The organism is Acinetobacter sp. YH12023 (assembly GCF_013420135.1).
Classification (GTDB): domain Bacteria; phylum Pseudomonadota; class Gammaproteobacteria; order Pseudomonadales; family Moraxellaceae; genus Acinetobacter; species Acinetobacter amyesii.
On record NZ_VOYU01000006.1, the window covers coordinates 173,015 to 217,687 of the forward strand.

32 protein-coding genes (1 of these 32 running past the window's edge) are annotated in these 44,673 nt (G+C 41.7%); 16 read left to right on the forward strand and 16 right to left on the reverse strand.

Translation table 11 applies throughout. The annotated features are described in order from the left end of the window. The 3 genes from FTT92_RS08720 to FTT92_RS08735 all read right to left on the reverse strand — a co-directional run. Positions 1-838: the start of a BapA/Bap/LapF family large adhesin gene (locus FTT92_RS08720; protein ID WP_373684110.1), read on the reverse strand. Its footprint begins 1,856 nt before the window's first position; the window shows 838 of its 2,694 coding nt (coding positions 1-838); it begins with the start codon at positions 836-838; the stop codon falls past the left edge of the window. Next, positions 802-5,187: an Ig-like domain-containing protein gene (locus FTT92_RS08730; RefSeq protein WP_180171887.1), complete on the reverse strand. Its 4,386-nt coding sequence runs from the start codon at positions 5,185-5,187 to the stop codon at positions 802-804. The genes FTT92_RS08720 and FTT92_RS08730 overlap by 37 nt, the downstream gene beginning before the upstream one ends. Positions 5,188-5,491: 304 nt before the next feature. Next, a complete protein-coding gene (locus FTT92_RS08735; RefSeq protein ID WP_180171888.1) occupies positions 5,492-6,991 on the reverse strand; it encodes a sodium:proton antiporter in 1,500 nt (499 codons plus the stop codon). Between the two features lie 219 nt (positions 6,992-7,210). Between FTT92_RS08735 and FTT92_RS08740 the strand changes: the two genes are divergently transcribed. Beyond that, on the forward strand, positions 7,211-7,768 hold the full coding sequence (locus FTT92_RS08740) for a hypothetical protein (protein WP_180171889.1): 558 nt from the start codon (positions 7,211-7,213) through the stop codon (positions 7,766-7,768). 55 nt (positions 7,769-7,823) lie between these two features. Here the strand turns inward: FTT92_RS08740 and FTT92_RS08745 are convergent, their stop codons facing one another. Continuing rightward, positions 7,824-8,729: a neutral zinc metallopeptidase gene (locus tag FTT92_RS08745; RefSeq protein ID WP_180042270.1), complete on the reverse strand. Its 906-nt coding sequence runs from the start codon at positions 8,727-8,729 to the stop codon at positions 7,824-7,826. A 46-nt stretch (positions 8,730-8,775) separates the two neighbouring features. Next, positions 8,776-9,702: a DUF808 domain-containing protein gene (locus tag FTT92_RS08750; RefSeq protein ID WP_180171890.1), complete on the reverse strand. Its 927-nt coding sequence runs from the start codon at positions 9,700-9,702 to the stop codon at positions 8,776-8,778. 202 nt (positions 9,703-9,904) lie between these two features. Between FTT92_RS08750 and trpS the strand changes: the two genes are divergently transcribed. Next, positions 9,905-10,918, forward strand: coding sequence for a tryptophan--tRNA ligase (trpS, locus tag FTT92_RS08755; protein WP_168379231.1), 1,014 nt, complete (start codon positions 9,905-9,907; stop codon positions 10,916-10,918). 353 nt (positions 10,919-11,271) lie between these two features. Here the strand turns inward: trpS and FTT92_RS08760 are convergent, their stop codons facing one another. Continuing rightward, positions 11,272-12,723, reverse strand: coding sequence for a capsule assembly Wzi family protein (locus FTT92_RS08760; RefSeq protein WP_180171891.1), 1,452 nt, complete (start codon positions 12,721-12,723; stop codon positions 11,272-11,274). 169 nt (positions 12,724-12,892) lie between these two features. After that, a complete protein-coding gene (gene lysS, locus FTT92_RS08765; RefSeq protein WP_180020646.1) occupies positions 12,893-14,419 on the reverse strand; it encodes a lysine--tRNA ligase in 1,527 nt (508 codons plus the stop codon). 462 nt (positions 14,420-14,881) lie between these two features. Here lysS and FTT92_RS08770 point away from each other — a divergent pair, with 462 nt between their 5' ends. After that, the gene (locus FTT92_RS08770) at positions 14,882-15,388 is read left to right on the forward strand and encodes a YqiA/YcfP family alpha/beta fold hydrolase (protein ID WP_078193013.1); all 507 of its coding nucleotides are present in this window, start codon (positions 14,882-14,884) and stop codon (positions 15,386-15,388) included. A 93-nt stretch (positions 15,389-15,481) separates the two neighbouring features. Here the strand turns inward: FTT92_RS08770 and FTT92_RS08775 are convergent, their stop codons facing one another. Then, positions 15,482-16,027, reverse strand: a complete 546-nt coding sequence (locus FTT92_RS08775) for an adenine phosphoribosyltransferase (RefSeq protein WP_078189930.1) — start codon at positions 16,025-16,027, stop codon at positions 15,482-15,484. 527 nt (positions 16,028-16,554) lie between these two features. Between FTT92_RS08775 and rubA the strand changes: the two genes are divergently transcribed. The 5 genes from rubA (at position 16,555) to FTT92_RS08800 (ending at position 21,260) form a co-directional block, all read left to right on the forward strand. Further along, a complete protein-coding gene (gene rubA, locus FTT92_RS08780; protein WP_005179369.1) occupies positions 16,555-16,719 on the forward strand; it encodes a rubredoxin RubA in 165 nt (54 codons plus the stop codon). A gap of 77 nt (positions 16,720-16,796) precedes the next feature. Next, entirely contained in the window at positions 16,797-17,975 is a 1,179-nt protein-coding gene (locus FTT92_RS08785) for an NAD(P)/FAD-dependent oxidoreductase (RefSeq protein ID WP_111884431.1), read from the forward strand. 58 nt (positions 17,976-18,033) lie between these two features. After that, positions 18,034-18,972 (forward strand): esterase EstB, encoded by a 939-nt coding sequence (gene estB / locus FTT92_RS08790; protein WP_078189932.1) that lies wholly within the window; start codon positions 18,034-18,036, stop codon positions 18,970-18,972. An 11-nt stretch (positions 18,973-18,983) separates the two neighbouring features. Beyond that, on the forward strand, positions 18,984-19,889 hold the full coding sequence (oxyR, locus tag FTT92_RS08795; RefSeq protein WP_180035348.1) for a LysR family transcriptional regulator OxyR: 906 nt from the start codon (positions 18,984-18,986) through the stop codon (positions 19,887-19,889). Positions 19,890-20,648: 759 nt separating this feature from the next. Next, positions 20,649-21,260: a response regulator transcription factor gene (locus FTT92_RS08800; RefSeq protein ID WP_180024095.1), complete on the forward strand. Its 612-nt coding sequence runs from the start codon at positions 20,649-20,651 to the stop codon at positions 21,258-21,260. Positions 21,261-21,344: 84 nt separating this feature from the next. On the opposite strand, the gene ppk1 is transcribed toward FTT92_RS08800, so the two are convergent. After that, positions 21,345-23,426 carry a polyphosphate kinase 1 gene (gene ppk1 / locus FTT92_RS08805; RefSeq protein ID WP_111884435.1) on the reverse strand — a complete coding sequence of 694 codons (2,082 nt, stop codon included), beginning with the start codon at positions 23,424-23,426 and terminating at the stop codon, positions 21,345-21,347. A 145-nt stretch (positions 23,427-23,571) separates the two neighbouring features. Continuing rightward, positions 23,572-24,249, reverse strand: a complete 678-nt coding sequence (gene mtgA, locus FTT92_RS08810; RefSeq protein ID WP_180122191.1) for a monofunctional biosynthetic peptidoglycan transglycosylase — start codon at positions 24,247-24,249, stop codon at positions 23,572-23,574. A 78-nt stretch (positions 24,250-24,327) separates the two neighbouring features. On the opposite strand from mtgA, the gene FTT92_RS08815 reads away from it, so the two are divergent. Beyond that, positions 24,328-25,152 carry a rhomboid family intramembrane serine protease gene (locus tag FTT92_RS08815; RefSeq protein WP_180171892.1) on the forward strand — a complete coding sequence of 275 codons (825 nt, stop codon included), beginning with the start codon at positions 24,328-24,330 and terminating at the stop codon, positions 25,150-25,152. A 129-nt stretch (positions 25,153-25,281) separates the two neighbouring features. On the opposite strand, the gene FTT92_RS08820 is transcribed toward FTT92_RS08815, so the two are convergent. Continuing rightward, complete coding sequence (locus tag FTT92_RS08820) at positions 25,282-27,783, reverse strand: ABC transporter permease (protein WP_180024092.1); 2,502 nt, start codon at positions 27,781-27,783, stop codon at positions 25,282-25,284. Continuing rightward, positions 27,780-28,511: an ABC transporter ATP-binding protein gene (locus tag FTT92_RS08825; protein WP_180024091.1), complete on the reverse strand. Its 732-nt coding sequence runs from the start codon at positions 28,509-28,511 to the stop codon at positions 27,780-27,782. Before FTT92_RS08825 ends, FTT92_RS08820 begins: the two co-directional genes overlap by 4 nt. Before the next feature lie 11 nt (positions 28,512-28,522). Between FTT92_RS08825 and FTT92_RS08830 the strand changes: the two genes are divergently transcribed. After that, positions 28,523-29,152, forward strand: a complete 630-nt coding sequence (locus FTT92_RS08830; RefSeq protein ID WP_180024090.1) for an arylesterase — start codon at positions 28,523-28,525, stop codon at positions 29,150-29,152. Positions 29,153-29,235: 83 nt separating this feature from the next. Here the strand turns inward: FTT92_RS08830 and FTT92_RS08835 are convergent, their stop codons facing one another. Beyond that, the gene (locus FTT92_RS08835) at positions 29,236-29,850 is read right to left on the reverse strand and encodes a carbonic anhydrase (RefSeq protein WP_111884438.1); all 615 of its coding nucleotides are present in this window, start codon (positions 29,848-29,850) and stop codon (positions 29,236-29,238) included. A 334-nt stretch (positions 29,851-30,184) separates the two neighbouring features. Here FTT92_RS08835 and FTT92_RS08840 point away from each other — a divergent pair, with 334 nt between their 5' ends. Further along, positions 30,185-31,225 (forward strand): alpha/beta fold hydrolase, encoded by a 1,041-nt coding sequence (locus tag FTT92_RS08840; protein ID WP_373684109.1) that lies wholly within the window; start codon positions 30,185-30,187, stop codon positions 31,223-31,225. 46 nt (positions 31,226-31,271) lie between these two features. Then, on the forward strand, positions 31,272-32,279 hold the full coding sequence (locus tag FTT92_RS08845; protein WP_180024089.1) for a hypothetical protein: 1,008 nt from the start codon (positions 31,272-31,274) through the stop codon (positions 32,277-32,279). A gap of 37 nt (positions 32,280-32,316) precedes the next feature. Here FTT92_RS08845 and FTT92_RS08850 read toward each other — a convergent pair whose 3' ends face one another. Together FTT92_RS08850 and nfuA are read right to left on the reverse strand one after the other, a co-directional pair. Beyond that, complete coding sequence (locus FTT92_RS08850) at positions 32,317-34,512, reverse strand: FepA family TonB-dependent siderophore receptor (protein WP_180171894.1); 2,196 nt, start codon at positions 34,510-34,512, stop codon at positions 32,317-32,319. Between the two features lie 230 nt (positions 34,513-34,742). Beyond that, positions 34,743-35,381 carry a Fe-S biogenesis protein NfuA gene (gene nfuA / locus FTT92_RS08855; RefSeq protein WP_078189947.1) on the reverse strand — a complete coding sequence of 213 codons (639 nt, stop codon included), beginning with the start codon at positions 35,379-35,381 and terminating at the stop codon, positions 34,743-34,745. A 158-nt stretch (positions 35,382-35,539) separates the two neighbouring features. Between nfuA and FTT92_RS08860 the strand changes: the two genes are divergently transcribed. The 3 genes from FTT92_RS08860 (at position 35,540) to FTT92_RS08870 (ending at position 38,354) form a co-directional block, all read left to right on the forward strand. After that, the gene (locus FTT92_RS08860) at positions 35,540-36,157 is read left to right on the forward strand and encodes a rhomboid family intramembrane serine protease (RefSeq protein WP_111884441.1); all 618 of its coding nucleotides are present in this window, start codon (positions 35,540-35,542) and stop codon (positions 36,155-36,157) included. Positions 36,158-36,404: 247 nt separating this feature from the next. Continuing rightward, positions 36,405-36,584 carry a hypothetical protein gene (locus FTT92_RS08865; RefSeq protein ID WP_180171895.1) on the forward strand — a complete coding sequence of 60 codons (180 nt, stop codon included), beginning with the start codon at positions 36,405-36,407 and terminating at the stop codon, positions 36,582-36,584. Between the two features lie 219 nt (positions 36,585-36,803). After that, the gene (locus FTT92_RS08870; protein WP_180171896.1) at positions 36,804-38,354 is read left to right on the forward strand and encodes a hypothetical protein; all 1,551 of its coding nucleotides are present in this window, start codon (positions 36,804-36,806) and stop codon (positions 38,352-38,354) included. A 163-nt stretch (positions 38,355-38,517) separates the two neighbouring features. Here the strand turns inward: FTT92_RS08870 and FTT92_RS08875 are convergent, their stop codons facing one another. After that, the gene (locus FTT92_RS08875) at positions 38,518-40,137 is read right to left on the reverse strand and encodes an inorganic phosphate transporter (protein ID WP_180024086.1); all 1,620 of its coding nucleotides are present in this window, start codon (positions 40,135-40,137) and stop codon (positions 38,518-38,520) included. 480 nt (positions 40,138-40,617) lie between these two features. Here FTT92_RS08875 and metH point away from each other — a divergent pair, with 480 nt between their 5' ends. Further along, positions 40,618-44,307 (forward strand): methionine synthase, encoded by a 3,690-nt coding sequence (gene metH / locus FTT92_RS08880; protein ID WP_180171897.1) that lies wholly within the window; start codon positions 40,618-40,620, stop codon positions 44,305-44,307. The last annotated feature ends 366 nt before the right edge of the window (positions 44,308-44,673 follow it).

A 44,673-nucleotide genomic window follows, 5' to 3' on the forward strand; every position in this document is an offset into this window, starting at 1 on the left:
CAATAACAACACCAAAGGCACCAAGTAACCAACTATAGCTAATTGCATTATCAAGGACTTTCGTCGTCACTGGATATTCAAACTCTACTTCAGCTTGATCAACATTATTTTCTGCAAATACTGGAATATTTGGTGCTGTCAGATCTTTTGCTGCTGATTCACCACCCGCATCACTTGCAGTCACTTGTACATTTTGCCCATCATTTAAAGCTGGGTTCAATGTAACTTTATAGTTACCTGAAGCATCCGCAACAGCTGTACCAATTTCATTACCACTACTGTCTTTGACTTTAACAGTTGAACCTGGTTGAGCAGTACCCGACACTTCTGAACCAGTTGCGTTAAATGCCGCAGTTGGTGCATCTGGTGGCGTAATATCAGGTGCATTGGCCTTAGTCGCTAGTGATTCACCACCAGGATCTTTAGCCGTTACTTTAACTTCTTCACCGTTTACTAAAGCCGGATTAAGACTAACAACATAGTTACCATTTGAATCAGCGACAGCTGAACCTAATGGTGTAGTACCTTGGCTTCCACCATAAACAGTCACAATTGCATTCGGTTCAGTTTGACCTGTAACTTCAGCACCTGTTGTTTGATTTACAACTGCTGTTGGTTCTGCTGGTGCATATAAATCAGGAGCTTGAGCTGTAATAGCTGCCGACTCACCACCTGCATCTTTCGCAGTAACTTTTACAGTTTCACCATCTACCAATGGCTCAGTAAGGTTCACTGTATAGTCACCATTAGCATCCGCTTTAGCACTACCTAGTACAGACAGACCATCAGCTGCATATACCGTTACATCAGAATCAGGTTGTGCCTTACCTGTAACAATTGCTCCAGTTGTTTGATCAACTTCAGCAGTTGGTGCATCTGGTGGTGTTGTATCTGAATCCGCATCTGCATCAGCATCAGCATCCGCGTCGGCATCGGCATCTGCATCGGCATCCGCATCGGCATCAGCATCAGCATCAGCATCAGCATCAGCATCAGCATCAGCATCCGCATCCGCATCGGCATCAGCATCGGCATCTGCATCGGCATCTGCATCGGCATCCGCGTCGGCATCCGCGTCGGCATCGGCATCTGCATCCGCATCCGCGTCGGCATCCGCGTCGGCATCCGCGTCAGCATCGGCATCGGCATCGGCATCGGCATCAGCATCAGCATCCGCATCCGCATCTGCGTCGGCATCGGCATCTGCATCCGCGTCAGCATCAGCATCAGCATCAGCATCCGCATCCGCATCGGCATCTGCATCGGCATCCGCATCCGCATCAGCATCCGCGTCGGCATCCGCGTCGGCATCGGCATCTGCATCGGCATCGGCATCGGCATCGGCGTCAGCATCGGCATCCGCATCCGCATCTGCATCGGCATCCGCATCGGCATCCGCATCGGCATCCGCGTCGGCATCCGCGTCGGCATCCGCGTCGGCATCGGCATCCGCATCGGCATCCGCATCCGCATCAGCATCCGCGTCGGCATCCGCATCCGCGTCGGCATCTGCATCGGCATCTGCATCGGCATCCGCGTCGGCATCCGCGTCGGCATCGGCATCTGCATCCGCATCCGCGTCGGCATCAGCGTCGGCATCCGCGTCAGCATCGGCATCGGCATCGGCATCGGCATCAGCATCAGCATCCGCATCCGCATCTGCGTCGGCATCGGCATCTGCATCCGCGTCAGCATCAGCATCAGCATCCGCATCCGCATCGGCATCTGCATCGGCATCCGCATCCGCATCGGCATCCGCATCAGCATCCGCGTCGGCATCCGCGTCGGCATCGGCATCTGCATCGGCATCGGCATCGGCATCGGCATCGGCGTCAGCATCGGCATCCGCATCCGCATCCGCATCTGCATCGGCATCCGCATCGGCATCCGCATCGGCATCCGCGTCGGCATCCGCGTCGGCATCCGCGTCGGCATCGGCATCCGCATCGGCATCCGCATCCGCATCCGCGTCAGCGTCGGCATCCGCGTCGGCATCCGCATCCGCGTCGGCATCAGCGTCGGCATCCGCGTCAGCATCGGCATCGGCATCAGCATCAGCATCGGCATCTGCATCCGCGTCGGCATCCGCATCGGCATCCGCGTCGGCATCCGCGTCGGCATCAGCATCGGCATCCGCATCGGCATCCGCATCCGCATCCGCATCAGCATCAGCATCTGCGTCGGCATCCGCATCCGCGTCGGCATCCGCGTCGGCATCAGCATCGGCATCCGCATCGGCATCCGCATCCGCATCCGCATCAGCATCAGCATCTGCGTCGGCATCCGCATCTGCGTCGGCATCCGCATCTGCGTCGGCATCCGCATCGGCATCGGCATCTGCATCGGCATCGGCATCGGCATCAGCATCAGCATCAGCATCAGCATCAGCATCGGCATCTGCATCTGCATCGGCATCCGCATCCGCATCGGCATCCGCATCAGCATCCGCATCGGCATCCGCGTCGGCATCCGCGTCGGCATCGGCATCTGCATCGGCATCGGCATCGGCATCTGCATCGGCATCGGCATCGGCATCGGCATCGGCGTCAGCATCGGCATCCGCATCCGCATCTGCATCGGCATCCGCGTCGGCATCCGCATCGGCATCGGCATCCGCGTCGGCATCCGCATCCGCGTCGGCATCAGCATCGGCATCAGCGTCGGCATCCGCATCAGCATCCGCGTCGGCATCCGCATCAGCATCCGCGTCGGCATCAGCATCTGCGTCGGCATCAGCATCTGCGTCGGCATCAGCATCCGCGTCAGCGTCGGCATCCGCGTCGGCATCTGCATCCGCATCGGCATCTGCATCCGCATCCGCATCTGCGTCGGCATCGGCATCTGCATCCGCGTCAGCATCGGCATCCGCATCCGCATCCGCATCCGCATCAGCATCCGCATCCGCATCCGCATCCGCATCAGCATCGGCATCTGCATCTGCATCTGCATCTGCATCCGCATCCGCATCGGCATCTGCATCTGCATCTGCATCTGCATCGGCATCCGCATCTGCATCGGCATCGGCGTCAGCATCCGCATCGGCATCGGCATCCGCATCGGCATCTGCATCTGCATCGGCATCCGCATCGGCATCCGCGTCGGCATCTGCATCGGCATCCGCATCGGCATCTGCATCCGCATCCGCATCTGCATCCGCATCTGCATCCGCATCGGCATCGCATCGGCATCCGCATCCGCATCGGCATCGGCATCCGCATCTGCATCGGCATCTGCATCGGCATCTGCATCCGCGTCAGCGTCAGCATCGGCATCAGCATCCGCATCAGCGTCAGCATCTGCATCTGCATCCGCATCAGCATCAGCATCAGCATCAGCATCAGCATCAGCATCAGCATCGGCATCTGCATCGGCATCAGCATCTGCATCCGCGTCGGCATCTGCGTCGGCATCAGCATCAGCATCCGCATCGGCATCCGCATCAGCATCTGCGTCGGCTTCTATTAAATCTGGAGCAACAACATTACTTGATGGCGATGTGTTATTTGAACTATCTGTCAGTGTTACAGAAACTGTTTCTCCATCAACCAATGGCTCTTCAAGTTCAACAACAAAATGACCCGTAGAATCTACAGTACCAGTACCAATCACATTACCATCTGCATCTTTTACTTCTACAATTGTTCCAGCTTCACCTTTACCCTTAATTTGACTACCTGTATCGTTGAATGCTAGATCGGTTGGTGCTTCTGGTGCTGTTGTATCTGGCGCAGTTGCTTCTGTTGGTTCAGATTCGTTGCCAGCTGGATCCGTTACTGTCGCTTCAATCGTTTCACCATTGGTTAATGGTTCTTCAAATTCAACACTAAAATCACCATTGCTATCCACAGTTCCTGTACCAATCACATTGCCGTCTTGGTCTTTGATTTCTACCGTGGAGCCAGGCTCACCTTTACCTGTAACTGTTGTACCATCTTCTGATACCGCTACATCTGTTGGTGCTGCTGGCGCTGTTGTATCTGGCGCAGTTGCTTCTGTTGGTTCAGATTCGTTGCCAGCTGGATCCGTTACTGTCGCTTCAATGGTTTCACCATTGGTTAACGGTTCTTCAAGTTCAACACTAAAATCACCATTGCTATCCACTGGGCCTGTACCAATCACGTTGCCGTCTTGGTCTTTGATTTCTACCGTGGAGCCAGGCTCACCTTTACCTGTAACTGTTGTACCGTCTTCTGATACTGCCACATCTGTTGGTGCTTCTGGTGCTGTTGTATCTGGCGCAGTTGCTTCTGTTGGTTCAGATTCATTACCAGCTGGATCCGTTACTGTCGCTTCAATGGTTTCACCATTGGTTAACGGTTCTTCAAGTTCAACACTAAAATCACCATTGCTATCCACAGTTCCTGTACCAATCACGTTACCGCCTTGGTCTTTGATTTCTACCGTGGAGCCGGGCTCACCTTTACCTGTAACTGTTGTACCGTCTTCTGATACCGCCACATCGGTTGGTGCTTCTGGTGCTGTTGTATCTGGCGCAGTTGCTTCTGTTGGTTCAGATTCATTGCCAGCTTTATCTGTTAGTGTAACATCTACTTTTTCACCATTAGTTAATGGATCTTTCAATTCAACTTCAAAATTTCCTGCAGAATCAACAGTACCAGTACCAATCACGGTGCCATCTTTATCTTTTATTTTAACTGTGGATCCAGGTTCACCCTTACCTGTAACCGTTGTACCGTCTTCCGATATCACTACATCGGTTGGTGCTGATGGTGCAGTCGTATCTTTATTATTAGAATTTGAATCATTATTATCTACTACAGCACCAATTACTCCAGCCCCACCGGCTGCAGCAATCCAAGGTAAAATGACTCCAGTAATAGAATCATTATACAATAGCGGTTCGATCTGTTCTAATGGTTGATATTGAATTACATCAGCAATTGCACCATTTGCATCCGTAAATTTTGCCCAAAATAAAGTACCATCGTCATCTTCAAACACTAGACTACTATCTGAATTTGAATCGCTAAAATAGTTTTGAACTGTAATTACTTCCCCATTTTTTAAAGTAATAATCGCATCATTACCATTTTTAGTAATTGACGCAACATCCTCTTTAGGGACTTTTATTACCACTACGGAATTTTCCGTCAAGCCTACAGTATTAGCATCAACCTGATCTAATACTTTATGACTTTCCTTTGAAATAACTGAAATTTGCGGCATTTTGAGAACCTCTTTATTTATATTACGGCCGTAATAAACCTATTAGCTTCATAACAAATTGTTTTTTATAATATTTTATTAAAACTCAACATATTAAACACTAATAAATATTTTTGTGATTTATATCACACTTTATTTCTATTTTGTATTATCATTTGAATAATTAAGTAATTTATTGATGATATGCTTATAATTTTTTATAAATACACCATAAAACTCAGTAAGTTATATTTTGTGATGTTTGTCACGTTTTTTATTTTTCTTACAAAAAAAAAGATGCTTTCGCATCTTTCTTTTAAATTTTCTAGAAGTTTTCGGGGTTCTCCAAACGACGAACTTCTTGCACTTTTTCTGGGTTATGTACCGCAGCTACACCATCATCTGCTTTAGTATCTATTAACGCTTCTGGGTTATAAACCGTAATAGTTTCATTACCATGGATATCTTCACCCACAATATATTGGAAGCCCTTTTTATTCATTTTATGGCACATTCTTTGGTACCAACCTTTAAAGCCTTTGGTTTCTTCATTGGGATTGTAATAAAAAGCATTCATCACAGCAGGTAAACCTAGACCACACACGAGCCCCGACATTAATACCGCAATAAATGTATATCCAATCAAAATACTACTGTATTCACTAAGTTCAGGAATATTGGCAACAGCAAGGATTAGGGCCAATGAAATACCGCCACGAACCCCACCCCAGGACAAAATCGCAAGACTACCGTTATAGCTTTTTTTACGGAAACTCGGGAAAAATGCGAAGGATAAATAGTTTGCTGCAAAGCGCGATGCATGCAAAATAATAAACGCCACCATACCGCCTAAAATCAAGCTAAGACTTAAATCTAAGATAAATAACTCGAGACCGATCAGGGTAAATAAGAAGGAATTGATGATTCCTTCCACGGTATGCCAGAAATGGTTCACTTCCCTGATTTCTCGGTCTTGGAGGATTTCTTTCCATTTATTCCCAACGATCAGACCACCAATAACACATGCAATTGGTGCAGATGCATGTGCGAATAAAGCGACTAGATATGAACCACTTGCCAATAATGCTGTGGTTAAAATCAAGGACTCCATTTCATGTTTACCGCGGAGTAAACGTAAAATCCCTAAACCAAATGCCCAACCAATAATGATTGCAACAACAATTTCATATAACAGTGTTTCAAGCGTACCAATGACGGTAAAATGTTCACCTTGCAAAACATTGAGTAAGGTCATAAACACGGCAATACACATGGCATCATTAAAGAGCGATTCGCCTTCTAATTTCACCATCAAATGATGTGGCGCACGTACAGAACTTAATACACCTTTAACCCCAATTGGGTCAGTCGCACCTAAAGCAGCACCTAATAATAACAACACCAATAAATCAACATGATGACCAATTAAGAACTGATAACCATATAAAGCAACACCAAAAAACACCGCACAAAGCACCAAGGCAATACTGGCCAAAATACTGATCGGCTTCCAATGCAAACGTAAATCGGAAACTTTAAATTTCAAGGCAGATGAGGTCAAAATAAAACAAATCACGCCATTAATTAAAAAGTCATAAAAGTCGATATGACGAACTGCCTCTTCAATATTGTGTAAATTAATCGTCACAAATTGATTGCCATTGAGCAAACTTGCGCCCCATTGCAAAATAAAGACAAAAATTGCAGAAACAATGGGAACACCTATGGCTTGTGGAAAGCCCAAGATACGTTTATTAAAAATCGTGGTTGCAATCGAAAGTGCAAAAATAACGGTAAAAACCTGTAGAAAAAAATAATTTCCCATTTCGTTCCCAATTTTGGTGCTGTGTCGCCTACAGAGTGAGATATAGGTATTTTAAAAATAAATACTAAATTATTTGGTATTTAAAAATAAAATATTCTAACGAATTTTATCTAAATTCCGTGTATCAATTCAGTTTTTTTCACATCTTTTATCAAGATCATTTAACATAGCAAGCCTGCATAAATTTTATGCATTTTCATCATCTACATGATTTCTCCTATGCATCAGACTATTAAAACTGTTTTTCGACTCTTTTTTGCTGCGGTGATCTTCATCATTACGGCGGCCCTGATCCTCACTTGCTATAGCAAGTCACAGGAAATTTTACGTGCTGAGCACTATTTTAGTCAGGCAAAAACGATCTCACTGGATTCAACACCCAAAGAACAATTGGTTTTGGTCTCCAATAATGAATCACCCGATCGTGCGATTTTTATCATGCTGGCGAATAATGGTTATCTTGCCAAAATGAATTGTGAAAACTATGCACAAGATATTTGTCTAGATGAATTTAATCAGCAACACACCCGACAAATTCAACACCTCGATTTGCTAAAAATCGGACAATTTCAATATATCCAAAATGTGAGTTTCACCAATAGCCGCACTGGACAAAAACAACAATTACGCTATAGCGATGCCCAATTAAAACAGTTCTATCAAAACGATATTTCAGGCCTTAAATATACTGTTTTTGGCGTAGCTTTATTTGCATTTGCCGCATTGTATGTCAGCTATCGTATTGTTCGAAACTTCAAATCATTTCTCAACAAATAAGCTTCAATCTATTTTTCAATGAAAAAAAGAGGATGTTTTGCATCCTCTTTTTGTTTTAAATGGCTTGATTAAAGGTATCACAGCTATTGATATTGCCTGATTTCAACCCTGTCTGGAACCATTTCATACGTTGTTCACTAGTGCCGTGCGTGAAGCTATCTGGGACCACTTGCCCTGTTGCACTTTTCTGTAAATAGTCATCACCAATCTTATGTGCAGCGTCCATCGCTTCTTCTACATCACCCTGCTCTAAAAATTGGGTACGCTGTTGATTATGATGCGCCCAAATACCCGCAAAACAGTCTGCTTGCAGTTCTTGCATAACCGAATAACGATTACCCTCAGCTTTAGATGCTTGCGCACGGGCCTGCTGGACTTGCTCAGAAATGCCTAAAATCGTTTGGATATGATGTCCAACTTCATGGGCAACCACATAGGCTTGCGCAAAATCACCCGCCTGATCTTGGCGACTCAATTCTGTTTGATTTTGTTCACCCGTGATGCCCATTTGCGTACGCATATCTTTAAAGAATGCGGTATCAATATAGACCTTCTGATCTGCTGGGCAATAAAAAGGCCCCATTGCCGCTTGTGCTGTACCACAACCTGAATTGACCACACCATTAAACATAACCAATTTAGGCGCTTTATACTGAGCATTTAACTGTTCTTGAAAGACTGTATTCCACGTATCTTCCGTATCGGCCAAAACAGTGCCAACAAAATCCATCGCTTCTTGTTGTTCCGGTGTTGGATTATCCAGACCTTTGACTTCAGCCGTTTGACCCTGTGAAGTCACTTGTTTGGTCGCCTGATAAGCTTGCTGCGGATCTACACCAAAAAATTTCCACGCAACAAATGCCACAACTAAACCGAGAATACTAATACCACCCGCTTTTGCACCGCCACCACCGCGACGGTCTTCTACGTTTGAACTAACTCTTCGACCTTTCCAGCGCATAGTGATCTTCCTTATATAAAATAGTTGATATCCGTGTGTTTACAGATTAATCCTTTTGCGACTTTGGCCATACTTTTTGAACTAAAAATACAACGCACAGCACGATTAAACCTGCAATAAAACCTGTCACTAAATTAATTAAAGTCGGTGTTAATGCACCCACAATACTGCCAACTGTAGGAATATGTTCTGCATAATCTACAGAGCCTTCAATAAAATGGTGTAGCAAAGGCACACCATGGGTAATGATGCCACCACCCACTAAAAACATGGCAATCGTACCGACAATGGTCAATGTCTTCATCAACTTAGGTGCAAATGCTAACAAACCTTGTCCAACGGTCTTTTTAAATTGTGATGCTTGTTGAGTGAGATAAAGTCCTAAGTCATCAATTTTGACAATCATCGCGACAAAACCATAAACACCAACAGTCATTAAAATTGCAATCACTGAAAGCACCATGACCTTGGTCCCAAATGCCGCAGTCGCAACCGTACCTAATGAAATCACCACAATTTCAGCAGATAAAATAAAATCGGTACGGATGGCTCCTTTAACTTTTTCTTTCTCAAAAGTCACCAAATCCGTTTCAATATGGGTCATCTCTTCACGAGCAACTTCTTCTGTTTTGGCTTTTTTATGATGCAAACTATGCAGGACTTTTTCCACACCCTCATAGCATAAGAACAAACCACCAATCATCAAAAGCGATGTAATCAACCAAGGTGCAACCACACTAATCAATAAGGCAGCCGGAACCAAAATTAATTTATTAACAAAAGAACCTTTGGCCACAGACCAAACAACTGGAAGTTCACGATCCGAACGGACACCACTGACTTGTTGCGCATTCAGTGCTAAATCATCTCCAAGGACACCCGCTGTTTTTTTGGCTGCCATCTTACTCATGACAGCAACGTCATCCAGCACAGTTGCAATATCATCAAGTAAGATTAATAAGCTACTCGCCATTATTTTTATCCTTTAGGCATTTTTTATTATTCTAATTCTATTTAACACTAAAATTGTATTTAGTTTTTTAATAATTAACAAAATATTCACCCATTTTTCAGTCAATTGTGCTGTGTCAGTAACAATCAAAAATAGAATGCCGTACAATGGGGACATTCTTTGAAAATCAGCCGTAGCTTTGACTACCACTTTGGAACAGATAATGAGTACTCAAGATAATCGTCCAGTGATTTTGACTGGCGACCGTCCGACTGGACAATTACATTTAGGTCATTTTGTAGGTTCTTTACGATCACGTGTAGGTTTACAAGATTCGCATCATCAACATCTTCTTTTAGCTGATGCTCAAGCCTTAACTGATAATGCCGATAACTTCGAAAAAGTTCGTCGCAATATTATTGAAGTCGCAACCGATTATCTTGCTGTAGGAATTGACCCAACTAAAACCACGATTTGCGTTCAATCATGCTTACCTGCATTGAATGAATTGACCATGTTGTATTTGAACTTTGTGACGGTTTCTCGCTTAGAGCGTAATCCAACCATCAAATCTGAGATTCAAATGCGTGGATTTGAGCGTGACATTCCTGCAGGTTTCTTATGCTATCCAGTGGCTCAAGCTGCCGATATTACAGCGTTTAAAGCATCTGTCGTTCCGGTGGGCGAAGACCAAATTCCAATGATTGAACAAACCAATGAAATTGTTCGTCGTTTAAACCGTCAAATTGGTCGTGACGTACTTCCTGAATGTAAAGCTTTACTCTCTAATGTCGGCCGCTTGCCAGGTTTTGACGGTAAAGCAAAAATGTCTAAATCTTTGGGCAATACTATTGTGCTTGACGCGACTGATAAAGATATCAAGAAAGCTGTTAATGCAATGTATACCGACCCAAATCATTTACGTATTGAAGATCCGGGTCAAGTGGAAGGTAACGTCGTATTTACTTACCTTGATGCATTCGATCCAGATAAAGAAGCTGTTGCAGAATTAAAAGAACACTATCGTCGTGGTGGCTTAGGCGATGGTACTGTGAAAAAGCGTCTTGAAGGTGTACTAAAAGAGCTGATCGGCCCGATCCGTGAACGCCGTTTAGAATTGCAAAAAGATCCTGACTACATCATGGATATTTTAAAAACCGGTACCGATAAATGCCGTGATATTACCCAACAAACGTTAGACGAAATTAAATCTGGACTGGGTGTATTCCACTTCTAAATTTAAAAAATTCTATAAAATTAAGCCTTTCCAATGTGAAAGGCTTTTTTATAGGCACTTTTTGTGAAGGTATTCACAAAATCTCCTTAGTTTTAACGTTAGGTAACATCACTTAACGTGAACACCAATGAAATGACTGACCGTTCACTCTATTATCTATTTATGTTTTAGGAATACCTAAATTCATAACATTTCTCCTTTACCGAACCTGTGAAAACAGATTCGTTGTTATACGCAATGAACACCCCAATCATTGCGTATTTTTTTGTCTGAAAATTAGCAATAACCATTATCAAAAAGTCCGCTATAAGCGGACTTTTCAATTAATACATCATTTTAAAAATGAATATAAATTAGTAATGAAATAAACGTTTATCTAATGGTAGTTCAATTCCAATTGACGCTCCACCATCATTACCATTTAAATCCGAGTCACTCACCCAACCATTAATTTTTAAAGGCATATCTGGACGTAAATAATGTGTCCAAGTCAAGTCTAGAGCTTTCAATTCATCTTTTTCAGGAAATGCTGCGTTATTCAAAGCTGCACGCTCTGTTTCAGAAACTTTTGCAAAAAGTACACGACCATTTAGACGGTTTAATGGATCAATACGTATATTCCCACCCACTGAAACCATTTGAGCATCACCACCTAAGGCATGACCAAGTGGATAGCCATGTTGATAGTATCCATCTGTGTAAATAGAGTGATTGTATGAAATGCCTTTGGCATCACCATTAGTTCGAGTATCAACCCATTCAGTATACAGTTGATAAGGCATATTATTTACACTTGAAGAATAATCAACACCTGCAAGATACATGCTTTTTGCCGGTAAACCACCTGCTTCATCCTCACCAATATATTGGCCGTAAAGACTAACTGGAACTTGCACAAGTGGTTGTAAATTCAAACGCGCATCAAAACCCGCGACTTGATTTGATGGATCAGCCTTACCTGTTCCACCATTATCTTTATTACCAATAAAGGCATCCCAAAGTGAACTAAAACTTTCGGGACGACCTTCGCCACCCCATTGTATAGAACGTGATGCTCCCAATTCCAAATATGGAGTAGGTTGTGCAGTTAGTCGAAGTCCAATGAGTTTTGCATCTGGGATAGCAGAATAATCATCTAACTGTCCAGCAAAAGCTTGATACTGCCAAGGGCCGATCCATGATAGCCATGGTGTTTCAAAAGCATTCTGTTGTGCACGCTGTGCAGTAACACCGTACACAGGACGACTCGCATCACCACGGATTAAACTACCGTCATGACCAGGCCCCCAATAAGTCGGAATCTGACCTGCAATTAACCATTGGTTCCAAAGCTTCCCGGCAATGTATGAGCCTTCCACATTTACATCTTGATCATTATTAATTTGCTGTTTATCTTCAGCATTTACACGTAAACGACCATCCCAATTTTCACCACCAACGTTGAGTTCAAGTGCACCTTGATATTGCGCTTTTTGATGATCACCAAAATTTTGCGGTAAATTATTTTTATCTGACTCTGCAAACAATTCTGCTTTTAATAATGCATTTTCGGCAGTCAATTTATTTTGAATACTTTGTAATACTTTTTGTTGTGCAGGTGTCATCACTTTTGCAGAAGTTAACGCTCGCTGTATTTCATCACCACTCATTGGCCATGTTGAGGTACTAATTTGAATAACGCCTTGCTGATTCAACCAATTCAAATCTGCGCGTAACTCTTCATTATTTAATACAATCCCCTGAGCAAAAACAGGAACTGATAATCCAAACAGTACAGCAGCATAGAGTGACTTTCTTAAATACATGCTCTTTTTCTCAAGTTTAATTCACAGCCCACCTTAGATTTTTCAACTCATTTATTCAAGGGTGAAACTGTATCTCCTTTTATTTTTTTCATCATTTCGGTAAAGATGTTCAATAAAAATACAAAATAAAAAACCCGCATTAAGCGGGATTTTTATTTCAAAAACTAAATTAGTTTTTATGACGCATATGTGGGAACAAGATCACTTCACGAATACTTGCAGCATTCGCAAATAACATCACCAAACGGTCAATACCAATACCTTCACCCGCTGTAGGAGGTAAGCCGTATTCCAATGCTTCAATGAAGTCTGCATCGTAATGCATTGCTTCATCATCACCTGCATCTTTTTCGGCAACTTGGGCTTGGAAACGTTCAGCTTGGTCAATCGGATCATTTAACTCTGAGAAACCATTTGCCAACTCACGACCACCGATGAAGAATTCAAAACGGTCCGTAATATGTGGATTTTCATCATTACGACGTGCCAATGGTGAAGTTTCCGCTGGGTATTCTGTGATGAATGTCGGTTGACGAAGTTCTGTTTCAACAGTTTCTTCAAATACGATGGTTTGAAGTTTGCCTAAACCAAAACCAGGTTTTACTTGCTCTTTCAGTTCATTTTTAACAAAGTTTGCAAGGAACTCACGATCAGATACATTTTCAGCAGTGAACGTTGGGTTGTGTTCAAGAATCGCATCAAACATCGAAATTTTCTTGAATGGACCTTTGAAGCTATACACTTCATCACCATAAGGCACATCAGTCGAACCTAATATGTCAATGGCCAATTTTTCAAGCATATTTTCTGTCAAAGCCATCAAGTCTTTGTAGTCTGCATACGCTTGGTAAAATTCAATCATGGTGAATTCTGGGTTATGACGTGTTGATACACCTTCGTTACGGAAGTTACGGTTAATTTCGAACACACGCTCAAAACCACCAACGACCAAACGTTTTAAGTAAAGTTCAGGCGCAATACGCAAGAATAAAGGCATATCCAATGCGTTGTGGTGAGTTTCGAATGGACGCGCAGACGCACCACCCGGAATCACATGCATCATTGGTGTTTCAACTTCCATGAAACGCTCATTGCTCAAATATGAACGAATACCTGACACCACTTTTGCACGAATTTCAAAAGTTTTACGTGTTTCTTCGTTCATGATGAGGTCTAAATAACGCTTACGGTATTTAACTTCAGTATCAGTCAAACCATGGAATTTGTCTGGAAGTGGACGGAGTGATTTGGTTAAAAGCTCAAAATGTTCAATATGAACATAAAGGTCACCTTTACCAGAACGACCAATATAACCTTTAATGGCAATAATATCGCCCAAATCGAGTGCTTTAATTGTTGCAAGAACATCAGCATCCAACTCTTTACGTGGTACATAAAGCTGGATACGACCAGTCATATCTTGGATTACGATGAATGAACCACGGTTCAACATCACACGACCAGCAACTTTTACATAAACCTTTTCGCCTGCTTCAATTTCTTCTTTTGATTTTTCAGCGAATTGATCTTGTAGGTCTTGTGCATAGTGTTCACGCTTAAATGTGTTAGGCCACGGGCTAACACCTGTTTCCTTGGCGTGCTCTTTGATGTGCTCTAACTTGGCATGACGCTGTGCAATTAAATCGTTTTCGGAAATGGCTTGTTCAGAAGTCGATTGAGCGTTATGTTGCGTCATCTCTGTCTCAAATAGTTAAAAAACGGAAGTTGCATAGCATAGCAGATTTCCTTTGAATTGAGCAGTAAGCAATGCGCGCATTTTTTTAATAAGTAGAAATTTATCGAAGTAAGATGTTTTAATCGTTATACCTTCAGGTAGACATAAAACATACCTTACAAATATGCAGTAGATAAAAATTAAATACTCAAGCTCGAAAACCTACATTTTAACGATATCAAATGATAACTAAAAGCTTTAAAAAATACTTATAACTATCAATACATTAAAATAAATATCAATAACTTAATTCAACCTTTTAATCTATTTTCTTTAAGACTAAAGTCTTTTAAATGCCTATAAATTAGACCAAAAGCTAAATTCTCTTTTTGACAATTCTCTCTACAATGAAGTCATAAAATTGTTGAAAAATAAAATATTCAACACATCCAAAAATGTTTTAAAACAGTGTGTAGAAAAACAATGACTTCCTGCTTATCGAAAATTCTGTTTTTACATGGATTGGATTCTTCCCGTGAATCTACGAAGTTCCATGCCATCAATGCAAAACAAAAATTCTGCATTGAAGTGGACTATCGCAACTTAAATTTTCAAACTGTTGCGGATTTTTACCACGAGAGTATTGAAACCATTAAGCCCGATATCATCGTCGGGCATAGTCTCGGGGCATATTGGGCATTAAAAATGTCGCTGTTTCATCGTATTCCGTGTGTAATTGCCAACCCGAGTCTGCATCCAGACTTTCGCGACGACTACCCTGCAATTAATGAAATGGATTTGGATCACGATATTCCACAAATTGCATATATCGAACGTGGCGATGAAATCTTAGATATGTATGAAGCAGAACAACAACTCGAAGACTATATGCAAGTTCAAGTGATGGATGGCGGACACCATCGTCTACAATGCCCTGAAAATATTAATGATTTAATCCAACATCTCGAATTAAACTATTTAAAAAAATAAATCATAAGATTAATCATAAGTAGCAACGTCTTTTTTATCAGACATAAAAAAGCCCTGTCATAGACAAGGCTTTTTACATTTTAAAACTGACGCTTAGGCAGCATCTGCTTCAGGACGTGTTTTATCATCTAAAACAGACCAAATATTTAGTCCTAAATCTTTATGCAAGTCAGGCAAATCTAAGAAAATGCTTGCGCCTAAAACTTGGTGTTTACATTTTTCAGCCAATTGTTTCACTGCACGAAGCGTACCGCCCGTCGCCAATACGTCATCCACAATAATTACTTTTTGTGATTCGATTTCAGCTGACATTTCAAGACGATCTAAACCGTATTCAAGGCTATAACCAACACCGACAACAGGTGGTGGTAATTTTCCGGCTTTACGTACCAACACCAAACCTTTGCCTGTACGCTGAGCAAGTAAGCTTGCCAAAACAAAACCACGTGCTTCAACCGCAATAAAGCTATCTACTTCTGCCAATTGCTCAGCTGGAATACTTGCAATTAGGGCATCAGTTAACGATTCGATGTTATTCATAAATAACGGCGTAAGGTCAAAGAAGCAAATTCCTGGTTTTGGGAAATCTTGGACAGTACGAATGTTAGACCACAATGCCGCAGCAGTAGAATTACTCATAATAGGAGAAAATAAATTAAGGAAGGAATGTGTGAATTTTAACGCGATTTGAGAGAAAAGAACAGCTAACCCCCGACTAAAATGCATATTTAAGATACAGCAAATTCACATAAGTTATTGATTATTAATATTGTATTTATTTAAAAAATATCAAATATATATTTTCCTAATCATAAAATAAAAGATTTTAGAGTTTTTTTCTGCAAGACTTTAGTCTATGAATATAGAAAAAGCGGTATTTAGAACCCAATTCACGGAAATGAATTCCAATATAGCTTTCAATAGGCATAAATATTGTCAGACAATTTTTCCCAGATCTGGGGTTTTGATGATATTTATTGTCCCTCACTGCCATTCTGCTTTTAATTTCACTCATTAAACTCTTAGCCACTTTACTTTATCGTTAGAACTGCGTAAAAATTTAACATAAGAGTCTACTGTATAAGGCTAATTAACCTTAAGGTATAAACTTATACAGTTATGAAGTATTTACTGACCTAATTTTGTGTCAGTTTTTGGAGAATGGAATGAAAAAGTATCAGTGCATCGTTTGTGGATGGATTTATGACGAAGCAGAAGGCTGGCCACAAGACGGTATCGTGGCAGGAACGAAATGGGAAGATATCCCAGATGATTGGACTTGCCCAGACTGTGGCGTCTCAAAAGTAGATTTTGAAATGGTTGAAATCTAATAAATAGAATCTAAGGCCATCATCGTTATGGTCTTTTTTTTGTCTTTAAAAAATATGAAATGTGTTTGGAGTTGAGTATGCACCCTATTGTCATTATTGGTTCTGGTATGGCGGGATATGCCGTTGCACGTGAATTTCGAAAGTTAAATACTGAACTAGAACTTATTATGATCTGTGCGGATGATGCCATTAACTACGCTAAACCGACATTATCCAATGCGCTCGTTGGTAATAAAACTCCTGAGCAAATCCCTCTAGGGGATGCCGAAAAAATGTCGGCTCAGCTCAATATGCAAATCATCAATAAGAGTTGGGTTAAATCCATTGATGCAGCAAAACATGAGCTTACTATTGAAAGCCAAAATGGAACTCAAACACAACTATATTCAAAACTCGTTTTAGCAGTCGGCGCAAATCCAATTCGCTTAGCTATTTCGGGTGATGGCAGTGAAGACATTCACGTCGTCAACAATTTAGATCACTACAAAGCTTTCCGTAAACAGCTTGCAGCACGTGAAGATAAACGTGTGGTGATTTTAGGGGCAGGTTTGATTGGCTGCGAATTTGCCAATGACCTCCAAAATACTGGGGCCAAAGTATCGGTGGTCGATTTAGCACCGCAACCTTTAGGTCGCCTCCTGCCGTCTCATGTCGCCGCTAAATTCCAAAGCAATTTAGAAGAAACGGGCATTCAATTCGTTTTAGGTACGACTGTTGAAAAAGTCTCACGTATTGAAAATGGTGACTATCAAGTGAGCCTTGCCAATGGTCAAAGCTTAGTGGCAGATGTTGTGTTGTCTGCGATTGGCTTACAACCTGAGATTAACTTGGCAAAACAAGCCGGCATTCACACCAGTCGTGGCGTATTAACCAATAAAAGCTTAGAAACCAACTTGGCAGATATCTATGCTGTCGGTGACTGTGCTGAAGTCAATGGTACCCTTCTTCCATACGTCATGCCGATCATGCAACAAGCACGTGCTTTGGCAAAAACCCTCAATGGTGAACATACCGCTGTGCATTATCCAGCTATGCCTGTAGCCGTTAAAACACCTGCAGCACCTTTAACTGTCCTTCCTGCACCTATTGATGTTGAAACTCAATGGGAAACAGAAGAGCTTGAAGATGGCATGATTGCCCGTGCGATCGATCAAGATGGCGTATTACGTGGATTTGTACTGCTCGGTGCAACTGCTGGGAAGCAACGCTTAACTTTGACTAAGCAGGTTCCGGACTTGATTCCTGCTTCAGTTTAGGGTTTAAATACAAGGACGTCCTGATAATAATAGACGTCCTTTTTAAAGGAAAATAACAATGAATAGTGCCCTTCAGTTTAATATTTCACCTTATGCCTCTTTTATGCATGAAACTCGCGTAGAGTTAGGCAATGGCATTGAACTTCATGTCGAGGTGGGTGGTCATCCTGAAGATCCTGCAATCTTATTGATTATGGGACTCGGCGCACAAATGTTGTATTGGCCCGATTTCTTTTGTAAGTCCCTAATAGATCAAGGTTACCGAGTTATTCGCTTTGATAATCGTGATATTGGTCTATCTAGTAAAATTCGTAACCCAGGTCCACGTCTCAATACCTTTAAATTGATGGGACGTTTTGCCTTAGGTCTAGAGAATCAAGGTGCGCCTTATGATCTATACGATATGGCAGACGATGTTGCACTGTTAATTGATCGTATGGGACTTGATAAAGTCCATATTTTAGGCGCTTCGATGGGCGGCATGATTGCTCAAATCGTGGCGGCACGCTATCCTGATAAAGTGCACAACTTAAGCTTACTTTTTACCAGTAACATCCAACCCTTACTTCCACCGCCATTTCCAAAGCAATTATTTAGTCTAATTGAAAAACCTGAATCTAACGATGAAGATGGCATTATTAACCATAGCCTGAAAGTTTTTAATATTATAGGCTCTCCAGGCTATATTAATCAGCTTGAAGCGATACAAACTGCACGTAAACTCTATAAGCGGAGTTATTACCCAGCGGGTGTACTTCAACAGTTTTTAGCAATATTATGTACAGGTTCCCTGCTGCAGTTGGATAAACAAATTCAGCATAAAACCATTGTGGTTCATGGAGCTCGTGACCGTTTGCTGCCGCCAAGCCATGGTAAGGCCGTTGCAAAGGCTATTTCAGGTGCTAAATTTGAATTAATTGATGGAATGGGGCATGATATCCCACCGCATTTTATTCCATATCTTAGCGGTTTGTTTGCTGATCACTTTAAATCATAAATTAGGACACTATGGCTGCATTACCATCCTTAAGACAGCTGTCATATCTAGTAACACTGTCAGAAACGCTACACTTTACTGAAGCTGCGCGTCGTTCTTTTGTCACCCAGTCTACTTTGTCTGGCGGGATCATGGAACTTGAGCGTTTACTAGGTGGCGTATTGGTAGAACGCGACCGTCAAAACGTGCGTTTAACTCCTCTTGGCGAACAAGTTGTCGGACGAGCCCGAGTTCTATTGGCAGATGCGCAAGACCTAATGCGTTTAAGTCGTGAAATGAGCGAACCTCTAACGGGTGATTTACATCTAGGGGTCATTCCTACTATTGCGCCGTTCTTACTTGCACCTTTACTTGATGAAGTGCATAAGCAGTTACCTAAAATTCAATTGCATTTACATGAAGCGCAAAGTGAAAAAATTGTTGAGAAACTCGAGCACGGTAATCTAGATATTGTATTACTTGCTCTTCCTTTCGATACACGTAGCTTGAAAGTTGCAGAAGTAAACAAAGAAAAATTGTTCTTGGTGTACAACAAAGCTGACCAAAATGCAGCTCAAGCGAAATCTTTAGACGACCTAGATTTATCTCGTTTAATGTTGCTTGAAGAAGGCCATTGCTTACGTGATCATGCTTTGAGTGCTTGTCCGATTGGTGAACGTAAAAATGACCATCGTTTAAAAGCAAGCTCATTGCCAACTTTGGTTGAAATGGTTTCCGCAGATTTAGGCTTTACCTTATTGCCTGAAATTGCAGTTCATACCAATATGATCAAAGCCAATGAAGATTTGGCTGTGAAAGAAATTGAAGCCAGTCCTACACGCACATTGGCATTGGTAACACGTAAGAGTACACCGCTTCAAAGTGAATTTGATGTATTACTTCAAATCTTGCAGAAAATCACTAACAATCTACACTAATTAATCAGTGTAAAAATTAAAGAGAGCCTTGTGCTCTCTTTTTTTATTTGGCGGAAATGAATAATGCAGAAGTAATAATATTGAGATGAGTATAAAATTGAAAATGAAAAAATACAGTATCTAAAAAAAGAAAAGGCTAACCCAAATAGGTAGCCTGATAAGGTAATATATGACTTGATGTATATCTCAATTCATCGCCTCGACAATATCTTCACACTAGCCAGATAAGTAAGAAGATAAATACATCTTAGTAAAATATAACTTTCGTTAAAATCACTAGTTTCAGGTATTTTAGATAAAGTATTTCTGATTCATTTTTCAAAGGGCTTTTTTTATAGTTGTGTTTTGTGCTATAAAATAAACATAGATGAGGAATAAATCACATTATTTTAAATAATCACTAATATTTATGTTTAAAATAACTAATCAATTAGTCAATATTAACTCATCTCAGAAACAGTTCAATTTATCGGTTGTCAAAATACTGCTTTCACATTTCAATTATTATTTTCAATTCGAATCTAAATCTGATGATTATTTAATCAATATTCTAAAAATAAAAACGAAAAAACTATAAATCTTTGCATTCAACATAATGAAAAACACAAAAAACCATACATTAATTAAATTCTATTATATCACAATAACTTAATTATACTTTGATATATAAATCACTACTTCTAGGTATATTTTTCTAATTCACTTTCATGCACATTATGGAAATGCAATTTGATTAAAAATAATAAATGAGCGAAATGTATGATGAGTGAATTTTTATTACCAGTACCCGTTTTGATTATTGATCATCAAGCAATGACTTCAAAAACAGTGCTGTTTAACATCTTAGGAAACCTCGGTTATCCTGAAGATCTCATCACATTTTCAGAAAACTTAGTAGATGCAGAACAACAAATTTTTAATCAATTACCCAATTTAATTTTTTTAGTGATCACTCAGCAGTCCGATATCTCTTTCATCCATAAAATCAAAAAGATCTATCCTTCGAGTAATCTCATCATTTTAGTCAATGAACAATCTACAGATTTAACCTTACATGCCATTCAGTTAGGTGCAACCGCCTATATGTTGATTCAACAACCGATGGAAGATACCTACAACCAACTGAAAACCATTTTAAGAGGTGGCGCTGCATTGCATCCCAGTTTTGCTAAATTTTTATTGAGTGAAACTTTTAGTCCGCAAAATGCAGCACCTAAACAGCTCAGTCTGAATCCAGCTGAATACCAAATTTTAGATATGGTCAGCCATAGCGCGACTCAAGAGCAGATGGTCCGTGAGTTAAAACTTTCAACGTATCAAATTGATGGTTTTGTTAAAAATATCTACCGAAAAATTAGTAGCTACAGCTAAATTTAGTTCAGATAAATGATTCAAAAAAACTTATAAATTAAAAAAATAAAGGGAGCATTGCTCCCTTTTACTTTGCTAACGCATTTATTTAAATGCTTCTATAAGCACATGCTGTGAATTATGTGCTTCCTCACCCTCTTGAACATGCGTACGAATCCAGCGCCCATCGCTTTGGAGTAACCAAGCTTGCTGATTATCTTTTAAGTAATTCACTAAACCTAATTGATAAATACGCTTTTTCAACGCTGGATCTTCAATTGGAAAACAGGCTTCCACGCGATTAAATAAATTACGATCCATCCAGTCTGCACTTGAACAGAAAATACGTGAATCACCATTATTACTGAAATAATACACTCGAGTATGCTCTAAAAAACGCCCAACAATAGAACGCACGCGAATATTTTCAGAGAGCCCCGGTAAACCTGGACGCAAACAACAAATAGAACGAATAATTAAATCAATCTGTACACCTGCTTGTGACGCTTCGTACAGTTTATTGATCAACTGAACTTCTGTTAATGCATTAACCTTGACTATAATTTGCGCAGACTTACCCGCTTTAGCATTAGTAATTTCATTATCAATATAATTGATGAGTTGAGTATGTAAGGTAAATGGCGCATGCAGCAGTTTTTTTAGCTTCGCCATTTTACCCATACCGGTCAATTCTTGGAAAATACGATGTACATCTTCACAGAGTTCTTTATCTGTGGTTAATAGACCGTAATCCGTGTAGATACGCGCATTTCCCGCATGATAATTGCCCGTACCTAAATGCACATATCGCACCAATTTATTGTTTTCGCGGCGTACCACCAAAATCATTTTGGCATGAGTTTTATAGCCCACGATGCCATACACGACAACTGCGCCTGCTTCTTGTAATACATTAGCCACAGCAATGTTTGATTCTTCATCAAATCGTGCTCGAAGCTCAATTACAGCGGTGACTTCTTTGCCATTACGTGCTGCTTCCGCTAAAACTTGCACAATCTCCGAATCTGCACCACTTCGATAAAGCGTTTGTTTAATGGCCAAAACTTGTGGATCACGTGCAGCTTCACGCAGTAAATTAATTACCGGTGCGAATGATTCAAAGGGATGGTGCAGCAAAATATCTTGTTTTTGCATCGCACTAAAAATGTTTTCAGATTTTTTGAGTACTTTCGGTATAACAGGAATATGTGCGTCATAACGTAGATGTGGACGTTTAAAGTTTGACAGTAAACGTGCAAGGTTAACTGGTCCATCCACTTTATAAAGTTGCTCTTCTTCTAAATCGAACTCATCAAGCAAATATTCATAAATATGCTGCGGACAATTTTCTGTCACTTCCAAGCGAACGGCGCGACCAAAACGACGTGAATTCAACTCACCTTTGAGGGCTTTAGCCAAATCTTCAACATCTTCATTTAAAGCCAAATCGGCATTACGCGTCACGCGGAATTGGTAGCAACCCGTTGCCGTCATGCCGGGGAACAAATCAGAGACATGTTCATGAATAATTGCCGATAGCATCACATGATGCTCTTTGCCACCGGTTAATTCATCAGGAAGCCGAACGACACGTGGCAGCGAACGTGGTGCAGGCACAACGGCTAAGTCAATCTGACGACCAAAAGCATCCTTCCCTTCTAAAGTCACAATAAAGTTCAACGATTTGTTGACTAAGCGAGGGAATGGATGTGCGGGATCTAAACTAATTGGGGTTAAAACTGGTGCAACTTGTTCTTGGAAATACTTTTTTACCCAAGCCGATTGTGCAGGGGTTAATTCACCACGACGTAAGAAGCAAATGTCTTCTTCACGCAGTTTAGGTAAAATTTCTTGATTTAAAATACGATACTGGCGCTCAATTGCCGCATGCGCTGTCGCAGAAATTTCATCTAATACTTGTTTTGGTGTTAAGCCATCTGGACTGCGGCTTTCATTACCTAAGTCTAGCTGTTCCATCATTCCCGCAACACGAATTTCAAAAAATTCGTCTAAGTTGCGCGAAAAGATCAGCAAGAAATTCATGCGTTCAAGTAAGGGGTGTATCGGATCAACCGCTTGTTCAAGCACACGCAGATGAAAGTCGAGAATCGATAACTCTCGATTGATATAACGATCATTATAAGTATATTCAGTAGGTACTTGCGCGACTTCAGCTGCGGTATTCATTTCAAACCCATATTAAAAAATGTGTGCTGTACTCAGTTTAGTATGCTTCAAATTTGTGACAATTTCATAAAAAAAGCCCATTAATATGAGCTTTTGTTGTAATTCAAATCACTGCCATGCCATTTGACGAGTGTTTAGATCGTTCTTAATCTGGGATATGGCTATAACGCATATATTTTTGGATCATGCGCTTACGATAATTTAGCTTACGATCTTGTCGATTTTCATCATAATATTTTGGATTAGGCAAAATAGCCGCAATAAACGCTGCTTGCTCTCGACTCAAACTCCTTGAACTTTTACCAAAGTAGTGCTGTGTTGCAGCTTCTACGCCGTAAATGTTATCCCCAAACTCAACCGAGTTGAGATATACCTCTAAAATGCGTTGCTTCGTCCACATGCGTTCCATCATCCATGTTGCAACGGCTTCCTGTCCTTTTCGGATAAATGAACGCTTGTTATATAAAAATAAGTTTTTTGCCAATTGCTGAGAAATGGTAGACCCACCTGCGACTACTCTGCCTTTATCTTTATTGCGCTCTAAAGCATTTTGCATGCCTTCCCAATCAAAACCTTTGTGTTGTAAAAATTTGCCATCTTCTGCGGCAACAACAGCATGTTTAACATAATCACTGATTTGGTCGTAATCACGCCATTCGTGTTTAATCGGTTTAGACGGCTCTGACCAATAATCTAATCGCATCATCATCGTGGATTCCACAGGATGTGTACGCCACCAAACCAGACTACCAAAGATCCAAAGCTGCACCAAAAGCACAAGACTGACAAGAATTAACAATGTACGAACAATAAAGGCTTTCATGTCAGTGTGTTACTCCAGAAATTCTGTTTTTTCATGTTAAGCTTATTTTTAAATATTTTGACACAGTACAAGAATAGCATGTCTGAACTCAGCCCTCCTGCTGTATCAACCCATAAGCTGCAAATCCAACTGTGGTGGATCACGGCACTCTTAATTACCATCAATGTTGGACTCTTTGGCTGGCAAGTGCTGCATGGAGTGAACGTTAGCCAACCCGACACACTGGATGCTTTGCGTTGGGGTGCTGATTATGCACCTTTAACCTTTTTAGAGGAACCCATCCGCTTATTCAGCAGTATGTTTTTTCATTTTGGCCTGATTCACCTGATGTTGAATATGTGGGCTTTGTATATTTTTGGCAGTGTTGCCGAGCAAATGTTAGGTCGTTTCTACTTCCTTGGCCTGTATGTTTTAGCCGGACTGATGGGAAGTTTGTTGAGTGGGTATTTAACCATTCAAGATAGCTATGCATTATTGGCCGAAGGTGCAGCCAATCAGCAGCTTTTCCCGAGTATTGGTGCAGGTGCATCGGGTGCAGTGATGGGACTGGGTGCAGCGCTGACGATTATTTCGCTGCTCCCCATGTTACCTAAACAGCAATTTTATTTGGATAAAAAAACCTTATTGATGGTGATGGGGATTAACCTCGCGATGGGCTTTATGATTAGTGGGATTAACAATGCCGCGCATATTGGCGGCATGTTGATGGGCGCTGCTTTGGCTTTCATTTGGTATGTGGGACAAAAATTACATCAATCCCTGCTCATTCAAATCATCGGTCTTATAGCCGCAGCTGTCGGATGCTACCTGTTTTATCTGCATTGCCAACAATTAATCCAACCGATTTTACCGCTTTGGGAACACTTTATCCTGCTGATGAAGCAATCGCTCACAGCACATTAAATAGTGGAATGAACCCAATGGCTATCAACACAGACATGTTGAAAACACGTCAAATCTTGTCTAAATCCAAACTACGCACTAGGTTCTTGCTCCACTCTTAACTTGCTCGGCTGTTAACCATCTCCCCCCTTAACTATTTAGTTCACGTAAGCTTTCTAAGGGTGGGATGTCGCAAAGATAACTTAAGCGATAACGTCCGATCAATGTACAGACTAAGGTCATGACCAGTGGGAGGATCAACCAAATCTCTGCATGTAGCTGGATGGTCAGTTCCATTTTATAACTGACAATCGCACTGATCACTTCGGCAAAAATACATGCCACAACACCTGAAATTAGCCCCATTAGCCCTACTTCCAAACTGAGCATCGACTTTAATTTTTGCTTGGAACTGCCGAAGGAACGCAGTAATGCCACTTCTTTTTTGCGTTCATCCATAAATAAATTCAAACATGCAACCAAGACTAAAATGCCTGAAATACTGACCAACAGCGCCAAGATGGTAATAATCTGAACCAATACGCTGACGATGCGTTTGATCTCATCCAAAATCAGACTGACATCAATAAACACGGTATTCGAAAACTGCTGAATTAGACCAATTAACTGATTTTTATCTTGCGGTGGAACATAGAAACTCCCCAAATAGCTGCCGGCATTTTCATCCATGGTTTGGGGAGAGAAAATAAAGAAGAAATTTGGACTAAAGCTTTCCCACTCCACACTGCGAAGGTTGATCACCTTGGCTTGTAAAATCCCTTCAGGAAGGCTAAAACTCAGTCGATCTCCAATTTGAATACCCAGTTCTTGTGCGGTTTTCACTTCTACCGATACTTCATTGACCTGTTGAAACTGCTGACTACCCGCGATGATTTGATTATCTTTTGGAAAAGTTGCAGCCTGTGTGAGATTCAATTCACGGCGTAATGAATTATTGCTTTTAATTAAAGCATCCGAAAAAGGGAGATCATTTTTGGCAACTAATCGTCCACGAATATTCGGGTACATCGGCGTCCCTTGCCAACCATGCAGCCTGAGTTGTTGATTAAAATCCTGTAACTCAAATGGCGGTAATCCATAGACAAATTGGTTAGGTGTCCCTTGTGGCAATTGTTGTTGCCAACGTTCCAGTAAATCTGTACGCAATACCGCTAAAACTGTAATCAGACTTAGCCCCAATGCTAATGCAGTAATTTGAAATGCCGTTTGATACGGTGTGCGTATATACGCTGAGATTTTCGTCCCCCAACTTTTCAAGGCCTTTAAACTGAGCCAGACCATCATATATAGGCCAACACATAGGAAGATGATGGCGCAAATCAGCCATAAGGTGAGCTGTAAATTTTCAGTTAAAACCACACAAAACACCAACAAACTAAGTGTGCCGAAACTGAGCATCCAAAGCATGGAACGTACAGAACGCTCTTGTTGTCGTATCACGCGTGCCGGCGGTGTCCCTAATAATTGCCAAAGACTTGGAAGAACAAATCCTAATAACACAATCGCACTGGTGAATATTGCAATTGGAAGCGGACCAAGTAGCATAGACAGGGCTGAAAACTCTAATTGTAAATTTGGAATCAGCTGTAGCATGAGTTGCAATAAGCCAAAGCCCAATCCCAGACCAATCATACTTCCAAACAGGATTGAAAGCCCGAGTACAACCAACAGTAAAGCCAGATAAGCACTTAATATTTGCTGTTTGGTCGATCCAATACAGCGCATCAGTGCAATGGCATCCTGATTTTGTTGGACATAGCGCTGACTGGTTAATGCGATGGCGATGCCACAAAGTAGAATGGTTAAAATATTCGCCAGCTGTAAAAACGTTTCTAGGTTGGCAATCGGCTTCATCAAGCGGGTATTGCCTTCACTGGCATTTCTCAATTTCAAACTGCTTTGAGCCGCATCCTGAACCTGCGCATGATCTGAGTTAGCAGCACGGTCTTCACTTTGATCACCAAATTTCTGCTTATACAGTTTTTCAAATCGCTGGGTATTTTGTGCATCTCCTGCCATTAACAGGCGATATTCAATCCGACTCCCGACTTGGATGGCATTGGTTCTCGCCACCTCAGACTGCGCAATCATAACTGTCGGTGAAAAACCACTGAAACCGAGTTCCTGATTGGTGTCATGGATGATTTTGGCACTGACTTGAAAAGCAGCATCAGCAATATTGATCTGATCTCCAACCTTAACACCCAACAAATCCATGGCACGCGGACTTAACCAAACCTCACCTGCTTGTATGGAGCGGTTTAGTTTCGGTTCTGTTTCGATTTCACCTCTTAATGGAAATGCGGCATCAACGGCCTTGACATTGACCATGACAAATTGCTGATCAGTGTGCGCCATGCTGCTAAATAGCGTGACATTCGATTGTTTTAATTGCTGTGCTTTGGCTTGTTGTTGCCACTCTTGTGGAATTGGTTCATTGGCTGTCAGCACCAAGTCTGCTGCCAACATTTCAGCAGCTTGTAGCGCCACAGCATTTTGAATTTGTACATTGCTAAACTTTAAAGCAGTGGTGGCACTGATCGCCAAGGTCAGTGCGATCAATAATAAATACACACCCGTGGTTTTAAAACTCAGCTGTAAGAGTGGTCGAAACAATGCCAAAAGATTCATGCAGCATCTCCTGTTCGATGCTCAATCAATTGACCATTGACCAATTCAAAGTGGCGCTGACATTGACGGGCCAAATCGGCATCATGCGTCACCAATACCAAAGTGGTTCCCATTTCACGATTTAACTGAAATAACAGTTGTTCAATTTCCTGTGCCGTTGCACTGTCTAAATTACCTGTCGGTTCATCTGCGAAGATCAGATCGGGTTCACTCACCAAAGCACGGGCAATCGCAACCCGTTGCTGCTCACCACCGGATAAAACTTTAGGGGCTTGATGCGCTTGTCGTTCTAGTCCAACCTTTGCTAACAGTTTTAATGCTTTTTCTTCTGCGGCTTTGACCTGAAAATTTGCTTGTAACCGTAGCGGCAGCATGACATTTTCCAGTGCCGTTAAATGTGGCAACAACTGGAAAGACTGAAAGACAAAACCAATATGGGCCAAACGGACTTGAGCACGCTGTTCTTCATTTAATAGATGAATGTCCTGACCACAGACCCGTAACTGTCCAGAACTGGCCTGATCTAAGGTCGCCAAAATCCCCAACAAGGTGGATTTACCTGAACCAGAGCGACCAGTGATCGCAACTTGTTCCCCGGCAAAGATTTCAAGATCGAGGTGTTCAAAGATCGATAACTGTTTTTGTGGAAGTTGTATCTTTTGTGTCAATTGCTGTGCAGAAATAATCGCCTGTGGCATGATGTCAACATCTGTCGTGAGTTGGGTCATATCTTCCCTATATGCAAAATCGCATTCAAAATAATCGTCTATTGAGTTACTTGCTGGCTATTGCACTGATGTTCTGCCCGATGCTGCTCTCTGCCAAAACCATTATGATTTTGGGCGATAGCTTAAGTGCAGGTTACGGTGTTTCAGTGCAGCAAGGTTGGGTCCACTTATTACAAAAACGTCTAGACCAACAGTATCCGAAACAACATAAAGTGGTCAATGCAAGTGTCAGCGGTGAAACCACCAGTGGTGCTTTGGCACGACTCCCCAAACTATTGCAGACCCATCGTCCAGACCTTGTGGTGATTGAGTTAGGTGGTAATGATGGTTTACGCGGACAGCCCCCTGCACAAATTCAAAAAAATTTAGCGCAGCTGATTCAAAAAAGCCAACAGGCCAAATCGAAAGTGATTTTATTTGGAATGAAAATTCCACCGAATTATGGCAAGGCATATAGCCAAGCTTTTGAAAATAACTATCAAGTGTTGAGCCAACAGTACAAAATCAAATTATTACCTTTCTTTATGCAAGGCGTGGCGGGGCATAAAAATTTGATGCAACAAGATCAAATTCACCCAAATGCCAAAGCGCAACCAATTTTGCTGAATAATGCTTATCCATTGATTAAAGCCAGCTTATAAATTTAGTGGGTGAAAATGGATTCGTTAAAAAAGGCGCTTCATTTGAGCGCCTTTTTTTAAATCTTTTATTTACTGTAGTTTGCTTAGAAATCGTAGAAGCTTACTTCACCCGTTTCGAGTGAATACTCAGCGCCCACCACTTTTAATTTGCCTTGCGCAATTAAGTTTTCGAGGACTGCTGAACCATGACGAAGTTGATTTACTGATGCAAAAACGTTTGAACGTACTGCATGCATTGAAAGTTTTTCAAGGTCATCTTTCAATTCAGTTTGCATGAGTATTTCTACAGATGGACGAACGCGATTCACAATCGACATCAAGTTAGCTGATGGTGGTGTCGCAGGGTTAGTTAAAGCTTCAATCGTAGAATGAATCGCGCCACAGTGTGTATGGCCCAGTACAATGACCACAGGACAACCGAAGCTTTCTGCTGCAAATTCCACGCTACCGACTTGAGACGGTGCCACAATATTACCTGCAACACGAATCACGAATAAATCGCCTAAGCCTTGGTCAAATACCATTTCAGCAGGAACACGTGAGTCTGAACACCCTAAAATAATCGCAAAAGGTTCTTGGCTTTCGGCCATTTCAGCACGTTGTTGATGCGTCAAAAGCTTTGGGTGATTCGTTTCACCGTCTACAAAACGTTGATTCCCTTTTTTTAAACGATCTAAAGCTTCTGCTGCTGTTAGCATGTTCTAATTACCCTTATCCGAAGTTGCAATATTTTAATCCCAGTCGAATCGATTGTCACTTGCAAAAACAATTGCTGTGAATTTTTTCTACGACGATGCAACTTGATAGAAAATGCTACTCCACATTCATCAAAAAAAATTATTTTTTCTGTAATGGTTCACATTATTAAACCGCAAGTTTAACCACATCAAAAAAGCAATGGATGACAAAGGTCATTTTTAATTTACAATATATTTCATAAATATACGCTTTTACTATTTCAGCCCATTCTGATAATAGTCATATAAATGATCTAAAAAATATATCGATTCGATTTAACTGGGGTAAACGTCAATGAAAGGACATCATTCACGCGTTTTTGGCTTTTTCAAGCTAGCAACAATTTGCTGTATGACGTTTACTGCCAACCACACTTTGGCTGCAAATCCGTCTCCCATCAGCAAAAACTTTGCCGTACCCTCTATCGTGCAAAATTATTTGAGCCAAGAACGTAAAGCGGCTGGTTTAGTCACACATAGCGTTCAAGTCGGCAATGTGAATTGGAGTTATAGCGAAGGCGGTCAACGCTCTAAACCGACCATTTTGCTGATTCATGGTTTAGGCGGCACACGTGATAATTGGAATCGTGTTGCGCATTATTTAACACCGAACTATCACGTGATCATCCCCGACCTTCCGGCCAATGGCGATACACATGTGCCGGTCGATTTTGATGTCTCAGTGCCGAATGTCACGGAACAACTACGCCAGTTTGTCCTTAAAATAGATATTGAAGATAAACTGAATATTGCAGGTCACTCATTGGGTGGTTCCATTGCCACGGTATATGCCTCTCAATATCCTTTTGATACCCAAAGTTTATTTTTACTCAACAGCGCGGGCATTTATAAACAGGCCAATACCAGTTACACCCGCGACCCGTATAAACTTAAAAATTTAATCGTTTCAAAACCGGGTGATTTAGATGATGTCATGCATAAACTCATGCAAAATCCGCCCAATGTTCCGACACAGCTTAAAGAAGCGCAGGAGAATATCTTAATTGCGCGTGCGCCCTTCACCAGTAAAATGATCGATCAAGTCGTCACGCTCAATCGAATCTACACCCCTGAAACTTTTGCTCGTTTAACACGAACAGTAGAAGCCCCAACCCTGATCCTTTGGGGCAAACAAGATAAAATCTTTAATGTGGAAGTGGCTGGCGAACTCAAGTCTTTACTGAAACGTGCAGAAACCCCAGTGATTTTAAATAACGTCGGTCATATGCCAATCTTAGAAGCTGAACAACAAGTTGCAGACCATTACTTGCCTTTCCTTGCGAAAAGTCAAAAGTTTAAAAACCCTTTGGTAGATAAACTGATTCAGTTAAACTGAGCATTCGCCATTTTTAGATCCCCATCACTGGGACTTCAGGGAAAGTATGCAGAAAAACCCGATGATTGAGCAGTTGATTGACGCTCAACTGAACTTTTTAGATCAGAGCTTTTCACACAATGATACCGTAGCCACTGAATTCACCCATTTTTATCAATGGTTTCGTAAACAATCTTTGCAGCAGATTTGGAGTTTTGATCAAATCAATGCCTTGTTGCAGAAACAAATTTTAAATACCCCTGCAAGTCAATTTCTGATTGAGCAAATTGCTGAACATATCAAATTTGCACTGATTCATCCTGCAAATGACAGCACCACGATTGCCGAAATCATTCCTGTGTTGACCATCGATAAAATTGCACAATATGTGGCGAGTAAACAAGGACATCGTCAACGTTTAATTCATACCATGGTCAACAATCCTGCATTTTCAGCCATGATCAGTCAGTTGATTCAACATGCGATACAAGATTATTTAGACAACTCAGTGATTGCAAAATCGGTACCCGGTGTTTCACGATTTATGAAAATGGGGAAATCGGTACTGGAAAATGTCACTGATACCAATTTAGATAATGCAGTCAGCAAATACTTACAAAAGAATATTTTAAAGCTCAGTCAAATGAGTGAAACCGTGTTAAATCAGCACTTTGATGATCATAAGCTATACCATTTCCAAGCCAATTTGTGGCATAAAATTAAAGCGCTGCCAGTTTCAGTATTAAAGAACTATGTTGAAGTTCAGGACTTGCCGCAAACAGTTGCCATGGGTCATGAAATTTGGGACTTTATGCGACAGTCTGAGTATATGAAACAGCAAGTGCATGATGGCGTATACGCTTGGTACGTGCGCAATGCAGAACGCCCTTTTGATTTATTGCTACGTGATTTAAATATTGATGAAGCACTGATTCAGCATGAACTTCAAAACTTACTCAATCCTATCGTTCAACAAATGATTGAGTCGGGTTATTTGCGTGAGCGTTCACGTCTCTATTTAGAACAATTCTACTACTCAAGTGAAGCACTGAAAATTTTAAATATCCCAACATAAAAAAAGCCGCGTTAAGCGGCTTTTCTTTTGGACATACTTAGAACTGGTATTTCAAACTTGCATAATAAGCTCGACCCGGCTCGTTATATGTTTGGTTGACCGTTTTATCACGCAGTTTTTGCTCATCAAATAGGTTATTCACACCGATACGAGCACTTAAAGCCGCATTAAATTTATAACCAAAGTTAATGCCTGCAATGCCATAACTTTTCACGCTATCCATCGCCAAGCCATTTTTGCTTTCAAGACTGGTTTCTGCATATTGACGTGGTTTTTGACGACCATATTGGGTATAGACAAAGTTACTGTCTAATCGATCCGTGATGTTGTAGTTCAAAATAGAGTTTATGGTGTAATTTGGAATCACTGAAAGTGGATTGCCAGTACGTTTATCTTCAGAGTTGATCATATAGGTGACGTTATTGGTCCACGTGATATCACCCCAGTCCAAAGAAATACTTCCTTCAACACCTTCCACCAAGGCTTCTGGCGTATTCATCCAACGCAGTACATTATATGTTGTTCCATTTACTTCTAGTTCTTCTAGACGTGTATCCCCTGCAACTATCCTATTTTTATAATCATTACGGAACCATGCAAAGCTTGCATTTACGATGTCTTTTTCAAACTGTACACCTAATTCTTTATTCACTGAAATTTCAGGTTTGAGATCGCCATTACCTTGTAATAGACATTGGCTCAGCCCAATCGGACAGCCATTACCGCGAGTGCTTAACAGATAACCTTCCGCATTTTGGTACATATTAGGTGCTTTATACGCCTTAGCCACACCACCTTTTAATGTCCAATAGTCGCCAAGCTTTTGCGTAATATTGAGACTTGGACTCCAGCTATCACCCGATTTACTATGATTATCATAGCGTAGTGCCAAAACAACATCGGTGCTCTTGCCCAAATTCATATTGTTTTCAATATAGGCCGACGCAATCCGTGAATCCATGTGTGAACGGTCACCTGAAGTCAGCACATCACCAAAACCGCCTGCGCCAGCTTGTGTATTAACCGTATCGGTAAAGTCATCTTCAATCCATTCAGCACCTAAAGTTAATACTTGTGGGACATACCATTGGAACGGCAGATTGGCTTCTGCATTAAAGCGAATGGTTTCTAGATGTGACGTTTGTTTATTCTCGAGATTATTAATCTGTCCCTCAGTACTACCGCCTGTTCCTTCAGGTAGGCGTTTATTTTTGGTTTTGTCATATTGCACAATGAGTTTACTATCGCCCCAACCCCACGTACCTTCATGGGTTAATGCAAAACTATCACGATAAATGGTATTGGTTTCTTCACCGATTAAAGCGGATAAAATTGGTGCTTTGTTTGGATCGGCTGGATCAAATACACTGTTTTGACTGTCGCCTGCAAAACGGTTGCCTTGACGGCCAACACTTGCGTCAAACATCAAGACTTGTTGATCATTCAACTGCCAAGCCAAGCGCCCTGCGATATCTTTATTTTCAACGCCTTCTCGACCCGCCATACGCGAGCCATTGTCCATTAATGCATTAATATCCGCAGCATCTGAATCGGTTTTGTTATAACTACCGTATAAACGATATGAAAGGACATCTTTAAGAATTGGCCCGCTTAAGTTAAAGCTCTCACGGTGACTTGCGCCCTCTTTAGCATATTCGGGCTGATTGGTAAAAACTTCCACAGAGCCATGCACTTCATTGGTCACTTTCTTGGTTTTAATATTGACCACACCACCCATCGCACCTGAACCATAACGCGCTGCTGCTGGACCACGCAGCACTTCAATCGACTCAATAGCATCTGCAGGTACCCAGTTCGAATCACCACGTGTATCACGCTCACCACGCCAGCCATAACGTACTGAGTTTCTCGAATTTACAGGCTTGCCATCAATTAAGATCAACGTGTTTTCAGGCCCCATTCCACGGATATCAATCTGACGGTTATTCCCTCGCTGGCCTGTGGCACTGTTACCAGTCAAATTTACACCCGGCATACGGCGCACATATTCTGAAATATCATTCACAACCGGCATTTTTTCTAAATCTTCTGCCGTAATTTTTGAAGCACCTAATGATTGTTTAACTTGTTCTGCTGCAGTAACAACAATGGTTTCCATCTTCGTTACGGATTCATCTGGTGCTTCAGTGTGCACATCTTCTGCATGCGTCAAACTTACCAAGGCACAGAGTATTGAAAGTGTAAGCGTTGATTTTAATAGTTGTTTGGTCATTGAGTGCTTCCAAATAAACGTATTTATGGAGAAATCTAGAATAATGTGTTGCACATTGTAACCACCACAAACAATATTGCAATTAATTTTAATAATCATTCTCATTTATATTTTTGATATCGCTTATCATCTCTCTGTAAAAACATCAGAAATCATTTAAAAATCTTCGTTTTTTTGATTTAGACAATAAAAAAGCCGCAACGCTGCGGCTTTTTATAACAATACTAAACTTATTTGAAATAAGCACCTTCAGTATTACTGTGATCCGTTTGGTCAACAACACGCATTAACTCAGGTACATGCTGCTTCAATGTTGTTTCAACACCTTGTTTCAGGGTTAAATCGATTGAAGAACAACCTTGGCAACCACCACCGAATTTAAGCACTGCAGTTAAACCATGTTCTGCATCTTCAACCACCTCTACCAATGCACAGTTACCACCATGACCTGCAAGGCCAGGGTTAATTTCTGACTGTAGAACATAAGTGATACGCTCTTCTACAGAGGCATCTGGACCCACACGTGGCACTTTAGAGTTTGGCGCACGGAAAGTTAACTGACCACCAAAACGGTCTTTGTTATAGTCAATCACCGCATCCAAAAGATATGGAATAGACGGTGTGTCAATAAATGCAGGGAAATCTGGATAGTCTTGTTTATAGTCTGTAGGCACAACTTCTTCTGGTGCACTGTAAGCCATACAACATTCAGCACGTGGCGTACCCGGATTTTCCACAAAAACACGTACACCAATGCCCGGTGTATTTTGTTTATCCAAAAGATCTTTCAAATACTCTTGGGCATTTGGAGTGATCAATAGGTTTGGAATTTCTTCAGCAACTGCTGTGCTGTTGTTCTCAGTCGACATTACAATATTTCCTCAAGCTGAAGTCGCTATTTTAACTTAAGATGCGGGGCATTAGAAAAAAATCAACTAAAATTGTCGGATTTATTCTGAAAGTTCACGCTTTAGGCAGATTTAATGGCATTATTGAGCATAAATTTTAACAAGTAGAATAGTCATATATGTTGGGTCTACCCTTTAACCACACCGTGACCATTATCCTGATTACGGTGGTGATTTCACTGATTGCATTTTCAAATCAGAAAGTGATGAATCGATTGTTATTTTGGCCACCGGCCCTCAGTCGTGGCGAGTATGACCGATTTATTAGCCATGGCTTTATTCATGCAGATGGCGCGCACCTATTGTTCAACATGATTACCTTATTTTTCTTTGGTAGCGTGATTGAAAGTTTTTATCGCCAATATTTCTTCGACATGGGCTTTGTGCTGTTTTATTTAGGCGGCTTGATCGCGGCGATTATTCCGAGTTATTTAAAACATAAGCATGATACCCATTGGGCAAGTTTAGGGGCTTCTGGGGCAGTATCTGCAGTACTCTTTGCGTATATCTTGTTTGAGCCGTGGAAACTGATTTTTGTATTCTTTATTCCTGTTCCTGCGATTATTTTTGCCGTGCTGTATGTGGCTTATAGTATTTGGTCAGGTAAACGTGGCAACAGCAACATTAACCACAGCGCACACTTATGGGGCGCAGCTTATGGTGTGATCATGACGATCATTCTTGAACCGAAACTCATTCCACATTTCTTAAGTCAGTTATTAAACGTTCCTTTCTAAACGTTAAGTCTAAAAAATCAGTCTGATTTAACCTGTAATATGACAGCCTAAACCGTTTCAGTTTAGGCTTTTTTATTGTGCTGCGTTAAACCGAAATGTCCTTTAATTTTTTCTTTAGCCAATTTCACACATTTACAGCACCGCACTTTGAATATCGAGCTATACAATTTCACAGCAGATTGAAACGCTATCTACCCTTGCCCTGATTTAAACTGAAATGACACAGAATAAAAAAGGGAAAATTCCAATGAAAATAGTCCTGATGTTCTCAAGTTTGCTGTTGACCTGTGTGTTGAGTGCTTGTGCTGTTCACACCCGTGAAGGCAGTATCGTGGTCGACCCAGATCGTAAACACTATCCTTATAATTATCCAGATCGCCATGGCGGCTTTTGCCCGCCCGGACAGGCTAAAAAAGGCCGTTGTTGATTTGCCGTTACTGATTTAATGCCCTCTTCTTTTCAGCCTTCAAACCGAAGGCTTTTTCAATTCCGGCAATAAAATTTGAAGCTGTATATTCTACGAAAGTTCACAAAAGCACATGACAAATCATATAAATCTGGCACTTTATGCCACCCTATTTTTTAATTTGGCATAGATAATGTATACATCTGTATATTAATGACAAAATTAGCTGAGATATTTTGCATGTCGAGTTCAACTGAAGGTCTTCAATTTCCCATTTCGGCTTCAAACCAAAAGCCGAGTACATCTAAAACCGGTCGTGAAATTATCGCTGAAGCCTTAGCTGCAGTTGACCATCACTCTTCTGTACGTGCAAAACAAGAAAAAAACTGGCGTAAAAAATATCCTGAATATTTTAAAGCCTTGGTTGAACATGGGATTCAATCATCTGAAGCCGCGATCAACATTGCTGAGCAAGGTTTAAATAAAGCGCATCACGTCTTTGAGTTTTATCGTGATCAAGAAAAGCATACGCTCAAAGATGCAGTAGCTTTAACTGCACATCCGCTGCATACCGTGAAATTAAAAGGTGAAAGTGACGCTGCACCTGAGTGGTATGTGCCCTATCATGGTCAAAAACTTCAAGGTGAGGCTTTACTGGCTCAGATTCAAAAATGGCAAGATGCTGGCATCATTGAAGCCAGTCATGCAGACGCATTACGTGAAGCCATTGCACACCCAGAATGGTTCGATTTATCAGATCGGACTATGGTGCTCTTTGGTGCTGCCTCCGAAGCAGGCCCTCTGACGTGGTTAGCAAAATGGAAAGCCAATATTGTGGCAATTGACCTCAATAATGAACGTGTTTGGGATCGAATCTTAAGCACGGTTCAGGCCGGTAATGCCACTTTATATGCGCCAAGTCTCGACGCTGTGCATAAAGACACACCCATTCAAGAACTAAAACACAAATTGGGTGCCAATTTACTGACACACATTCCTGAAATTGCACAATGGCTTGCACAAAGTGAACATCAACTAGATCTGGCTGCAATTGCCTATTTAGATGGTGAAAAGCATGTTCGTGTTGCAATGGCCATGGACAGCATCATGGCCTATGTCAGCCAGCAAAAAGCCGACACCAGCTTGATGTTTATGTGTACTCCAACCGATGTCTATGCGGTTCCAGAAGAGATTGTTACGGCAGCGCAAGCCAAATTCCAAAACCGTGCGTCTGCACAAAAACTATTGACACAAAGTATTGCCAAAGTCACAGGTCAGCATTTCTTTAAGCAAAATAATGAGCAAACCATCACAGCAGACAATGGAAAATCATATGGTATTGCTGACTGTCTGGTGGTAGAACAAGGTCCAAACTACGCACTCGCAAAACGTATCCAACAATGGCGCGCAACTGTCGCACGTCAAAATGGTCAGCGGGTTAGTATCAATATTGCGCCATCCACCACGACCCGCTCAGTGACGAAGAATCCATTATTAAAAGCCGCATTTAATGGTGCGAGTTTATTTGATGTGGAATCGTTTCAACCTGAAACCACTAATGCACTCATGGCGGCTTTATGGATTCACGACTTGAGAAACCCTCAATCGGTTGCTAACCCTGAAACAGCGCTAGACCATCCATTAGAACTCATGATGCATGGTGCCAACCATGGTGGCTTATGGCGTGTGGCTTATTTGGCGCGTACTGCCTTACCTTTTGCAGCGCTGTATGGTTTTGCTGAAGAGAAATTGCCCATGAAAAAAGTATTGGGGCTTTTTAAAAAAGCATAATTGCATTGGTTTAAATAAGTGTTGAACTTTGCAAAGCTTCAACTCGCTAGTTTGACTGTTCCAATTCAGCTCAGTCACCCCATTCAAATCGGTGATGACTGAGATAAAGCCATAAAAAAACGCTGCCGAAGCAGCGTTTTTTTATATCTGGAATTTGAGTTGCTTAGAACACTTTCAAGAATAACCAGTACAAGCAACCTGATAGACAGATCGTTGCAGGTAAAGTGAAGACCCAAGCTGATAGAATGGTTTTCACTGTTGCAAAGTTCAGACCCGATTTATTCGCGACCATGGTACCTGCAACCGCAGAGTTCAATACGTGTGTGGTCGATACAGGCATACCAAAGCCATCCGCAGCAGCAATCGTTGACATAGCAACAAGCTCGGCAGACATGCCCTGACCATAGGTCATGTGGTTTTTACCAATACGCTCACCTACAGTCACGACAATACGTTTCCAACCCACCATGGTTCCAAGACCCAGTGCCAATGCAACAGCGACTTTCACCCATGTTGGAATGTACTGTAAGAACGAGTCTAAGTGACTACGATATTCCTTCACAGTCTTTTGTTCAGCTTCTGCCATTGCTGGTAGTTGGTCAGCTTTATCTAGACGTTTAAAAGCAGTAGTACTTAAGTACATGTCATTACGAATCGAAGATACTTCTTGTTCAGGAATATCTTTTAAGTCGCCATACTGTGCAACACGCTCACCTAAATGATCGGTCAAACTTGCTAAAGCTGGCACAACTTCTGGGCTGACTTCTTTGGTTTGAATGTATTTGGTGAGTACATCACGCGCTTGTGCATCAGGAATATCCTTATGCTCTGCGTAGATCGCAGTCGCAGTTTGAGCAGATAACTGATGGAAAGATTGAATATGTTGATTATCTAAGTTCTTATTCAATGAATAAGCCAATGGCACACATCCGATCAAAATCAGCATGATCAACCCCATACCTTTTTGACCATCATTTGAACCGTGCGCAAAACTTACACCTGTACAGGTAAAGATCAAAATTGCACGAATCAGTGGTGGTGGCGGCTTATTGCCTTCTGGTGGCTGAAACAATTCTAGCTGTTTGCGGAAAATACGCTTCACCAACAAGAAAACTAGGGCTGCAAATGCGAAACCAATCAGTGGAGAGAACAATAACGCCTTACCGACTTTAAGCACCTGCTCCATATCTACACCGCTCGCACCACCGCCTGCATTTAACAGGTAGTTCATGATGCCAACGCCAAGAATAGAACCAATCAAAGTATGCGAACTAGACGCTGGGATGCCTAAGAACCAAGTCCCTAAATTCCACAAAATCGCTGCGATCAGCATTGCGAAAACCATGGCAAAACCTGCACCTGAACCAACGTTCATAATCAATTCAACAGGTAATAAAGCAATAATGCCGTAAGCGACTGCACCACTGGCAACCATTACGCCTAGGAAGTTACAGAAACCCGCCCACATTACCGCAACCGGTGCTGACAAGGCGTTGGTATAAATCACTGTTGCTACTGCATTTGCAGTGTCATGGAAACCATTTACAAATTCAAAGCCAAGTGCGATGAATAAGGCTGTGCCCAATAAAATCATTGAATAAAGACTTAAAGGCGGAACATGCGCTAAATCGGCAGTCACCTGAAAACCAATATAAATCAACGTTGAAATAATCACCGTTAAAAATACCGGCATAAAGAATTTCGGTGTAGGCACATGAACATTCGTGGACTTTTGAGGAGTCGACGTGTGCGCTGAATCTACGGGAGTTTGTTTAGAATTCATGCAGGCAGGAATAGAGGATTTTAAAATCCCCATATTGTTCAATTTAATTATGACAATTATATGACAAAGCGGTGTCATATAAAGCAATTTTTCATGCTTTATTTGTTTTTTTTAAGTGTTAAAAACCGACTTCCCTACTCTACTTTCATAAAGTAAATCAGTTATTTAATCTGCGTATTTAAACTTTATTTTCTTTGAAACCCAATATTTCAACTTATATTTCATCTGTCATGTTTTTTTGTCATTTTGCATAGCCCTAATGGATGTTTTTTTAATCTTGCCTGAGCAATATGACAAATTCATGAAGCTTTCCATACATTTATATGAAATTGGAATATGAAATTATCAAGTTGCAATATTGCTCATTAATTCAACAAGCTAATAATTGCGCGCTGTGAAGATCATTGAATATCAATAAAACTGCAATGAATTCTGTTAATATATTTGCCGATTTTATATTCCATCGGATTGGGGTTATTTATGTCCACGCTTGCCACCCTAAAAGAGCTGCTCGCTCAACGGATTCTGATTATCGACGGTGCAATGGGCACCATGATTCAGCGTCATAAACTCGAAGAAGCTGACTACCGTGGTGAGCGTTTTGCAGATTGGGCATCTGACCTCAAAGGCAATAATGACCTATTGGTGTTGACTCAGCCGCAAATCATTCAAGGCATTCATGAAGCCTACCTCGATGCTGGCGCAGACATCATTGAAACCAACAGCTTTAACGGCACAAAAGTTTCAATGTCTGACTACCACATGGAAGATTTGGTATCAGAGATCAACCGTGAAGCAGCGCGTATTGCCAAAGCAGCTTGTGAAAAATACTCAACGCCTGAAAAACCGCGTTTTGTAGCAGGTGTGCTTGGCCCGACTTCACGTACTTGCTCGATCTCGCCAAATGTAAATGACCCAGCATTTCGTAATATTACTTTTGATGAGCTTAAAGAAAACTATATTCAAGCTGCGCATGCCCTGATTGAAGGCGGTGCCGACATTCTGCTCATCGAAACTGTATTCGATACTTTAAACTGTAAAGCTGCCATTTTTGCAGTGAAAGAAGTCTTCAACCAAATTGGCTACGAATTGCCATTGATGATTTCAGGCACCATTACCGATGCCTCTGGCCGAACTTTAACTGGCCAAACTGCTGAAGCGTTCTGGAACTCTGTGCGTCATGGTGACTTATTGTCGATTGGCTTTAACTGTGCCCTAGGTGCAGATGCCATGCGTCCGCATGTAAAAACCATTGCTGACGTTGCCGATACTTTTGTTTCAGCCCATCCGAACGCTGGCTTACCAAATGCCTTCGGCGGTTATGATGAAACCCCCGAACAAACAGCTGCATTTATTAAAGAATTTGCAGAAAGCGGCCTGATTAACATCACGGGCGGTTGCTGCGGTACAACGCCGGATCATATCCGCGCTATTGCCAATGCCGTAAAAGACATTGCGCCGCGCCAAGTGCCAGAAACCAAACCCGCTTGCCGTCTCAGCGGTTTAGAGCCGTTCAACATTACAGAAGATTCGCTGTTTGTAAACGTCGGTGAACGTACCAACGTGACAGGTTCTAAAAAATTCCTACGTTTAATCCGTGAAGAAAACTTTGCCGAAGCTTTAGAAGTTGCACAGCAGCAAGTTGAAGCCGGTGCTCAGATTATCGATATCAACATGGATGAAGGCATGCTGGATTCAGAAGGCGCAATGGTGCATTTCCTGAATCTTGTAGCCTCTGAACCTGAAATTTCACGTGTGCCGATCATGATTGACTCATCTAAATGGGAAATCATTGAAGCAGGCTTAAAATGTGTACAAGGTAAAGCGGTTGTTAACTCGATTTCTTTGAAAGAAGGTTATGACGAGTTTGTACACAAAGCACGTTTGTGCCGTCAGTACGGTGCAGCTGTGATTGTGATGGCATTTGATGAACAAGGTCAGGCAGATACTGCTGCACGTAAAAAAGAAATCTGTAAACGCTCTTATGATGTATTGGTGAATGAAGTGGGCTTCCCTGCTGAAGACATCATTTTTGACCCGAACGTGTTTGCAGTGGCAACAGGTATCGAAGAACACAACAACTATGCTGTGGACTTTATTGAAGCAACAGGCTGGATCAAGCAAAACTTACCACATGCGATGATTTCAGGCGGTGTGTCTAACGTATCGTTCTCCTTCCGTGGTAATGAACCTGTACGTGAAGCGATTCACTCAGTGTTCTTATACCATGCCATTCAGCAAGGCATGACTATGGGTATCGTCAACGCAGGTCAAATGGCGATTTATGATGATATTGATGCTGAACTGAAAGCTGCGGTTGAAGATGTGATCTTGAACCAAAACCAAGGTGAAAGCCATCAAGAAGCTACAGAAAAGCTGCTTGAAGTTGCTGAAAAATACCGCGGTCAAGGCGCTGCGCAAAAACAAGTGGAAAACTTGGAATGGCGTGAGCTTCCCGTAGAAAAGCGCCTTGAGCATGCTTTAGTGAAAGGTATCACCACCTTTATTGATGAAGATACTGAAGAAGCACGTCTGAAAGCTAAACGTCCACTCGATGTGATTGAAGGTCCGCTTATGGACGGCATGAACGTGGTAGGTGATTTGTTCGGTTCAGGCAAAATGTTCCTGCCGCAAGTCGTGAAATCTGCACGTGTCATGAAGCAAGCCGTAGCTTGGCTCAACCCATTCATTGAAGCGGAAAAAACAGCTGGCCAATCTAAGGGTAAAGTCCTGATGGCAACCGTGAAAGGTGACGTACATGACATCGGTAAAAATATCGTGGGCGTAGTACTTGGCTGTAATGGTTATGACATCATCGACCTTGGCGTGATGGTGCCTTGCGAGAAGATTCTGCAAACTGCCATTGATGAGAAAGTCGACATTATTGGTCTATCTGGCCTGATTACGCCGTCACTGGATGAAATGGTTTTTGTTGCGAAAGAAATGCAGCGCAAAGGCTTTAATGTTCCATTGATGATTGGCGGTGCAACCACTTCAAAAGCGCATACGGCAGTGAAAATTGATCCGCAATATTCAAATGATGCAGTCATTTATGTTGCCGATGCTTCACGAGCTGTGGGTGTTGCAACAACTTTACTTTCTAAGGAAATGAAGCCAAAGTTTGTAGCAGAAACCCGTGCTGAATATGAAAAAGTGCGTGAGCGTATTGCCAACAAACAGCCAAAAGCAGCCAAACTGACGTATGCTGAATCTGTAGAAAATGGCTTAAAAATTGACTTTGCTGCCAATGCGCCTGTGAAGCCAAACTTTATTGGTACGCAAACGCTGACCAATTATCCATTGGAAACTTTGGTTGAATACTTCGACTGGACACCGTTCTTTATTTCTTGGAGTTTGGCAGGTAAATTCCCTGCTATCTTAACGGATGAAGTTGTAGGTGAAGCAGCAACTGACTTGTATGAACAAGCACAGACCATGCTAAAAGACATCATCGACAACAAACGTTTTGATGCTCGTGCTGTGTTTGGTATTTACCCTGCAAACCGTTCAGCAGCGGATTCGGTTGAAGTGTATAGCGAAGATGGTCAATCGGTTACGCATACCTTCCATCACATTCGTCAACAGTCTGACAAAGTGACAGGTAAACCAAACTTGTCATTAGCGGACTTTATTGCGCCTAAAGGTGTCGCAGAAGACTACTTGGGCGGTTTCACTGTATCGATCTTTGGTGCAGAAGAAATGGCCAATGAGTACAAAGCTAAAGGCGATGACTACTCTGCAATTCTTGCGCAATCTTTAGGTGACCGTTTTGCGGAAGCGTTTGCGGAGCATTTGCATGAGCGCATCCGTAAAGAGTTCTGGGGTAACCAAGCGTCTGAAACCTTAAGCAATGAAGAATTGATTAAAGAGAAGTATGTAGGCATCCGTCCTGCGCCGGGCTATCCTGCTTGTCCTGAGCATTCTGAAAAAGCACCATTGTTTGACTGGCTCGGTTCGACGGATAAGATCGGTACGCAATTGACTTCTAGTTTTGCAATGTGGCCGCCTTCATCTGTCAGCGGTTTCTACTATGCAAACCCTGAAAGCCAATACTTTAACGTGGGCAAAATCGCAGGCGATCAGCTAGAAGATTATGCGAAGCGTAAAGGCTGGACGCTGGATGAAGCGAAACGCTGGTTAGCGCCGAATTTGGATGATTCTGTAGTTTAAAAAATCCCCCTAACCCCCTTTGATAAAGGGGGAACTAAAAAAGCCCTCAATTGAGGGCTTTTTATTTTTAAATCTCCCCTAACCCCTCTTTTTCAAAGAGGGGAACTTTTGCGTATCAATTTAATTACGTGACAGCTCCTCCCTTTTAAAGGGAGGCTGGGAGGGATTAAATTTTATAAAATTTATAATCATAGAATGATAAAAGTTTTCTAAAATCTGATGTATTTTTATCTTCAAAAGGCTTTGTTGCACAAAGATTTGAAATGCAAAGCGCCCCTAATTGATCCAAATTTAAGGCGTAACTTGGGTAAGTGGGCGACCTAATTCCGTAAATCTGTTAAGGACTGCTACACGTGCATGGATCTC

Bases quoted from the DNA above. Each gene is read 5' to 3' on its own strand.
- estB (WP_078189932.1), top strand. From the start codon at position 18,034: ATGAATAGTGCCCTTCAGTTTAATATTTCACCTTATGCCTCTTTTATG.
- FTT92_RS08850 (WP_180171894.1), bottom strand. From the start codon at position 34,512: ATGACCAAACAACTATTAAAATCAACGCTTACACTTTCAATACTCTGT.
- FTT92_RS08750 (WP_180171890.1), bottom strand. From the start codon at position 9,702: ATGGCGAGTAGCTTATTAATCTTACTTGATGATATTGCAACTGTGCTG.
- FTT92_RS08745 (WP_180042270.1), bottom strand. From the start codon at position 8,729: ATGCGCTGGAAAGGTCGAAGAGTTAGTTCAAACGTAGAAGACCGTCGC.
- FTT92_RS08875 (WP_180024086.1), bottom strand. From the start codon at position 40,137: ATGAATTCTAAACAAACTCCCGTAGATTCAGCGCACACGTCGACTCCT.
- metH (WP_180171897.1), top strand. From the start codon at position 40,618: ATGTCCACGCTTGCCACCCTAAAAGAGCTGCTCGCTCAACGGATTCTG.
- FTT92_RS08830 (WP_180024090.1), top strand. From the start codon at position 28,523: ATGCAAAATCGCATTCAAAATAATCGTCTATTGAGTTACTTGCTGGCT.
- FTT92_RS08735 (WP_180171888.1), bottom strand. From the start codon at position 6,991: ATGGGAAATTATTTTTTTCTACAGGTTTTTACCGTTATTTTTGCACTT.
- FTT92_RS08770 (WP_078193013.1), top strand. From the start codon at position 14,882: ATGACTTCCTGCTTATCGAAAATTCTGTTTTTACATGGATTGGATTCT.
- FTT92_RS08845 (WP_180024089.1), top strand. From the start codon at position 31,272: ATGCAGAAAAACCCGATGATTGAGCAGTTGATTGACGCTCAACTGAAC.
- rubA (WP_005179369.1), top strand. From the start codon at position 16,555: ATGAAAAAGTATCAGTGCATCGTTTGTGGATGGATTTATGACGAAGCA.
- mtgA (WP_180122191.1), bottom strand. From the start codon at position 24,249: ATGAAAGCCTTTATTGTTCGTACATTGTTAATTCTTGTCAGTCTTGTG.
- lysS (WP_180020646.1), bottom strand. From the start codon at position 14,419: ATGACGCAACATAACGCTCAATCGACTTCTGAACAAGCCATTTCCGAA.
- trpS (WP_168379231.1), top strand. From the start codon at position 9,905: ATGAGTACTCAAGATAATCGTCCAGTGATTTTGACTGGCGACCGTCCG.
- FTT92_RS08800 (WP_180024095.1), top strand. From the start codon at position 20,649: ATGATGAGTGAATTTTTATTACCAGTACCCGTTTTGATTATTGATCAT.
- FTT92_RS08835 (WP_111884438.1), bottom strand. From the start codon at position 29,850: ATGCTAACAGCAGCAGAAGCTTTAGATCGTTTAAAAAAAGGGAATCAA.
- FTT92_RS08865 (WP_180171895.1), top strand. From the start codon at position 36,405: ATGAAAATAGTCCTGATGTTCTCAAGTTTGCTGTTGACCTGTGTGTTG.
- FTT92_RS08820 (WP_180024092.1), bottom strand. From the start codon at position 27,783: ATGAATCTTTTGGCATTGTTTCGACCACTCTTACAGCTGAGTTTTAAA.
- nfuA (WP_078189947.1), bottom strand. From the start codon at position 35,381: ATGTCGACTGAGAACAACAGCACAGCAGTTGCTGAAGAAATTCCAAAC.
- FTT92_RS08740 (WP_180171889.1), top strand. From the start codon at position 7,211: ATGCATCAGACTATTAAAACTGTTTTTCGACTCTTTTTTGCTGCGGTG.
- FTT92_RS08815 (WP_180171892.1), top strand. From the start codon at position 24,328: ATGTCTGAACTCAGCCCTCCTGCTGTATCAACCCATAAGCTGCAAATC.
- FTT92_RS08870 (WP_180171896.1), top strand. From the start codon at position 36,804: ATGTCGAGTTCAACTGAAGGTCTTCAATTTCCCATTTCGGCTTCAAAC.
- FTT92_RS08730 (WP_180171887.1), bottom strand. From the start codon at position 5,187: ATGCCGCAAATTTCAGTTATTTCAAAGGAAAGTCATAAAGTATTAGAT.
- FTT92_RS08760 (WP_180171891.1), bottom strand. From the start codon at position 12,723: ATGTATTTAAGAAAGTCACTCTATGCTGCTGTACTGTTTGGATTATCA.
- ppk1 (WP_111884435.1), bottom strand. From the start codon at position 23,426: ATGAATACCGCAGCTGAAGTCGCGCAAGTACCTACTGAATATACTTAT.
- FTT92_RS08840 (WP_373684109.1), top strand. From the start codon at position 30,185: ATGAAAGGACATCATTCACGCGTTTTTGGCTTTTTCAAGCTAGCAACA.
- FTT92_RS08860 (WP_111884441.1), top strand. From the start codon at position 35,540: ATGTTGGGTCTACCCTTTAACCACACCGTGACCATTATCCTGATTACG.
- FTT92_RS08775 (WP_078189930.1), bottom strand. From the start codon at position 16,027: ATGAGTAATTCTACTGCTGCGGCATTGTGGTCTAACATTCGTACTGTC.
- oxyR (WP_180035348.1), top strand. From the start codon at position 18,984: ATGGCTGCATTACCATCCTTAAGACAGCTGTCATATCTAGTAACACTG.
- FTT92_RS08825 (WP_180024091.1), bottom strand. From the start codon at position 28,511: ATGACCCAACTCACGACAGATGTTGACATCATGCCACAGGCGATTATT.
- FTT92_RS08785 (WP_111884431.1), top strand. From the start codon at position 16,797: ATGCACCCTATTGTCATTATTGGTTCTGGTATGGCGGGATATGCCGTT.